General features: G+C 72.1%; 52 protein-coding genes and 1 pseudogene (1 of these 53 only partly in view). 28 read left to right on the top strand and 25 right to left on the bottom strand.

Translation table 11 applies throughout. The features are described 5' to 3' along the window. The coding region (locus JAN01S_RS02450; protein WP_169797149.1) for a peptidoglycan-binding domain-containing protein at positions 1-1193 on the bottom strand (1193 nt) is incomplete at its 3' end. A gap of 291 nt (positions 1194-1484) precedes the next feature. On the opposite strand from JAN01S_RS02450, the gene JAN01S_RS02455 reads away from it, so the two are divergent. Both JAN01S_RS02455 and JAN01S_RS02460 read left to right on the top strand, forming a co-directional pair. Next, positions 1485-2291 (top strand): CoA transferase subunit A, encoded by an 807-nt coding sequence (locus JAN01S_RS02455; RefSeq protein WP_068313149.1) that lies wholly within the window; start codon positions 1485-1487, stop codon positions 2289-2291. Position 2292: 1 nt separating this feature from the next. Further along, a complete protein-coding gene (locus JAN01S_RS02460) occupies positions 2293-2931 on the top strand; it encodes a 3-oxoacid CoA-transferase subunit B (protein ID WP_068313151.1) in 639 nt (212 codons plus the stop codon). 102 nt (positions 2932-3033) lie between these two features. Here the strand turns inward: JAN01S_RS02460 and JAN01S_RS02465 are convergent, their stop codons facing one another. Both JAN01S_RS02465 and JAN01S_RS02470 read right to left on the bottom strand, forming a co-directional pair. Next, positions 3034-5184 carry a SpoIID/LytB domain-containing protein gene (locus JAN01S_RS02465; protein ID WP_068313153.1) on the bottom strand — a complete coding sequence of 717 codons (2151 nt, stop codon included), beginning with the start codon at positions 5182-5184 and terminating at the stop codon, positions 3034-3036. Between the two features lie 17 nt (positions 5185-5201). Beyond that, entirely contained in the window at positions 5202-6182 is a 981-nt protein-coding gene (locus JAN01S_RS02470; protein ID WP_280513168.1) for a glycosyltransferase family 2 protein, read from the bottom strand. Positions 6183-6275: 93 nt separating this feature from the next. On the opposite strand from JAN01S_RS02470, the gene JAN01S_RS17480 reads away from it, so the two are divergent. Both JAN01S_RS17480 and JAN01S_RS02480 read left to right on the top strand, forming a co-directional pair. Further along, positions 6276-7658: an LCP family protein gene (locus JAN01S_RS17480; RefSeq protein ID WP_244884731.1), complete on the top strand. Its 1383-nt coding sequence runs from the start codon at positions 6276-6278 to the stop codon at positions 7656-7658. 56 nt (positions 7659-7714) lie between these two features. Next, positions 7715-8575, top strand: a complete 861-nt coding sequence (locus JAN01S_RS02480) for a 3-hydroxybutyryl-CoA dehydrogenase (protein WP_084359961.1) — start codon at positions 7715-7717, stop codon at positions 8573-8575. Between the two features lie 250 nt (positions 8576-8825). On the opposite strand, the gene JAN01S_RS02485 is transcribed toward JAN01S_RS02480, so the two are convergent. Further along, positions 8826-10004, bottom strand: coding sequence for an acyl-CoA dehydrogenase family protein (locus JAN01S_RS02485; protein ID WP_275888025.1), 1179 nt, complete (start codon positions 10002-10004; stop codon positions 8826-8828). Positions 10005-10082: 78 nt separating this feature from the next. Continuing rightward, positions 10083-11258, bottom strand: coding sequence for a nucleotide sugar dehydrogenase (locus JAN01S_RS02490; protein WP_157075561.1), 1176 nt, complete (start codon positions 11256-11258; stop codon positions 10083-10085). A 122-nt stretch (positions 11259-11380) separates the two neighbouring features. Here JAN01S_RS02490 and JAN01S_RS02495 point away from each other — a divergent pair, with 122 nt between their 5' ends. Beyond that, the gene (locus JAN01S_RS02495) at positions 11381-11833 is read left to right on the top strand and encodes a CoA-binding protein (protein WP_068313161.1); all 453 of its coding nucleotides are present in this window, start codon (positions 11381-11383) and stop codon (positions 11831-11833) included. Positions 11834-11855: 22 nt separating this feature from the next. Here the strand turns inward: JAN01S_RS02495 and purE are convergent, their stop codons facing one another. Further along, positions 11856-12386 carry a 5-(carboxyamino)imidazole ribonucleotide mutase gene (purE, locus tag JAN01S_RS02500; protein WP_068313163.1) on the bottom strand — a complete coding sequence of 177 codons (531 nt, stop codon included), beginning with the start codon at positions 12384-12386 and terminating at the stop codon, positions 11856-11858. Further along, positions 12383-13555: a 5-(carboxyamino)imidazole ribonucleotide synthase gene (locus JAN01S_RS02505; protein ID WP_068313165.1), complete on the bottom strand. Its 1173-nt coding sequence runs from the start codon at positions 13553-13555 to the stop codon at positions 12383-12385. The genes purE and JAN01S_RS02505 overlap by 4 nt, the downstream gene beginning before the upstream one ends. Positions 13556-13608: 53 nt before the next feature. On the opposite strand from JAN01S_RS02505, the gene JAN01S_RS02510 reads away from it, so the two are divergent. After that, positions 13609-14151, top strand: a complete 543-nt coding sequence (locus JAN01S_RS02510) for a GtrA family protein (protein ID WP_068313168.1) — start codon at positions 13609-13611, stop codon at positions 14149-14151. A gap of 4 nt (positions 14152-14155) precedes the next feature. On the opposite strand, the gene JAN01S_RS02515 is transcribed toward JAN01S_RS02510, so the two are convergent. From JAN01S_RS02515 to JAN01S_RS02530, 4 genes are read right to left on the bottom strand one after another with little or no spacing between them, the layout of a single operon-like run. Next, positions 14156-15163: a sensor histidine kinase gene (locus tag JAN01S_RS02515; protein ID WP_068313172.1), complete on the bottom strand. Its 1008-nt coding sequence runs from the start codon at positions 15161-15163 to the stop codon at positions 14156-14158. Then, positions 15160-15828, bottom strand: coding sequence for a response regulator transcription factor (locus JAN01S_RS02520; RefSeq protein WP_068313175.1), 669 nt, complete (start codon positions 15826-15828; stop codon positions 15160-15162). Before JAN01S_RS02520 ends, JAN01S_RS02515 begins: the two co-directional genes overlap by 4 nt. Positions 15829-15851: 23 nt before the next feature. Further along, entirely contained in the window at positions 15852-16955 is a 1104-nt protein-coding gene (locus tag JAN01S_RS02525) for an adenylate/guanylate cyclase domain-containing protein (RefSeq protein ID WP_068313178.1), read from the bottom strand. A gap of 31 nt (positions 16956-16986) precedes the next feature. Next, positions 16987-17775: a biotin--[acetyl-CoA-carboxylase] ligase gene (locus tag JAN01S_RS02530; protein ID WP_068313181.1), complete on the bottom strand. Its 789-nt coding sequence runs from the start codon at positions 17773-17775 to the stop codon at positions 16987-16989. Between the two features lie 24 nt (positions 17776-17799). Here JAN01S_RS02530 and JAN01S_RS02535 point away from each other — a divergent pair, with 24 nt between their 5' ends. The 5 genes from JAN01S_RS02535 to JAN01S_RS02555 all read left to right on the top strand — a co-directional run bounded on the left by JAN01S_RS02535 (position 17800) and on the right by JAN01S_RS02555 (position 22814). Further along, entirely contained in the window at positions 17800-19440 is a 1641-nt protein-coding gene (locus JAN01S_RS02535) for an acyl-CoA carboxylase subunit beta (protein ID WP_068313185.1), read from the top strand. Then, a complete protein-coding gene (locus JAN01S_RS02540) occupies positions 19440-19682 on the top strand; it encodes an acyl-CoA carboxylase subunit epsilon (protein ID WP_068313188.1) in 243 nt (80 codons plus the stop codon). Before JAN01S_RS02535 ends, JAN01S_RS02540 begins: the two co-directional genes overlap by 1 nt. 187 nt (positions 19683-19869) lie before the next feature. After that, positions 19870-20811, top strand: a complete 942-nt coding sequence (locus JAN01S_RS02545) for a putative endonuclease domain-containing protein (RefSeq protein WP_157075562.1) — start codon at positions 19870-19872, stop codon at positions 20809-20811. A gap of 132 nt (positions 20812-20943) precedes the next feature. Next, positions 20944-21618, top strand: coding sequence for an MOSC domain-containing protein (locus JAN01S_RS02550; RefSeq protein WP_244884733.1), 675 nt, complete (start codon positions 20944-20946; stop codon positions 21616-21618). A gap of 98 nt (positions 21619-21716) precedes the next feature. After that, positions 21717-22814, top strand: a complete 1098-nt coding sequence (locus tag JAN01S_RS02555; protein ID WP_068313193.1) for a hypothetical protein — start codon at positions 21717-21719, stop codon at positions 22812-22814. 49 nt (positions 22815-22863) lie between these two features. Here the strand turns inward: JAN01S_RS02555 and JAN01S_RS02560 are convergent. Both JAN01S_RS02560 and JAN01S_RS02565 read right to left on the bottom strand, forming a co-directional pair. Next, a pseudogene (locus JAN01S_RS02560) lies at positions 22864-23388 on the bottom strand (ribonuclease H family protein); the annotation flags it as partial. 43 nt (positions 23389-23431) lie between these two features. Next, positions 23432-24229 (bottom strand): methyltransferase domain-containing protein, encoded by a 798-nt coding sequence (locus JAN01S_RS02565; RefSeq protein WP_068313196.1) that lies wholly within the window; start codon positions 24227-24229, stop codon positions 23432-23434. 71 nt (positions 24230-24300) lie between these two features. On the opposite strand from JAN01S_RS02565, the gene JAN01S_RS02570 reads away from it, so the two are divergent. Both JAN01S_RS02570 and JAN01S_RS16795 read left to right on the top strand, forming a co-directional pair. Next, a complete protein-coding gene (locus JAN01S_RS02570) occupies positions 24301-25986 on the top strand; it encodes a DUF885 domain-containing protein (RefSeq protein WP_068313200.1) in 1686 nt (561 codons plus the stop codon). A gap of 56 nt (positions 25987-26042) precedes the next feature. Beyond that, complete coding sequence (locus JAN01S_RS16795; RefSeq protein ID WP_157075563.1) at positions 26043-26966, top strand: hypothetical protein; 924 nt, start codon at positions 26043-26045, stop codon at positions 26964-26966. 112 nt (positions 26967-27078) lie between these two features. Here JAN01S_RS16795 and JAN01S_RS02580 read toward each other — a convergent pair whose 3' ends face one another. After that, positions 27079-28350, bottom strand: a complete 1272-nt coding sequence (locus JAN01S_RS02580) for a lipase family protein (RefSeq protein ID WP_068313207.1) — start codon at positions 28348-28350, stop codon at positions 27079-27081. Positions 28351-28440: 90 nt separating this feature from the next. Here JAN01S_RS02580 and JAN01S_RS02585 point away from each other — a divergent pair, with 90 nt between their 5' ends. Then, complete coding sequence (locus tag JAN01S_RS02585) at positions 28441-29124, top strand: nucleoside triphosphate pyrophosphatase (protein WP_068313209.1); 684 nt, start codon at positions 28441-28443, stop codon at positions 29122-29124. Here the strand turns inward: JAN01S_RS02585 and JAN01S_RS02590 are convergent. From JAN01S_RS02590 to JAN01S_RS02600, 3 genes are all read right to left on the bottom strand, one after another. Next, positions 29109-30182 (bottom strand): S8 family peptidase, encoded by a 1074-nt coding sequence (locus tag JAN01S_RS02590; protein ID WP_068313211.1) that lies wholly within the window; start codon positions 30180-30182, stop codon positions 29109-29111. The genes JAN01S_RS02585 and JAN01S_RS02590 overlap by 16 nt on opposite strands. A 189-nt stretch (positions 30183-30371) precedes the next feature. Beyond that, positions 30372-31934: an acyl-CoA carboxylase subunit beta gene (locus JAN01S_RS02595; protein ID WP_068313213.1), complete on the bottom strand. Its 1563-nt coding sequence runs from the start codon at positions 31932-31934 to the stop codon at positions 30372-30374. A gap of 20 nt (positions 31935-31954) precedes the next feature. Further along, positions 31955-33151, bottom strand: a complete 1197-nt coding sequence (locus tag JAN01S_RS02600) for an acyl-CoA dehydrogenase family protein (RefSeq protein WP_068313217.1) — start codon at positions 33149-33151, stop codon at positions 31955-31957. 64 nt (positions 33152-33215) lie between these two features. Between JAN01S_RS02600 and JAN01S_RS02605 the strand changes: the two genes are divergently transcribed. The 3 genes from JAN01S_RS02605 to JAN01S_RS16475 all read left to right on the top strand — a co-directional run bounded on the left by JAN01S_RS02605 (position 33216) and on the right by JAN01S_RS16475 (position 35268). Continuing rightward, on the top strand, positions 33216-33644 hold the full coding sequence (locus tag JAN01S_RS02605; protein WP_068313219.1) for a MerR family transcriptional regulator: 429 nt from the start codon (positions 33216-33218) through the stop codon (positions 33642-33644). A 90-nt stretch (positions 33645-33734) separates the two neighbouring features. Then, positions 33735-34526, top strand: a complete 792-nt coding sequence (locus JAN01S_RS02610; protein ID WP_068313220.1) for a hypothetical protein — start codon at positions 33735-33737, stop codon at positions 34524-34526. A 7-nt stretch (positions 34527-34533) separates the two neighbouring features. After that, positions 34534-35268, top strand: a complete 735-nt coding sequence (locus JAN01S_RS16475) for a class F sortase (RefSeq protein ID WP_217999991.1) — start codon at positions 34534-34536, stop codon at positions 35266-35268. A gap of 91 nt (positions 35269-35359) precedes the next feature. Here JAN01S_RS16475 and JAN01S_RS02625 read toward each other — a convergent pair whose 3' ends face one another. Then, positions 35360-36283 (bottom strand): PfkB family carbohydrate kinase, encoded by a 924-nt coding sequence (locus tag JAN01S_RS02625; protein ID WP_068313225.1) that lies wholly within the window; start codon positions 36281-36283, stop codon positions 35360-35362. A gap of 176 nt (positions 36284-36459) precedes the next feature. Here JAN01S_RS02625 and JAN01S_RS02635 point away from each other — a divergent pair, with 176 nt between their 5' ends. From JAN01S_RS02635 to JAN01S_RS02660, 6 genes are all read left to right on the top strand, one after another. Continuing rightward, complete coding sequence (locus JAN01S_RS02635; protein WP_068313231.1) at positions 36460-37368, top strand: AAA family ATPase; 909 nt, start codon at positions 36460-36462, stop codon at positions 37366-37368. Continuing rightward, complete coding sequence (locus JAN01S_RS02640) at positions 37355-38842, top strand: VWA domain-containing protein (RefSeq protein ID WP_068313235.1); 1488 nt, start codon at positions 37355-37357, stop codon at positions 38840-38842. Before JAN01S_RS02635 ends, JAN01S_RS02640 begins: the two co-directional genes overlap by 14 nt. 80 nt (positions 38843-38922) lie before the next feature. Continuing rightward, positions 38923-39627: a response regulator transcription factor gene (locus JAN01S_RS02645; RefSeq protein WP_068313238.1), complete on the top strand. Its 705-nt coding sequence runs from the start codon at positions 38923-38925 to the stop codon at positions 39625-39627. Further along, complete coding sequence (locus tag JAN01S_RS02650) at positions 39624-42215, top strand: DUF4153 domain-containing protein (protein WP_068313241.1); 2592 nt, start codon at positions 39624-39626, stop codon at positions 42213-42215. Before JAN01S_RS02645 ends, JAN01S_RS02650 begins: the two co-directional genes overlap by 4 nt. Before the next feature lie 162 nt (positions 42216-42377). Next, positions 42378-44147, top strand: coding sequence for an acetyl/propionyl/methylcrotonyl-CoA carboxylase subunit alpha (locus JAN01S_RS02655; RefSeq protein WP_068313244.1), 1770 nt, complete (start codon positions 42378-42380; stop codon positions 44145-44147). 83 nt (positions 44148-44230) lie between these two features. Continuing rightward, positions 44231-46153 (top strand): MFS transporter, encoded by a 1923-nt coding sequence (locus JAN01S_RS02660; protein ID WP_280513170.1) that lies wholly within the window; start codon positions 44231-44233, stop codon positions 46151-46153. Here JAN01S_RS02660 and JAN01S_RS17330 read toward each other — a convergent pair. After that, positions 46093-46506, bottom strand: coding sequence for an antitoxin (locus tag JAN01S_RS17330; protein ID WP_068313249.1), 414 nt, complete (start codon positions 46504-46506; stop codon positions 46093-46095). The genes JAN01S_RS02660 and JAN01S_RS17330 overlap by 61 nt on opposite strands. Before the next feature lie 59 nt (positions 46507-46565). Further along, a complete protein-coding gene (locus JAN01S_RS02670; RefSeq protein WP_068313252.1) occupies positions 46566-47981 on the bottom strand; it encodes an NAD(P)H-quinone dehydrogenase in 1416 nt (471 codons plus the stop codon). A 25-nt stretch (positions 47982-48006) separates the two neighbouring features. Between JAN01S_RS02670 and JAN01S_RS02675 the strand changes: the two genes are divergently transcribed. From JAN01S_RS02675 to deoC, 5 genes are read left to right on the top strand one after another with little or no spacing between them, the layout of a single operon-like run. Further along, positions 48007-48825 (top strand): purine-nucleoside phosphorylase, encoded by an 819-nt coding sequence (locus JAN01S_RS02675; protein WP_068313255.1) that lies wholly within the window; start codon positions 48007-48009, stop codon positions 48823-48825. Continuing rightward, positions 48825-50561: a phospho-sugar mutase gene (locus JAN01S_RS02680; protein ID WP_068313258.1), complete on the top strand. Its 1737-nt coding sequence runs from the start codon at positions 48825-48827 to the stop codon at positions 50559-50561. Before JAN01S_RS02675 ends, JAN01S_RS02680 begins: the two co-directional genes overlap by 1 nt. Positions 50562-50572: 11 nt before the next feature. Continuing rightward, positions 50573-51190 carry a uridine kinase family protein gene (locus JAN01S_RS02685; protein ID WP_068313259.1) on the top strand — a complete coding sequence of 206 codons (618 nt, stop codon included), beginning with the start codon at positions 50573-50575 and terminating at the stop codon, positions 51188-51190. An 8-nt stretch (positions 51191-51198) separates the two neighbouring features. Beyond that, complete coding sequence (locus JAN01S_RS02690; protein WP_068313260.1) at positions 51199-51834, top strand: YigZ family protein; 636 nt, start codon at positions 51199-51201, stop codon at positions 51832-51834. Between the two features lie 4 nt (positions 51835-51838). Then, a complete protein-coding gene (deoC, locus tag JAN01S_RS02695) occupies positions 51839-52618 on the top strand; it encodes a deoxyribose-phosphate aldolase (protein ID WP_068313263.1) in 780 nt (259 codons plus the stop codon). 82 nt (positions 52619-52700) lie between these two features. Here the strand turns inward: deoC and JAN01S_RS02700 are convergent, their stop codons facing one another. The 5 genes in view from JAN01S_RS02700 to JAN01S_RS02720 are tightly spaced (at most 10 nt apart) and all read right to left on the bottom strand, a layout consistent with a single transcriptional unit that may run on beyond the window. Continuing rightward, positions 52701-53843, bottom strand: a complete 1143-nt coding sequence (locus JAN01S_RS02700; RefSeq protein WP_068313334.1) for an adenosine deaminase — start codon at positions 53841-53843, stop codon at positions 52701-52703. Further along, entirely contained in the window at positions 53843-54202 is a 360-nt protein-coding gene (locus JAN01S_RS02705; RefSeq protein ID WP_068313266.1) for a cupin domain-containing protein, read from the bottom strand. Before JAN01S_RS02705 ends, JAN01S_RS02700 begins: the two co-directional genes overlap by 1 nt. Before the next feature lies 1 nt (position 54203). Next, entirely contained in the window at positions 54204-55505 is a 1302-nt protein-coding gene (locus tag JAN01S_RS02710) for a thymidine phosphorylase (RefSeq protein WP_068313269.1), read from the bottom strand. Beyond that, positions 55502-55903 (bottom strand): cytidine deaminase, encoded by a 402-nt coding sequence (locus JAN01S_RS02715; protein WP_084359982.1) that lies wholly within the window; start codon positions 55901-55903, stop codon positions 55502-55504. Before JAN01S_RS02715 ends, JAN01S_RS02710 begins: the two co-directional genes overlap by 4 nt. 10 nt (positions 55904-55913) lie before the next feature. After that, positions 55914-57054, bottom strand: the 3' portion of a protein-coding gene (locus tag JAN01S_RS02720) for an ABC transporter permease (RefSeq protein ID WP_068313271.1). The gene runs 122 nt beyond the window's last position; the window shows 1141 of its 1263 coding nt (coding positions 123-1263); its start codon lies off the right edge, out of view; its stop codon occupies positions 55914-55916.

Genomic DNA, 57054 nt, shown 5'->3' on the forward strand with positions numbered 1-57054 from the left:
AAGATCCCGTCGGCGGTCACGCCCACGACCTGCTGGGCCGCCTTGACGGCAGCACCCCGGTCACCCTTGCGGATCTTGGTGTCCATGTACGGCTCGAGCGGGTTGCTCGAGGTCCCTGCCGTCTTGGTGTAGCTCAGGCCGGCGAGCGCGCGCCACACGTTCGGCGAGACGACACCGTCGGCCTTCAGCTCCTTGTCCTCCTGGAACTGCTTGACCGCCTTTTCGGTCTGGGAGCCGAAGGCACCGTCCGCCGTGATGCCGAGCGTCCGCTGCAGGGCCTTGACGGAGTCGCCCGTCGAGCCGAGACGGATCGTCGTCGTCAGGTACGTGTCGAGCTCACCGCCGCCGTCACCGCCACGCGGGGGGATGTCGCCCTTCTGGACCATCTTGTCCCAGGTCGCCTGGTCGAGGACGCCGGTGACGGGGACGTCGTTCTTGCTCTGCCAGGTGCGCAGCGCCGACTTCGTCGCGGGTCCGAAGACGCCGTCGGCGCTCACGCCGAGGACCTTCTGCGCCAGCTGCACGTCGGGGCCGGAGGCTCCCTCACGCAGCGTCGGGTAGCTGTCGGGGTCGGGCAGCGGCACGCTCGGACCACCCGGGGTGCGCGTCACGCTCGTCCACGCCACACCGGTCCACCAGGACGTGCGCTTCATGGCGCCGTCCCAGCTGAAGCTGAAGTGGATGTGGTCGGTGTGGGGGCTGACGCCGTTGTACGCCCGCCACCCCTCGTCCATCTGGTACGTCCCCCAGATCTGGCGGTTCCAGATGATGTACATGATCCCGAAGCGCCGGGCCATCGCCGCGGGGCGCCCCTCGGAGTCCGGTGCGAGGAGCCAGGAGATGACGCCGTCGGCCACAGCCCGCTCGTGCGGGTCGTAGGCGTTGAGCATCCAGTCCAGGGCGCGGCCCTCGGAGTGCTCGGTCAGCCCGTAGTTGCAGGCCCGCGAGATGCCGTAGTTGAACTCGTCGTAGTGGTTGGCCATCAACCGCGCGAAGGCGGTGACGCCCTCCTTAGGCGACGGGTCGCAGACGGACTGCGGGATGTAGGGCGACGCGACGTCCAGGTCCTTGGGCAGGTTGCTGTTCGTCGGCGGCGGGGGAACCGCGGTGCTGCGAGCGGTGGCGGTCCCGGCGAGGGGCAGGGTGAAGGCCGGGATGAGGGCGGCGCCGACGAAGCGGACGGAACGAGACACGCGGTTGCTCCTTGTGTGGACGCGGGCAGGGGGACCCGATCGGGGCGGCAGGTCCATCTCGTCACACTTGTCACAGCGCTCCCAGACATCACAGCCGGTCACTCTTATTCCATGAGTCACGCCAGACACGCCAGCCTCACCGGGCAATTACGTCCCTGTAGTTCACACACGTCCGCTGGCGCCTCACGGCCCCCCGGCCTCACCGAAGATGTGCTCCGGACCCGTCATCCCCGACCACCCATGTCCTCCCCTCACACCGGTGGACCGTCGGGAGACGGCTACGGTGGCGCCATGGACAAGGTCGTCAGCTCCCCAGCCGAGGCCGTCGCGGACATCCCCGACGGCGCCACTCTGGCCGTGGGCGGATTCGGGTTGTGTGGCATCCCGAGCGTGCTCATCGCCCAGCTCCGAGCGAAGGGGGTGCGTGACCTCGAGTGCGTCTCGAACAACTGCGGCGTCGACGACTGGGGCCTGGGGCTCCTGCTCGCCGGCGGCCAGATCCGGCGCATGGTCTCCTCCTACGTCGGTGAGAACAAGGAGTTCGCCCGCCAGTACCTCTCGGGCGAGCTCGAGGTCGAGCTGACTCCCCAGGGCACCCTGGCGGAGAAGCTGCGTGCCGGCGGCGCCGGCATCGCCGGGTTCTGGACCCGCACCGGCGTGGGGACCCAGATCGCCGACGGCGGCCTGCCGTGGCGCTACGACGAGAGCGGCGGGATCGCCGTCGCCTCCCCCGCCAAGGAGACGCGCACCTTCGCCGTCGCCTCCCGCGCGGCGGACGGCACGACCACCTCCGAGGAGCACGAGTTCGTCCTCGAGGAGGCCATCGCGACCGACTTCGCCCTCGTGCGCGCCTGGAAGGGCGACCGCCACGGCAACCTCGTCTTCCGCACGACCTCACGCAACTTCAACCCCCTGTGCGCCATGGCCGGCCGCGTCACCATCGCCGAGGTCGAGGAGCTCGTCGAGCCCGGCGAGCTCGACCCGGACTCGATCCACCTCCCCGGCATCTACGTCCAGCGCGTCGTCGCGCTCACCCCCGAGCAGGCCGCCGACAAGCGCATCGAGAAGCGCACCGTCACGACCCAGAAGGAGGCCTGACATGGCACGCACCCGCGAGGAGATGGCGGCCCGCGCCGCTGCCGAGCTGTCCGACGGTGACTACGTGAACCTCGGCATCGGCCTGCCGACGCTCGTGCCCAACTACGTCCCCGAGGACGTCGAGATCGTGCTCCAGTCGGAGAACGGCATCCTGGGCGTCGGCCCCTACCCCACCGACGACGCGGTGGACGCCGACCTGATCAACGCCGGCAAGGAGACGGTCACCCTGCGCAAGGGGGCCTCGATCTTCGACTCCGCGACCAGCTTCGGCATGATCCGCGGCGGCAAGGTCGACGCCGCCATCCTCGGCGCGATGCAGGTGGCGCAGAACGGCGACATCGCCAACTGGATGATCCCCGGCAAGATGGTCAAGGGCATGGGCGGCGCGATGGACCTCGTCCACGGCGCCAAGAAGGTCATCGTCCTCATGGAGCACGTCGCCAAGGACGGCTCGCACAAGATCGTGCAGGAGTGCGTCCTGCCCCTCACGGGCAAGGGTGTCGTCCAGCGGATCATCACCGACCTGGCCGTCATCGACGTGACCGACGACGGTCTCGTGCTGCGTGAGCTGGCCCCCGGGGTGACCACCGAGGAGGTCCTCGAGCGCACCGGCGCCGAGCTGCGCGTCGACCTCGACTGACGCGAGGGAATCCCTGTCACGAGGACAGGACGACGCGGGGCGCTCCGGCCGGAGCGCCCCGCGTCGTCGTCTGCACGTCGTCGTCTGCGCAGGCAGCCGGGGTCAGGCGTCCCGGACCCGCGTCAGCGCACCCGAGCCCACCCGGGTCGTCGACCCGAAGGCGGTCACCGCGGGCCACTGCGGACTGCGCTGCACGAGCCCCGTGGTCGGCCATGCCGCCGACGTGGTGACGATGAGCACCGGAGCGCCGAGACCCGCTGCCAGGACCGGGTCGACCGTCTGACCCGACGAGGTCCGGGCGAGGACCACGCGGGCGCCCGGGTAGCTGCGGCGGAAGTAGCGGGCCAGGTCGGCTGCGACCTCGGTCGACGTCGAGGCCCCGAACCGTTGGGTGTTGAGTCCGGCCGCGCGCAGGTCGTCCTCGACCGCCGGCGGGACCTTGCGCGTCGACCCGAGCACACGGACCGTGCGCACCCCGGCGCGGTCGAGGGCCGCGAGCGTGCGCCACCCCACTCCCCAGGAGGTCGCCCACACGATGGGCTCGCGGCGGGTGCCGGCCACCGCCGAGAAGGCGCTGGCCTCGAGGGTCGCCGAACTGGTGGCGACCCCGACCCGGGTGATCGTCCCGGTGCGGGCCATGAGGTCGACCACGGCTGCGGACGTGTAGTCCTTGTCGCTCAGTCCCACCCGCGTCACGGTGATCCCGCGGGCCCGCAGCTCGCGGATGACCTCGGACCCCACCATCGGGGCGCCGGCGACGACGTAGGCGCGCGTGATGGCAGAGCCACGCCGGTCGAGCTCACGACGCGTCGCACCGGCCAGACGGGCGTTGCCGCTCAGCAGGAGGGGCGCCCGCAGCGCGCCGGCGAGCGGACGGGCCATGACCAGGTGGGCGATGTCCTCCTCGTACATGCTCGCGATGACGACGGTGTCGGCGCTGAGCGGCACCGCACGGGCGGATGCGACGGCGAGTTCGGGCGGGTAGGAGCCGGAGATCCGGTCGGTCGGACGGTGGATGGCCGCCGACGACAACCCGAGCGCGCGGCGCATCTCGTCGCCGCGCAGGGTGTGGGTCGTCCCGGCCGCCGATGTCGCCCTCGCGTAGCGGACGCTCGTCGCGCTCGTGCGCTCCGACAGGTCGAGAGAGGCCACGTCGGGCAGGTCGAAGGCGTCGGCGAGCTGCGCCGAGGTGACCGACGACGTCCACGCCCGGCGGGGGTTGTCGGCCGTGGTGCTCCAGGGGTCGGGGACCCCACGCAGGTACGGCACCGGCGTCCCGCCCCAGAAGTCCTCGTTGTTGACCGTGTGACCACCGGAGGAGGACGAGTACAGGGCCTCGATGACCCGCCCCCCGTAGCGGGGCACGTACCCCGTCGTCGAGCTGCCACCGGCGGCGACCGCAGCCCGCCAGGCCGACCATCCGGTCGCCGCGCTGCCCACCGGGACGGGACCGTAGACCTGGTCGGTCACGCCGCCCTGGACGTGGCACGCACACTCCGCCCGGACGCCGGCGGCGACCTTGCGCAGGGCGTAGGCGCGGGCCGCGGCGGCCTGGGCCTGCAGTGCTGCCGCCGGCCATCCCCACGGCACCTCGCGCACCTGGTCGAGGTACTCGTCGGACAGCCGCAGGTGCAGGACGCCCTCGATCGTGGACGCGCCGGGCGTGGGCGTGACGACGAAGGGGGCGTGCCGGTACCTCTTGCCGGACAGGGTCAGGTCCGTGCGTGACTCGTCCCAGGTGACCCGGACCGAGCCGCCCGTCACGGACGTCGGCGAGCACGAAGAGCACGACGCGGTGACCGAGGAGCCACTGCGGCGCACGGAGACAGCCGCACCGGCCGCGGCGCGCATCGTGCTCGATCCGGCGGTCACCGTCAGCGTGCCGCCTCCGCTCGCCCGCGAGGTCCCGGCGATCGTCTGCGAGCTGCGGCCGCGCACGATGTTGACCCGGATCGTCCGGTTGTCGGTGACCTGGTCGTAGGTCGTCCCGGAGTAGTAGGAGCGCAGGATCTGGCTCGCGTTGCGGCCGGCCTTGGCCTGGGCGAGCGCGCCGTACTGGCTCATGCCGACGCCGTGGCCGAAGCCGTTGCCGCTGAAGGACCAGGGGCCGGTGGCCGAGGCCCCTGCCACCCGGCCCGGCGCGGCGGCGGGACGGGCGCTCGTCCCCGGCGCCAGCGCGAGCGCGGTGGCGAGCGCGCACAGCGCGGCGAGGAGCGCGGCGGCGCGACCACGACGGGGCGGAATGGGGCTCATGGAGGATTGTCCTCCGCTCAGCCCTCGCCGGGAAGACCTCTCGAGAGACTGGAGGGGCTCGTGATGAAACCGATGCCCCACGACCAGTGCATCGTGGCGATCGCGGCCGGGACCCGCACGCGCACGGCCGGGTCCTCCCCCTTCGAGATCATCCACCCGCCGACCGTGACGGCGGCCGCGTAGCCGGCCGGGACCACCCAGGCGGGGCGCCACACGACGCCGAGCGCGGTCGCGGCGAGCGTGCCGGCGACCATCGTCGGCGGGGCGAGGTAGCGCACATTGGCCGTCCCACGGTGCAGCCGCGCGACGACCCGGCGCCACCGGCCGTAGTTGAAGTACTGGTCCGCGAGGGCCTGCAGGCTCGAGCGCGGTCGGTAGGTGACGACGAGCTCCGGGGTGAACCACACCCGGCCGCCGCTCGTGCGGATGCGGTGGTTCATCTCCCAGTCCTGGGCCCGGGCGAAGTGGGGGTCATAGCCACCCACACGCTCGAGCGCCGCGCGCCGGAAGACCCCGAGGTAGACGGTGTCGGACTCGCCGGCCCCACCCCCGACGTGGAAGCGCGAGCCGCCGACGCCGAGCGGGCTCTTCATCGCGCAGGCGATGGCGCGCTCGAGCGGGCTGACCCCCACGGCGTCCATGATCCCGCCCACGTTGTCCGCCCCCGTCTCCTCGAGGGTCGCGACCGCCGTGCTCAGGTAGTCGACGGGGATCTCGGCGTGTGCGTCGACCCGGGCGATGACCTCCCCGCCTGCCACTCCGATCGCGGCGTTGAGCCCGTCGGGCGTGCGGCCCGACGGGTTGGGCACGGTCCGCACCCGGGGGTCGGCGGCCGCCAGCCGAGCCGCGATCTCGTCCGTGCCGTCGGTCGACGGACCGAGCGCCAGCACGAGCTCGAGTGGGCCGGGCCAGTCCTGGCCGAGCACCATCGCCACCGAGTCGGCGAGGTGCCTGGCCTCGTTGAGGACGGGCATGACGACACTGACGCGGGGATGCACGGGCCCCAGTATGAGGGGCGCCACGCACCGGATCCGCGGGACTCGCCGCGTTCGTCCGGCGCAGGCGCAGGCTTTGCTCCTATCCTGCGGGGCATGCCTGATCGTCCCCAGCGTCCCCGTCGGCCCGCCGGCGACCGTCCCACCGGCCGCGGCTCCGACGAGGCGATGACCCTCGACATGCGCAAGGGCCGCCGGGGCGGGGACGACGCGCGCGCCATCCCCACGGGCAAGCGTGAGCGGCCGCAGCGGCCTGCCGAAGGGGGTCAGCGCCGACCTGCCGAAGGGGGCCAGCGACGGCCCGCCGAAGGGGGCCAGCGCCCCCGACCGCGCGCGGCCGGCGCTCCCGGTCGGGCATCGGGTTCGCGTCGCCCCGCCGAGGAGCCCCGCACGCGGGTCATGCCGGCCGGGACTCCCCCATCGCGCCCCTCCCCCGACCGCCCGCAGCGCCGCACCCCGCCACCCGGGTCGGGAGGCCCTCGTCGTCCGGGACCGCGCGGCGGCGGGTCGGCTCCGCGCCGACGCCGGCCGCTGCGCACCCTGCTCACCGTCGTCCTCGTCCTGCTGCTCCTGTGGGGCGGCAGCATGGCGTGGGCCGTGAACTCCGCGTGGAACGAGGTCGCCCGCGTCGACGCGACGCCCGACGGCGAGCGCCCCGACAGCGACGGCCGCAATGTCCTGCTCGTCGGGAGCGACTCGCGCGCCGGCCTCACGCCCGAGGAGCAGAACCGTCTCGGGACCGGCAAGGACACCGGCGGGGCCCGCACCGACTCGATCCTCGTGCTGCACACCGGAGGCGACAAGTCGACCCTGCTGTCGATCCCGCGCGACTCCTGGGTCGAGATCCCCGGCCAGGGGATGAACAAGATCAACGCCTCGTTCAGCATCGGCGGGCCCAAGCTGCTCACCCAGACCATCGAGCACAACACGGGGTTGAAGATCGACGGCTACATGGAGATCGGTTTCGGGGGCTTCGCGACCGTCGTCGATGCCGTCGGCGGCGTCAACATCTGCGTCAAGAACGACATGGACGACGACAAGGCCCACATCAACCTCAAGAAGGGCTGCCAGGTCCTCGACGGCAAGAACGCCCTGGGGTACGTGCGAGCCCGCTACTCCGACCCCGAGGGCGACCTCGGGCGGGCCAAGCGCCAACGGCAGTTCCTCGGCGCGCTCATGGGCAAGCTCGTCACCCCCGGCAACCTGCTCCAGCCGTGGAAGGTCAACTCACTCGGCAAGGAGACCGCCGGCGCACTCACCGTGGGCGAGGACGATTCGCTCCTCGGGACCGCGCGCGCCTTCTGGGCCTTCCGCAGCATCGCCAAGGGTGAGGGCAACTCGGTGACCGTGCCGATCTCCAACAATGCGCTGCCGACCGCCTCCGGCACCGCCGTGGAGTGGGACGAGGCGAAGTCCACGCAGCTCTTCGACGCCCTGAAGAACAACGAGCCGATCACCATCGAGCCCGACGACTCCTGACCGGGGCGACCGACCCGATGCTGTGCAGCGGGTCACATCCACCTATCGTTCGGTCCATGGACAACACGTTGCACAGGATCGGGGTCGTGGGATGCGGCCTCATGGGCGCCGGCATCGCCGAGGTGTGCGCCCGCGCGGGCTCCGACGTCGTCGTCGTCGAGTCGGACCAGCAGCGCGCCGACGCCGGTCGGGGCCGACTGGCGAAGTCCCTGCGTCGCGCGGAGGAGCGCGGTCGGCTCGACAGCGCCGACGCCGTGCTCGAGCGCATCCGGGTCGTCACCGACATGACCGAACTCGCCGACCGCGACATGGTCGTCGAGGCGATCGTCGAGGACGAGGGCGCCAAGGTCGCGCTCTTCAAGCAGCTCGACGAGATCGTGGAGAGCCCGGACGCCATCCTCGCGTCCAACACCAGCTCCATCCCGATCATGAAGCTCGCGACCGTCACCAAGCGCCCCTCCAACGTGCTGGGCGTGCACTTCTTCAACCCGGTGCCGGTCCTCAAGCTCGTCGAGCTCGTCCCCTCGCTCATGACGGCTGAGGAGACCACCGAGCGCGCCCGCGCCTACGTCGACGGGGAGCTGGGCAAGCACGCCATCATCTGCCAGGACCGCGCCGGCTTCGTCGTCAACAGCCTGCTCATCCCCTTCATCCTCAGCGCCATCCGGATGTACGAGTCCGGCTTCGCCACCGCCGAGGACATCGACCAGGGCTTCGTCCTGGGCGCCGCGCACCCGCAGGGTCCGCTCGCCCTGGCCGACCTCATCGGCCTCGACACGACGATGGCCGTGGCCCAGTCGCTGTACGAGGAGTTCAAGGAGCCGCTCTACGCACCCCCGCCGCTGCTGCAGCGGATGGTCGACGCCGGCCTGCTCGGCCGCAAGGCTGGGCGCGGCTTCTACACCTACGACGCCTGAGCTTCCTTCGTCCCGGCACGGCCCGCTCGGTGGGCTTGGCGGGTCGCCGCGGCACGCATGTGACCTCACCTGCCCGGCGGCCGGGCAGGAGCCGACGCACGGGGTGGGTCTGCGCGCATCAAAGAAAAGTCCGGACTGCCTGCGCGGCGTGAGGTACGCGCGAAGCGGTCCGGACTTTTCGGTGCGCAGGCCCAGCCCGTGTGGCGGCGGGATCACCCCGGCCGGGCCGGGCTGACGATGGGGGGGGAGGTCAGCGGGCGGCGGGGATGCCCTTGAGCAGCTGACGGGCCATGACGATGCGCTGGACCTGGTTGGTGCCCTCGTAGATCTGGGTGATCTTGGCGTCGCGCATCATCCGCTCGAGCGGGAAGTCGCGGGTGTAGCCGGCGCCACCGAGCAGCTGGACGGCGTCGGTCGTCACCTTCATCGCGACGTCGGAGGCGAAGGCCTTGGCCGCGGCACCGAAGAAGGACAGGTCCGCGTCGTGGCGCTCGGACTTGGCCGCGGCGACGTAGACCATCTGGCGGGCGGCCTCGAGCTCCATGGCCATGTCGGCGAGCATGAACTGGATGCCCTGGAACTCGGCGATGTTCTTGCCGAACTGCTTGCGCTCCTTGACATAGGCCAGGGCCTCGTCGAGGGCGCCCTGGGCGATGCCGACGGCCTGGGCACCGATGGTGACCCGGGTGTGGTCGAGGGTGCGCAGCGCGATCTTCAGCCCCTCCCCCTCCGCGCCGACGAGGCGGTCGCCGGGGATGCGGCAGTTGTCGAAGTGCAGCTCACGCGTGGGGCTGCCCTTGATGCCGAGCTTGCGCTCCTTCTCCGAGAAGCCGAAGCCCTCGTCGGACTTCTCGACGACGAAGGCCGAGATGTTGTTGCCACGGGGGCCGTCGGGGTCGGTGACGGCCAGGACGGTGTAGAGCTCGGACTCACCGGCGTTGGTGATCCACGCCTTCTGGCCGTTGAGCACCCAGTCGTCGCCGGTGCGGGTGGCCTTGCACTTCATGCCGGCGGTGTCGGAGCCGGCCTCACGCTCGGACAGGCCGTAGCTGAAGCCCTCCCCCTTCGCCAGACGCGGCATGTAGCGCGCGTTGATCTCCTCGGAGCCACCGAGGATCACCGGCATCGAGCCGAGCTTGTTGACGGCCGGGATCAGCGAGGACGACGCGCAGACCCGCGCGACCTCCTCGATGATGATGCAGACGGCGAGTGCGTCCGCGCCGACGCCACCGTGCTCCTCGGCCACGTGCGCCGCGTGGAAGTCACTGGCGATGAGGGCCTCGTTGGCCTCCCGCGGGAAGCGGGACTCCTCGTCGACCTCGGCGGCGAAGGGCTTGATCTTCGCCTCCGCGACGGCCCGGACGGCCTCGCGGATCGCCTCGTGGTCCTCGGAGGTGCGGAACATGTCGAAGTCAGGGTTGGCGCTCACGTGCCGGATGCTACCGCGACTGCACACCCGCGCTGCACAGGTGTTCAACCACGGCACCCGTGCAGCGCGTGGCGTGGGTCAGGAGTCGGTGCCGAAGAGGTCGCGGGTGTAGACCTTGTCGGCGACGTCCTCGAGGTCGGGGGTGCGGCGGTTGGCGATGATGACGTCGGCCTCGCGCTTGAAGGCCTCGGCGTCGCGCAGCACGCGGGAGCCGAAGAAGGTCTCCTCGTGCAGCTCGGGCTCGAAGATGATGACCTCGACGCCCTTGCCCTTCAGGCGCTTCATGATCCCTTGGATGGAGGAGGCGCGGAAGTTGTCCGAGCCGGCCTTCATGATCAGGCGGTGGACGCCGACGACCTTGGGGTTGCGGCGCAGGATGTCCTCGGCGACGAAGTCCTTGCGGGTGCGGTTGGAGTCGACGATGGCCTGCATGAGGTTCTGCGGGACGTCCTCGTAGTTGGCCAGCAGCTGCTTGGTGTCCTTGGGCAGGCAGTAGCCGCCGTACCCGAACGAGGGGTTGTTGTAGTGGTGCCCGATGCGCGGGTCCAGGCCGACGCCGTCGATGATTTGGCGGGTGTTGAGACCGTGCCGGGCGGCGAAGGTGTCGAGCTCGTTGAAGTAGGCCACCCGCATCGCCAGGTAGGTGTTGGCGAACAGCTTGATCGCCTCGGCCTCGGTGGAGTCGGTCAGCAGCACCGGCGCGTCGTCGGACTCGGCGCCCTGCAGCAGCAGGTCGGCGAAGCGCTGGGCCCGGTCGCTGACCTCGCCGACGACGATACGGCTGGGGTGCAGGTTGTCCTGCAGGGCCTTGCCCTCGCGCAGGAACTCCGGGCTGAAGATCAGGTTGTCGGTGCCCAGCGCGGCGCGGGTGGCGGCGGTGAACCCGACCGGGATCGTGGACTTGATGACCATGACCGCGTCGGGGTTGGTCTGCATGACGTCGCGCACGACGCCCTCGACGGTCGAGGTGTTGAAGTAGTTGGTGTCCGGGTCGTAGTCCGTGGGCGTGGCGATGACGACGAAGTCGGCACCGGTGTACGCGTCGGCTTTGTCGAGGGTGAAGCGCAGGTCCAGGTCGCGGTGGGCGAGGAAGTCGATGATCTCCTCGTCGTGGATGGGGCTGGTCCCGGAGTTGAGCATCTCGACGCGCCCGGCGTCGATGTCGAACCCCACGACTTCGTTGTGCTGGGCGAGCAGGACGGCCATGGACAGGCCGACGTAGCCCGTCCCGACGACGGCGATCTTGGTGGTCACGGGATTCCTCGGTGCGGGGGTCGGATGGACTCCCGCATTATGTCCCACACGCGGCCGCTGCACCGGAAGGTGGCCGGGCGTGGCCCATTGCTTCCCGCGTCGCGGGAGCGTTGGATGGACCCATGAGCCTCACCCACAAGAACGACACCGAGACCATGCGTCGCCTCATCGCCGACCCGGGGACCTGGGTGGTCGTCGGCCTGAGCAACAACACCGAGCGGGACGCACACCGCGTCGCGCGGTGGCTCAAGCACGAGATGCACAAGGCGATCATCCCTGTGCACCCCGATGCCGAGACCGTCGACGGGGACCAGGGCTACGCGACGATCAGCGACATCCCGGACGGCGACGTCAAGGTGATCGACCTCTTCGTCAGCTCCGAGCACGTCGGCGCGGTCGTCGACGAGGCGATCGCCAACAAGGACCGCCTGCACATCGACGCGATCTGGATGCAGCTCGGTGTCTCCGACCCGGCCGCGGCCGACCGGGCCCGCGAGGCCGGTCTGCTCGTCGTCATGGACACCTGCCCCAAGATCGAGTGGCGCCAGCTGCGCAACGAGGGCGCCTCGCGCTGACCCTCCGGGGGACGAAGGGGGATCAGCTCCCGGCGACCTGCCGGCGCAGCCGCTCCCCCTTCGCGTGCGCCTGGGCACCGAGGTCCGCGGCGAAGTCCGCGAGCGCCTGTCGCAGCCGCTCCGCCTCCTCCCCCTCGCCGGCGGCGAGCATGCGCACGGCCATCAGGCCGGCGTTGCGGGCCCCGCCCACGGCCATCGTGGCCACGGGGATCCCGGCGGGCATCTGGACGATGGACAGCAGCGAGTCCATGCCGTCGAGGTGCGTGAGCGGCACCGGCACGCCGACGACGGGGAGCGTGGTGACCGAGGCGAGCATGCCCGGCAGGTGGGCCGCTCCCCCGGCCCCCGCGATGATGACGCGCAGGCCGCGCCCGGCGGCCTGCTGCCCGTAGGTGATCATCTCGGTCGGCATGCGGTGCGCGGAGACGACATCGGCCTCGAAGGGCACACCGAACTCGTCGAGGACGGCGGCCGCGGCCTCCATCGTCGGCCAGTCGCTGTCGCTGCCCATGACGAGGCCGACGCGGGGTGCGGGGTTGGTGGACGAGGTCATTCGGTGATCACTCCCTGGATGTAGTCGGCGGCGTGCCGGGCCCGCTCGCGCAGGTCCGCGAGGTCGCTGCCGCTGACGTTGACGTGGCCGATCTTGCGGCCCGGGCGCACGGACTTGCCGTAGAGGTGCACCTTGAGCTCCGGGTCGCGGGCCATGAGGTGGCGGTAGGTCGGGTACAGGTCGGCGTGCTCGCCGCCGAGCACATTGCCCATGACGGTCCACGGCTCCCGGGCCCGGGGCGAGCCGAGCGGGAGGTCGAGGACGGCCCGCAGGTGCTGCTCGAACTGCCCGGTCACCGCACCGTCCATGCTCCAGTGGCCCGAGTTGTGCGGCCGCATCGCCAGCTCGTTGACGACGACCGACCCGTCGGACAGCTCGAAGAGCTCGACCGCCATGACCCCGGTGACGCCGAGGGTCGCGGCGATGTCCAGGCCGATGACCGTCGCGGCCCGCGCGGCGTCGGGGTCCAGGTCGGGTGCGGGCGCGATGACCTCGGTGCAGATGCCGTCGGTCTGCACGGTCTCGACGACCGGCCACGCCGCCGCCTGCCCCGACGGGCTGCGGGCGAGGAGCACCGAGAGCTCGCGCACGAAGGGGACGCGCGCCTCGAGCAGCAGCTGCTCGCCGCGCTGGCTCGCGGCCGTGAGCCAGGTGCGCACGTCCTCGACGGACGAGGCGAGCAGCACCCCCTTCCCGTCGTAGCCGCCCCGGGGGGTCTTGACGACCACCGGCCACCCGACCTCGTCGGCGAAGGCGGTGACATCAGCCTCGGTGGAGGCCGCCGCCCAGCGTGGGCACGGCAGTCCGGCATCGGTGAGGGCCGCGCGCATGACGAGCTTGTCCTGCGCGTGCAGCAGGGCCTTCGGCCCGGGGTGGACGGCGACGCCGTCGGCGAGCAGTGCGTCGATGACGCCGGCGGGCACGTGCTCGTGGTCGAAGGTGACGACATCGCAGTGGCGCGCGAACTCGCGGACGGTCGCGACGTCGGTGTGGTCACCGACCGGGGCGAAGGGGGTCACGAGCGCGGCCGAGGCATCGGGCGCCTCCGCCAGCACGGCCAGCGTCACGCCGAGCTCGGCAGCGGGACCGGCGCACATCCGCGCGAGCTGACCACCGCCGATGACACCGACGACGGGAAAACCTCCGGGGGCACGTGGGGGGATCGACACGTGCCGAGGATACGTTGCACCGAATCCGGCCACCCACGATTACGCTGCTCGGGATGCCCGAACCCACCGAAGCCACCCCAGACGCCCCTGCCGGCACCTCGTCGACACCCCGTCGAGGTGGGCTGGCCGGGATCGTCGACACCGTCTGGCACGAGATCGCGAAGTTCGGGGTCATCGGCGCGCTGTCCTTCGTCATCGACCTCGGCGGCATGAACCTGCTGACCCACACCGTCCTCGAGGACAAGGTGACGACGGCCCGCATCCTCAGCGGTGTCGCGGCCACCCTCTTCGCGTGGTTCGGCAACCGCAGCTGGACCTTCGCCCACCGCCGCTCGCGGCCGGTGCACCACGAGGTCACCCTCTTCTTCGTCGTCAACGGGCTGGCGCTGATCATCTCGACGCTGTGCCTCGTCATCTCGCACTACGGCCTCGACTTCACCTCGCGCCTGGCCGACAACATCGCGACCGTCATCGGCATCGGGCTCGGCACGCTCTTCCGCTTCTGGACTTACCGCCGCTTCGTCTTCGCCAACGAGCCGATGGACGAGGACACCTCACCCCTGGCGCACGAGCACGAGGAGCCTCCGGCAGCCTGACCGGTCATCGGCTCCCGGGGCCGGAGAGGAAGGCGGCGAAGACCGCCGGCTGGGCACTCACGAGCTCCAGGCGTCCGCCGTTGCGCTCGGCGAGCTGGCGGGCCAGCCCCAGCCCGAGGCCGGACCCGTGAGAGGTCACCGAGCGCTCGAAGATGTGGGGGGCGATCGCCGCGGGCACGCCCTCCCCTTCGTCACTCACCTCGATGACCACCGATCCCCCGGAGCTGCGCATCTCGATCTCCACGCGGCCGGCGCCGTGGTCGAGGGAGTTCTCGATGAGGATCTGCAGGATCTGCGCCAGGTCCATCGGGGCCGCGCGCACGGCGAGGCCGGGCGGGCCCTCGACGCGCATCGTGCGGTGGGCGGCCGTGAAGGCCGGCTGGTACTCGCGCTGGAGCCCCGCGAGGACGGAGTCGAGGGAGATCTCGGGCAGCTGCGCCTTCTCCTCCTTCGAGCGGGTGCGCATCGTGTCGATGACGCCGGTGAGCCGCTCGACCTGGGTGACCGCGACGGCCGCCTCGTCCCGCACGACCGCGAGGTCGTCGGTCTGGCCGATCTCCTCCAGGCGCATGAGCAGCGCCGTGAGCGGGGTGCGCAGCTGGTGCGAGGCATCGGCGGCGAAGTCGCGGTCCATGGCGCGCTCCTGCGCCAGCTCGCCGGCGAGCCGCGCCACGTCACCGGCCACGGTGTCGACGTCGTCGAGCCCGACCATCGTCCGGGGCAGCGCGCCACCGCCGTCACGGATGGCGACGACCTGGTCGCGGATGTAGTCCATGCCCCGGGCCCGGCGGGCGTCGATGACCCGCACGACCACGAGGGCCAGTCCGCCGACGAGCGCCACCCCGAGCGCGGGGGCGATGAGGATCCACGCAAGCAGGTCGATGCCGAGCACCCGCACGCCCTGCGAGCCGGTGGCGGCGACCGCGACCACGCCCAGGACCAGCGCCGTGACGACCGCGGAGCCGACGACGGCGGCGGCCACCACGCGGTGGACGTGACTCGTGTAGGTCACGAGTCGAAGCGGAACCCGACGCCCCGGACGGTGGCGATGTGCCGCGGATCGGAGACGTCGTCACCGAGCTTGCGGCGCAGGACGGAGATGTGCATGTCGAGGGCCTTGGTCGAGCCGTACCACTCGGTCTCCCATACCTCGCCCATGAGCTGCTCGCGGGTGACGACCCGGCCGGTCTCGCGCACCAGCACGCTGAGGACGGCGAACTCCTTGGCGGTGAGCGACAGCTCGTCCCCGTGGAACCACACGCGGCGGCTGTCGAGGTCGATGCGCAGCGGGCCGGTCGGCTCGACCGGGTCGTCGCTGCGGCGGCGCAGCAGCGCGCGCACGCGGGCCATGAGCTCGGCGAGCCGGAAGGGCTTGGTGACGTAGTCGTCGGCGCCCGCGTCGAGCCCGACGACCGTGTCGACCTCGTCGGCGCGAGCGGTGAGGACGAGCACCGGCACGTCGGAGCCGGTCGCGCGCAGCCGGCGGCACACCTCGAGCCCGTCGAGGGTCGGCAGACCGAGGTCCAGGACGAGCAGGTCGGGCGGGGTGCCGAGGGCGGAGTCGAGCGCGTCGCGTCCGTCCTCGTGGACGGTCACCTCGTATCCCTCGCGGATGAGGGCCCGCGCCAATGGGTCGGAGATGGCGGTGTCGTCCTCGGCCAGCAGCACTCGGGTCATGGTCGGATCATAGGAACTGTTCCTCAGACGTGCGCGGTGACATCGCGGGAGCGCCGGACACCCGTGACCCGGACGAGCCGGCTGGGCACGACCTCACCGATGCCACGCAGCGCACGGGGCCGGGTCGGCAGTGTGGAGAATCCGCTGAGCGGCTCGAGCAGTCGGGCGAGGGCGTCATCGACGAAGACCCCGCCCGGGGGTGCGGCGGCGGTGAGGCGACTGGCGCGGTTGACCGTCGTGCCGAAGACGTCCCCGAGCCGGCGCACCACGGGACCGTGGGCCATGCCGACGCGCGCCGAGGGGAGCAGGTCGTCCTCGCTCATCGCCTCGACGAGGTCGAGCGCGATGGCGGCCGCGGGCGCGACGTCGAAGGTCTGGAAGAGCACCTCGTCACCGACGGTCTTGACCACGCGCCCGCCGTGGGCGGTCACGACGTCGGTGCACAGGTCCTCGAAGCGCTGCACCATCCGGGCCAGGTCGCGCTCGGTGAGGCGCCGCACGACGGAGGTGAAGTTGACCAGGTCGGCGAAGCCGATGATCGACGCCCGGGTGCTGTCGTCCTCGACCGTGAGCAGCCGCTGGATCGACGCCGTCAGCTGGCGACGCCAGACGTAGACGACGAGCGGCTCGAGCTCGTCGATGAGCGAGGTCATCCACGCGGCGGCGGCCTCGTTGTCGCCCTCGGGCGGCTCGTCGCTCACCTCGCCGCGTCGTATCCGGCCGACCTCCTCGCTGACGAGCTGCACCTGCCAGGCCGCCAGCCGGTCCATGGTCCGCGCGATGGCGCGGGTCATCGACAGGGCGAAGTCCTCGGGCAGCCCCTCCTCGCGCACCATCGCCGCCACGCGGCTGAGTGCCTCGAGATCGGCCTCGGTGAACATCGTGTCGCCCTCGTGGACGATGGGGAAGCCCATGGCGTGCCAGAACTTGCGGGCCGAGCGGATCGAGACCCCCGCCTCGCGGGAGACCTCGCGCCGGCCCATCGACGCCGGCCGGCCGAGGAGTGCGCGCTCGAAGAGCTCGAGGCCGGCCTCGACGTCGCCGGGGAGGCCGGCGACGGCTTCGCCGGCGTCGTCGGGGGTGGCGTCGGTGGGGAGGCCGTGGGTCGCGTCGTCGGACAACGGCACCTCCGGGGTCGGTCTGGGACGGGCGGGCCCGTCAGGGGCGCGGCGGCGTGCCGGCAGGTCGGATGTGCTGCACGTCACCAGCGGCCACGGTATCCGAGCCACCCTCGCCCGTGACGACGAGCCGGCCCTCGTCGTCGACGCCGGTGGCGGTGACGCGGTCGACGGACCCGTCGGGCCGGTGGACGTCGATCTCGCGCCCGATGGTGACGCAGGCGTCGCGGTAGGCGCGACGGACCCCCTTCGCCTGCTCCTCGCCGGCAGCGAGGTCCTCGTGGAGCGCGCGCAGCCGGCGGAGCACGTCCGCGGCGAGCGCGGTGCGGTCCACCTCCGCCCCGACGAGGCGAAGGGAGGAGGCCGTCGCCACGGGCAGCTGGTCGCGGTCGTGGTGGACGTTGATGCCGATGCCGACGACGATGCCTCCGCCGCCCGGGAGCATCTGGCAGAGGATGCCGCAGACCTTGCGGTCCCCGTCGTCCGGCAGCAGGACGTCGTTGGGCCACTTCAGGCCGGCCCGGACGCCGTGCTGCTCCAGGGCCCCGCGCACCGCGAGCCCGGCGGCCAGCGGCAACCAGCCCGCGCGGTCGATGACGGGCACGAGCACCGACATCGCCAGGCCGGCCCGAGGCACCTCCTGCCAGGCGCGGCCGAGCCGCCCCCGGCCGGCGGTCTGCAGCTCCGCGAGGACCGGGGACCACGGCTGCGCCCGCTCGATCGCCTCGGCGTTGGTCGAGCCGGTGACATCGAGGTGGACGGGGTCGCCCCACCCGTGTGACCTCGACAACTCTCTGGCCAGACGATGGACGTCGATCGGGATGAGCATGCCGGCAAGGCTAGGCTGCGCCTCATGTCCCAGAGCACCCAGACCACTGACGCTCAGGCGATCGGTGGCACCGACGTCCCCGACGACATCGACATCCACACGACGGCCGGCAAGCTCGCCGACCTCAAGCGTCGGGTGGCCGAGGTCGCGCACGCAGGTTCGGAGCGTGCCGTCGAGAAGCAGCACGCCCGCGGCAAGAAGACTGCCCGTGAGCGCATCGCCCTCCTCCTCGACGAGGACAGCTTCGTCGAGATGGACAAGTACGCACGGCACCGGTCGACGGCGTTCGGCCAGGAGGCCAACCGTCCCTACGGCGACGGTGTCGTCACCGGGTACGGCACGGTCGACGGCCGTCAGGTCGCCGTCTTCGCGCAGGACTTCACGGTCTTCGGTGGGTCCCTCGGTGAGGTCTTCGGCGAGAAGATCACCAAGGTCATGGACTTCGCCATGAAGATCGGCTGCCCGGTCATCGGGCTCAACGACTCCGGCGGCGCTCGTATCCAGGAGGGCGTCGTCTCGCTCGGCCTGTACGGCGAGATCTTCAAGCGCAACGTGCACGCGTCGGGTGTCATCCCGCAGATCTCGCTCATCATGGGCCCGTGCGCCGGCGGTGCTGTCTACTCCCCCGCCGTCACCGACTTCACCGTCATGGTCGACCAGACCTCGCACATGTTCATCACCGGCCCCGACGTGATCAAGACGGTCACCGGTGAGGACGTGGAGTTCGAGGACCTCGGCGGCGCCCGCTCGCACAACACCAAGTCCGGAGTCGCGCACTACATGGGCACCGACGAGGAGGACGCCATCGACTACGTCAAGGCGCTCCTGTCGTACCTGCCGAGCAACAACCTCGAGACCGCGCCGCTCTACGGCGGCGAGCTCGACCTCGCGGTCAACGACACCGACCTGACGCTCGACACGATCATCCCCGACTCGGCGAACATGCCCTACGACATGAAGGCGGTCATCGAGACCGTCGTCGACGACGGCGAGTTCCTCGAGGTGCACCCGCTCTTCGCGCCCAACATGATCTGCGGCTTCGCCCGGGTCGAGGGCCAGTCGGTCGGCATCGTCGCCAACAACCCGATGCAGTTCGCCGGCACGCTCGACATCGACGCGTCGGAGAAGGCCGCGCGCTTCGTGCGCACCTGCGACGCCTTCAACGTGCCGGTCCTGACCTTCGTCGACGTCCCCGGCTTCCTGCCCGGCACCGACCAGGAGTGGAACGGCATCATCCGCCGCGGCGCCAAGCTCATCTACGCCTACGCCGAGGCCACCGTCCCGCTCGTCACGGTCATCACCCGCAAGGCCTACGGCGGCGCCTACGACGTCATGGGGTCCAAGCACCTCGGCGCCGACATCAACCTCGCGTGGCCGACCGCCCAGATCGCCGTCATGGGCGCGCAGGGCGCGGTCAACATCCTCTACCGCAAGCAGCTCGCGGCCGCCGAGGCCGAGGGTCGCGACGTCGAGGAGGCGCGCCAGGAGTTCATCACCGCCTACGAGGACGCGCTGGCCAACCCGTACGTCGCCGCCGAGCGCGGCTACATCGACACGGTCATCACCCCGAGCAACACGCGGATGAACGTCTCCAAGGCGCTGCGGGCGCTGCGCACCAAGCGCGAGACGCTGCCGCCCAAGAAGCACGGGAACATTCCGCTGTGATGGCTTCGCAGGCTCAGGACACCGAGCAGCCGGCGGCCCCCGCCGGCCCGCGCATCGAGGTCCTCGGCGACGCCTCACCCGAGCAGGTCGCCGCGCTCGTCGCGGTCCTGTCCGGTCTGGGCGGTGGCGAAGGGGAGGCCCCTGCGGCTCCCCCTTCGGCCTGGTCGAACCCCGCGCGGCTCGTCCGTCCGGCGGTGTACCCCGCACCCGGCGGGTGGATCGCCTCCGGCCTCCCCCGCTGACCCACCACCTCCTGCGGGTGTTGGCCGCCCACGAGTGCTGATTCGAAGAAGGACCGCGACCTCCAGGTCGCGGTCCTTCTTCGATCGGGGCAGCCACTCGTCCACACCTTCGACCGAGCGAACCACCTCGTCCACAGACGACGGTCCCACCCCGGCTGCACGCCGCTGACGGGCCAGCCTCAACCACATGGGTGGGCGACGCGAGATCTCTCAACGAATGAACCAGTCCGCGCTCGAGGCTGCTGACGCCACCGGCGGGGTCCTGTCGCGGAAGGACCTGCGCGCGCTCGGGATCGGGAGGGACCGCGTCGCCGCCCATGTGAGGGCCGGCCGGTGGCGCCTGCACGGCCGGCACACCGTGTCCGTGCACACCGGCGAGCTCTCTCCCGTCGGGCAGGCGTGGCGCGCTGTCCACGAGAGCTGTGGCGACGCCCGGGTCGACGGTGTGACGAGCCTGCAGATCGCCGGCGTCACCGGCCTGTCCGACACGACGGTGCACGTGTCGCTCCACCACCTGTGTCAGGTCCGGCCAATCGAGGGCGTCGTCCAGCACAAGGTCTCTCGCCGCACGGAGACCGAGGCGTCCCTGCCCGGTCTGCCGCGGACCCCGCCACCGCTGGCTGCCCTGCGAGCCGCACAGTGGGCGGTCACCGACCGACAGGCCGCCCTCTTCCTCGTCCTGCCCGTGCAACAACGGATCACGACCGCGGAGCACCTGCGGACGACCCACGCCCAGTACCGGGGTCGTCGACGGCGTGCGGTGGTGGCACAACTCATCGACGACATCGCCGACGGAGCCCAGTCCGTGGGTGAGCTCGACCTGGTACCTGCCCTGCGGCGACGTGGACTCCCGCCACCGACGCGTCAGGCCGTTCGCCGTGTCGACGGCCGGACGCGCTACCTCGACGTCTGCTGGGAGGACATCGGCCTCGCGCTCGAGATCGACGGGGCCGCCCACTCCGCCGGACTGGAGGTGACACACGACCACCTGCGCCAGAACGCCCTTACCGTCGGCGGGGACCTCATCCTGAGGATGAACCTCATCGGTCTGCGCCTGCACCGTGAGGAGTTCCTCGACCAGGTCGTCGCTGCGCACGCCGAGCTCTCTCGGCGAGCCACGCCCGGCTGACGGATGTGCCCGCCCTTCGTCGCTCGCGGGTCACGCCATTCGAAGAAGACGCGCGACCTACACCTCGCGCTTCTTCTTCGAACCGCCAGGTCGGCGCCATGAGGAGCGAAGGGGGCGACGTAGCCTCGTCCGGTGGCCACCTCCCTTCCCCGCGTGCTGTCCGTCAACATCGGGCGCCCGATGCTGCAACGCGTCCCCAAGGGGCGACCCACCGGCATCGGCAAGACGCCCGTGGACGTCATCCACGTGAGCGACCCCGGCCCCAAGCGCGTCGTCGACGGGGCGGGTGTCTCCGGTGTGGTCGGTGACCACGTCGGCGACGGACGGCACCACGGAGGGTCCGACCAGGCGGTCTACGCGTTCGCCCGTGAGGAGCTGGACCAGTGGGAGCGCGAGCTCGGGCGCGAGCTGCCGCACGGGATGTTCGGCGAGAACCTCACGACCGCGGAGCTCGACGTCGACGCGGCCGAGGTCGGCGACCGGTGGCGCGTCGGCTCGGCGCTGCTCGAGGTCCGCGGGCCACGCGTGCCGTGCGCGACCTTCGCCGCGCGGATGGGCGAACGCGGATGGGTCAAGCGCTTCGCGGCGCACGGGCGCAGCGGCGCCTACCTGCAGGTGCTCGAGCCCGGCGAGATCCGTCCGGGCGACTCCATCGAGGTCACACCCTCGGGCTCGGGCCTGACGCTGCCGACGTACCTGCGGGCCTGGTTCGGCGACATGGACGCGGCCCGGACGGCCATCGGCTCGGGCGCCCTGACCGGCGCCCGTCGCACGGAGCTGGAGCGCTTGATCGAGCGCCGACTCTGACCGTGCACTCCCTCATCCGGCCGAGCCACGAGCGCCCCGGTAGCGTGGCCGGGTGAACCACCGCGAGGGGCGCGGTGGTGCATGACGAAGGGGGACCCGTGACCAAGCGCGCCACGATCGCTGTCGGCCTGACGCTCGCCGTCCTGGGCACCACCGGCTGCGGACTCCTCGACCTGGCGAGTGACAGCGAGGAGGACACCGGCATCACCGCCGGGCTCGCCGAGCTCCCGCAGCCCGACGACGGCGAGTACACCGTCCGCGTCGTCGACCTCGACGCCGCGACCGAGGCCGCCGGCCTGGAGCGACCCACCGACCTCAGCCCCGAGGCCATCACGGCCTGGGTCGGGCCCCTCTCGGGCATGAAGCGGGACGACTCCTTCGCACCGGTGATCGCCCAAATGCCGGAGGTGACCAACCCGCGGATGACCTACCAGACGCAGGAGTTCCACGACATCGCGGGATGGTCCGCGGTCGATGTCACCTCCTACGCGGAGGTCGTTGACCTGCCCGGCACCTTCGCCTCCCTCGCCGGAGACTTCGACGACTCGACGCTCGAGCACCTGCCGGAGGTCGCCGACGGCGTGCGCACCGTCGGTGACGGTGAGGACGGGCGCGGAGACATCTCGCGCAGGACCGTGGTGCAGCCGATGGGTGCCCCCGTCCGCATGGCCCACCGTGACGGACGACTCGCGGTCTCGTCCTCGACCTCCGACACGCAGGACTGGCTGGAGGGTGGGCCCGAGAGCACCCTGGCCGACGACCCACGGGCCAGCGCCTTGGCGGAGGCCCTCGACGCCCAGGACGTCATCTCGGCCCAGCTCGTCGTCGGCAGCAACTTCCGGGTGGGCGACTACGCACGCGTCCCCGGCGCAGCGCAGCAGGTCGGGCCGCTGCCGGATCACGCCTTCGACGCGGTGGGTCTCGGGTGGGCGGCGCCGGACGGGGATCCCCGGATGGTCGCCGTCTACCACTTCGCCGACGAGGAGTCGGCCGACGCTTCCGTCGCTCCGCTGGAGGAGCTGTTCACCGACGGCAGGGACTCACGGGGCCGCAAGCTCGCCGAGACCTATGGCCTCGACGAGGTCACCTCCGACGGCTCCGTCGTGACCGTCACCCTGGGCGCGGCGCGTCCGGAGGCCGCGGGCGAGCTCTCGTCACGGCTGGTGCGACGCGACGTCCCCTTCCAGCACTCGTAGCACCCACCGGTCGGAGGAGGCCAGGACCTCAGAAGAGGGAGAGCGGCTCCTCGAGCTCCGGCTCCCCACCCACGGCCACCTGCTCGCCGACTGCGGCAGCACCCGCCCGTGCACCCGCGATGCCGGGTCCGCGATCGGGGGCGACCCCCTTCGCCCATGCCGCGGCCGCGCTCGTGGCGAGCCGGTCCGCGTGCTCGTTGAGCTCGTGACCGGTGTGCCCCTTGACCCACTCGAAGGTCACCGCACGCCCCGCCATCGCCGCGTCGAGCGCCTGCATGATCTCGAGGTTGAGGACCGGCTTGCCGTCCTTCTTGCGCCAGCCCTTGGCCTTCCAGCCCGGCAACCACAGGGTGATCGACTTGATGACGTAGAGGCTGTCGCAGATGACGTGCAGGTCCTCGCCGAGGTGCGCCGTCTGCTGCAGCAGGTCGAGGACCGCGGTCAGCTCGCCCATGTTGTTGGTCCCGTGCGCCCACCCGCCTCGGTCCCACCGCTCCTCGTCGATGTACCAGCCCCAGCCGGCGGGTCCGGGGTTGCCGAGGGCGGAGCCGTCGGCGGCGGCGGTCAGGGTCATGCGATCACTCCGGTGGGACGAAGGGGGGTGGGCCGCCTTCCTATCAGACGCTCGCGAGGATCTCACCGTGCACGATGACGAACCAGCCGTCCCGTGAGTCCGTCCACTCCCGCCAACCATCGACGACCTGCGCGATCTCCGCTGCGTCGGCGAGTCCCTGCCCGACGACCTGGTCGTGGAATCCGGACCCGACGGCCCGCCGCTGCCACTGACCACCCCACCACTGGCGCGCGGCGTCGTCCGCGAAGCACCACACCGATGCGGTCGCCGTGACCCCGGTGAGCCCGGCGGCGTGGGCCCACCCGAGCAGGTACCGACCGGCGTCCGGCTCGCCCCCGGTCCCCCGGGCCGCCGCCCGGTAGAGCTCGAGCCATCGATCGAGCCCGGGGTGCGCGGGAGCCCACGTCATCGCCTCGTAGTCGGCGTCGCGCGCCGCGACCAGGCCACCTGGACGGGTCACGCGGGCCATCTCGCGGAGCATCCCGACGGGGTCGGGTACGTGCTGCAGGACCTGGTGGGCGTGCACCACGTCAAAGGCGCCGTCGTCGAAGGGCAACCGCATCGCATCCGCCGTCTCGAACCGCGTGCGGGAGTCACCCGCGGCCTCGGCCGCCGCGCGAGCCGACGCGATGACCGACGCGGACGCGTCGATGCCCACGACCTCGCCGGGAGCCACCCGCCGGGCGAGGTCCAGCGTGATCGAGCCAGGTCCGCACCCCACGTCGAGGACGCGCATCCCGGGCCGCAGGTGCGCGGCCAGGTAGGCGGCCGAGTTGTCGACCGTGCGAGCGGCGTGCGCAGCGACGACCGGCGCGGCGTGCCCGTGCAGATAAGGGTGCATGCCTCGAGCGTGGCACCGACACCGAGCCCTCGAGCCCACCGCCCACAGTGCAGGCAGGTACCGTCCGGCATGTGACACAGGAGCAGAGCCGCCCCAGGACCGAGATCGACCGCATCGCCGAGGACCACCTCGACGCCGAGGTCGAGCTGTCCCCCATCACCGCGACCTACCTCGGTCTGCCGGGCCACGAGAGCGACCTCGACGACCTCTCCCCCGCCGGCTTCGAGGCGGGCTCGCAGCTGCGGCGCCGCACCCTGGCGGCGCTCGACGGCGCCACCCCCGTCGACGACGTCGACCGCGTGACGCTCGAGGCGATGCGCGAGCGCCTCGGGCTCGCCGAGGAGATCCACGCCGCGGGCCTGGACCTGCAGCAGATCAACGTCATCGCCTCCCCCATGCAGTCCGTGCGCGACGTCTTCGACCTCATGCCCACCGACACCGCGGACGACTGGGCGACCCTCGCCACCCGCCTGGCCAAGGTGCCCACCGCCCTTGAGCAGTGGACCGAGTCGCTCACCGCCGCAGCGACGAAGGGGGCGATCGCCCCCCTTCGTCAGTACGAACGCTGCATCGAGCAGTGCGCCGACCTCACCGCCCCCGACGGGTACTTCGCCGGGCTGCTGGCCGGCGCGACCCTCGAGGGTGGCGCCGCCCTGCCGGACTCCGTCGCGGCGGACCTGCAACGGTCCGTGGAGGCCGCCGCGCAGGCCCACCGCGACCTCGCGACCCGCCTCGGCGCGCTCCGCCGTGACCGGGCCCCGCAGGAGGACGCGTGCGGGCGGGAGGCCTACGAGCTGTACTCGCGGGACTTCCTCGGCGCGCGCGTCGACCTGGAGGAGACCTATGCGTGGGGCCAGGAGGAGCTCGCCCGCATCACCGCCGAGATGGCGGCGGTCGCCGACCGCATCCGCCCGGGGGCGACGGTCAAGGAGGCCATCGCCGCCCTCGATGCCGACCCGCGCTACCAGCTGCACGGCACCGACGCCCTGCGCGAGTGGATGCAGACGACCGCCGACGAGGCGATCCGGCTGCTCGACCCACACGTGGACATCCCCGAGCCGGTGCGCACCATCGAGTGCCGCATCGCCCCCACCGAGACGGGCGGGATCTACTACACGGGGCCGAGCGACGACTTCTCCCGTCCGGGGCGCATGTGGTGGTCCGTGCCCAAGGGGGTCACCGAGTTCGGCACCTGGCGCGAGCTGACGACGGTCTACCACGAGGGCGTCCCGGGCCACCACCTGCAGGTCGGCCAGACGGTCCACCGCAAGGAGCTGCTCAACCGCTGGCGCCGCCTCGCCTCGTGGACCTCGGGCCACGGCGAGGGCTGGGCGCTCTACGCCGAGTGGCTCATGGCCGAGCTCGGCCACATGGACGACCCGGGCAACCGGATGGGTCTGCTCGACGGTCAGTCGCTGCGCGCCGCTCGCGTCGTCCTCGACATCGGCGTGCACTGCGGCTTCGAGGCACCGGCCGAGGTCGGCGGAGGGGCCTGGACGTATGACAAGGCGTGGGACTTCCTCTCGGCGCACGCCAACATGGACGAGGGCTTCCTGCGCTTCGAGCTCGACCGCTACCTCGGGTGGCCGGGGCAGGCCCCGAGCTACAAGATCGGCGAGCGGCTGTGGCTGCAGCTGCGTGAGGAGACCGCGCGCCGCGAGGGTGCCGACTTCGACCTCAAGGCCTTCCACCGGCGCGCCCTCGATATCGGCGGGGTCGGGCTCGACACCCTGCGCACCGCCGTCCTCGGCGACTGACGGACCTGAGCACGATGGCCCACGCGCGATCCCCTGACGCAACTACGCTGGGTGCCGTGAGGTTCCTCAGGGGGTCCATCTGCCTGGCGGCGGCATCGGCGGTCGTCGCCGGGTGCTCCGCGCAGCCCGACGACGGCGCGAGCCCGGGGCCGGAGACGGTCACAGTCACATACTCCAGCTCGACGAGCAACGCGCCGACGACGCAGACGGTGACGAGCTCGCCGTCATCGACGAGCGGGCGACGCACCACGTCCTCGTCCGCCGGTGGCTCGCCGTCGGGGTCCTCCGCGTCCCCTTCCGCGTCCCCGTCCTCCTCCCCTTCCGCGTCCCCGTCCTCCTCGTCGGGTCCCTCCTCGGACGACCCGACGAACGATGCCCCCGGCGCACAGCTGCCCAGCAGCGCCGGCGAGTACGCCGATGCCTTCGTGAGGGCCTGGGGCAAGGGCGACCGCACCGACGCCTCCACCTACGGCACGGGCGCGGCAGTCAGCGCGCTCTTCGGCCAGGCGGGCAACGGCGGCGGTGGGTGGCAGCGCACCGGGACGACCGAGTACGCCGGCAGCACTCAGGTGACCTACTCCGACGGCTCGCGCACCCTGACGCTCGTCGTCGACCACACCGCTCTCGGTGCCGGCGACGAGCACGCCGTGACCTCCGCCGTGCTCTCGAGCGGCGAGCCCACGACCGCCCCGACCGATGCCGGCGACGGGCTGCCGCAGACCGTGTCGGCCTATGCCGACGCCTTCGTCCGGGCCTGGGGCAAGAGCGACTCCGGCGCGTGGGACTACGCCAACGACCAGGTCCGCAGCATCCTCGGATCGGGCGCCGGCCCCAACCCCGGCGCGTGGTCGCGCAGCTCGACCGACGGCTCGTCGGTCAGCTACCGCAACCGTGACGGCTCGCTGCTCGTCCTCCAGCTCGACGGCGACCGCGTCGCCGACGGCTCCCGGGACGCCATCACCGGCGCCACCCGCTCCTGATCTCCGGGCCCCCGTGACGAAGGGGGGCGCCACCGGATCACCGGTGACGCCCCCTTCGCGGCTCGTCGCGGGAGCTTTTGGCTCCTGCGGACATCGCCCGGGTGTCGCTGGCTCAGAGGAGCCAGCAGCTGTTGACGTGGTTGTACCCGGCGAAGCGGGACTCGAAGAAGGCCAACGACTTCGCCACGTGCGGCGCCATGCCGCCGATGTGCGTCGGCGTGACGCCGGTGTTGAAGCTGACCCGGGTACCCTTGTCGCACCAGTCGCTGCCCAGCTGCTTGCCGACCGAGTACGGGATGACGTCGTCGGCGAGCGCGTGGTTGATCTGCACGGGGGCGTTGGGCTTGAGCTTGCCGATCCGCTGCCGGTCGACGGCCGGCTTGAAGGGCTCCTCGTCGAGGAGCACGGAGAGCTTCTGCCCGGTCGTCGTGTACGTGCCCGAGTCCTTGAAGGAGTAGCTGAACAGGTCGAACACGCAGGCGCTCTCGACCTCGCTGGCGAGCTGCTTGCCCTCGGCATTGAGGTACGGGGCCGGGTCGATCGACTCGGCCTGGGCCGCGCCCAGCAGGGCGAAGGTCGCGAAGGCGAAGTACAGCGAGCTGTCGATGTTCTTGCCGACCTTGCCCAGGTCGGCCGGCGGGGCACCGATCGCCGAGCCCTTGATGTCGAGCTCGGGCGCGTAGCTGCTGGCGAGCTCGGCCGCGGACGCCGCCGCGCCACCACCCTGCGAGTACCCCATGAGACCGATCGGGTTGGCGTCGGTGATCCCGCTGCCATCGAGATTCTTGGTGGCGCGCGCCATGTCGAGGACGGCGCGGCCCTGGGGCTCGCGGGCCATGTAGGTGTGCGTGCCCGGCGTGCCCAGGCCCTGGTAGTCGGTGATCGAGACGGCGTAGCCGCGCGAGACGAGCGGCGCGATGCCGAGACCTTCGTACTCGATGAGGTTTTCCATCTGCTGCGACGGGGCGCACTGGTCACCCATGCCCTGGGTGCCCACGGCGTAGGAGATCAACGGCCGCTTGCTGCTGCCCGAGTAGCTGGTCTTCGGGACGAAGACGGTCCCGGTGACGGCGATCGGCCGGCCCTGGCCGTCGGTCGAGGAGTACATGACGCGGGTCGCGGTGACCACGCTGGAGGACAGGTCGAGCGGGTCGAGGAGGAAGGGGGCCGGCTCGCTGCGGATGAGCGTGCCCGGCGTCGAGGGGATGGTGGCCGGCGGCTCGTAGAAGGCAGGGCGGGGCGCCTCGGGGGTGTTGGTCAGGGTCTGGGCACCGGCGGTGCCGGGGACGTCGGCCGGACCAGCGGTGGCCTGGCCGGCCAGGGGCAGGCCGATCGCGACGGCCACGGCGGCTGCGGCGGCGGCGCGGATCTTGGTGGAGGACATGAACTTCCTGTCATGAAGAGGGATCGATGTCCCCCGAGCAGACAGGGTGCTGCTGGCCGGACGACGTCGTCAGGGTGTGGCGGTGGTCCCATGGTGGCGTACTCGTCGGTCAGATGGAAGGGAGATGATGTGGTCGTGGCCTCACTCGTCCTCGCCTCCGCGTCCCCCGCCCGCCTGGCCCTGCTGCGAGCCAGCGGGATCGACCCGCTCGTGGTCGTCAGCGACGTCGACGAGCCGGCCGTCGAGGACGCGGCGCGGCAGCGGGATCCGCACCTCTCCCCCGCCGCGCTGGCGCAGCTGCTGGCAGAGGCGAAGGGGACGGCCGTCGCTTCGCGAGGGGACCACGGGCGGGATGCCCCCTTCGTCCTGGGGTGCGACTCGGTGCTCGAGGTCGACGGGCGGGTCCACGGCAAGCCGGGCACGCCCGAGGTGGCCCTCGAGAGGTGGCGGGCGATGCGCGGGCGCTCCGCGGTGCTGCACACCGGGCACCACCTCGTCGACATGCGTGACGGCCGCACCGCCGGGGCTCCGGCGAGTGCGACCGTCAGGTTCGCATCGGTGACCGACACCGAGATCGAGGGCTACGTCGCCACCGGGGAGCCGCTGCACGTGGCGGGCGGCTTCACCCTCGACGGGCTGGGTGCCCCCTTCGTCGAGTCGATCGAGGGGCACCCGAGCACCGTCATCGGGCTGTGCCTGCCCCTGCTGCGGCGACTCCTCACCGACCTCGGGGTCGACTGGTGGGAGGTCGCCTCGGGTCAGTCGCGGGGGTAGGCCACCGCGGCCTCGGCGTCGACGATGCCGCGGCCGTAGAGGGCGCTGTAGCCGCCCCGGATACCGAGCAGCGGGTGCCGCGAGGTCGAGAGGATGGCCTCCTCGACGTTGGTCATGCTGCGGCCCTGGGCGAAGAGGATCGCGGCGACACCGGCGACGTGCGGCGTGGCCATCGAGGTCCCGGCGAAGGCCGCGTAGTCGGTGCCCTCACCGCACTCGTCGGTACCGGTGCCGCGCGGCACCGTCGAGAGGATGTCCTCGGAGCAGTCGCCACCGAGGAGACGGCCGGAGCCGCCGGGAGCGGCGACGCCCTTGCCGCTGAGCTTCACCGGCAGCTCGGAGAAGTAGGACTTCAGCTGGTTGCGGTCGGTCGCGCCGACGCAGATCGAGTCGCTGCTGAAGGCCGGGTCGTTGCACAGCAGCGTCGAGGTGTTGCCCGCCGCGGCGACGGTGAGCGTGCCCTTGTCGCGGGCGTACTGGATGGCGTCCTGCATCGTCGTGTCGAGACCGAGGATGGAGAAGATCTGCGTGCCCGGCAGGCCGCCGAGGCTGAGGTTGATGACGTCGGCGCCGTTGTCGGCGGCGTGGCGCACGCCCTCGGCGATGTCCTCGTTGGTGCCCGAGCCGTCCTCGAGGACCTTGATCGGCATGATCTTGGCGTCGGGCGCGACACCGGCGACGCCGATGCCGTTGTCCGCGACGGCCGCGATCGTGCCCGCGACGTGCGTGCCGTGGACGTCCGACTCCTGGCCGACGCCGTCCTGGCCCTTCCACCCGCCGTCACCACAGGAGCCGGCCTGCTCACCGCAGACGAAGTCGGCACCCGGCACGAGACGGCCGGCCAGGTCGGGGTGACCCAGGTCGACGCCGGTGTCGATGACGGCGACGACGGCGCCCTCACCACGGCTGGCCGACCAGGCCTGCTCGGCGTGGACCTGGTCCAGGCCCCACAGGTCCTCTCGCAGCGGGTCGTCGGTGGTCGCGCCGGCCGAGCCGGCGGTGGCCACGAGGCCGATCGCACAGGCAGCGGCGGCGAAGGGAGCAGTCCAGCGCTTCATCAGTGATCCTTCGTCAGGGGATGTGGTTACTCCACGGTAACGACGAAGTCCGCGGCTCGCAGCGCGAGCGGATGTGACCCCCTTCGCCTCGGGTTTATCGGGTGACCCGACAATCCCCGGCTCAGCAAGGGTTTGGAACTCTTGCTCAGCCGGGGTTTCTCGGGTGACCCGATATTCGTGGGCCGAGCGTCACACCGGCGGGATCCCCCGCCGCCGCTCGGAGAAGCGCCGGTCCCGGCCGCGGGCGTGACGCAACCGGGCGAGCAACTCGTCACGCAGCTCCTCGGGCTCGATGACCTGGTCGAGGACGAGGTCGGCGGCGAGGCGTTCGAGGTCGACGTCCTCCTCGTACTCGGCGCGCCGGGCGGCGATGAACTCGTCGCGGGCGGCCTCCCCTTCGTCCGCCTCGACCTGCGCGATCTTGTTGGCGTAGACCGCGTTGACCGCCGCCTCGGGGCCCATGACGGCGATGCGGGCGGTGGGCAGCGCGATCGTCGCGTCGGGGGCGAAGCCCGGCCCGCCCATCGCGTAGAGGCCCGCGCCGTAGGCCTTGCGCACGACGACGCAGAACTGCGGCACCGTCGCCGACGCGACGGCCGAGACCATCTTGGCGCCGTGGCGGATGATGCCGGCGCGCTCGACCTCGGAGCCGATCATGAAGCCCGGCACGTCGGCGAGGTAGACCAGCGGGATCGAGTAGGCGTCGCACAGCCAGATGAAGCGCGCGGCCTTGTCCGCGCTGTCGGAGAAGAGCACCCCGCCCTTGGCCATCGAGTTGTTGGCGACGATGCCGACGGTCTCCCCGGCCATCCGGCCCAGGCCGACGACGAGCTCGGGGGCGAAGAGCTGCTTGACCTCGAAGAAGGAGTCGTCGTCGACGAGTCCGTCGATGACGTCGTGGATGTCGAAGGGCTGGCTCTCCCGCTCCGGGATCGTCGCGGCCGTCAGCTCGGTGGACGGCGCCTCCGGTGCGTACGAAGGGAGATCAGCGCGCCAGTTGAGCGGGAGGTAGCTCAGCCAGAGCTTCGCCGTCTCGATCGCCTCCGTGTCGTCGGCGACGAGCACGTCCCCGACACCGCTGACGGTGCAGTGCATGCGCGCACCGCCCATCTCCTCGAGGGAGACCCGCTCCCCCACGACCATCTCGGCCATGCGGGGGCTGCCGAGGTACATCGACGCATTGCCCTCGACCATGATGACGAGGTCGGTGAAGGACGGGATGTAGGCGCCACCCGCGGCGCTCGGGCCGAAGAGGCAGCAGATCTGCGGGACCTTGCCCGAGAGGGCGACCTGGTTGTGGAAGATGTGCCCGGCGCCGCGACGCCCGGGGAACATCTCGACCTGGTCGGTGATGCGCGCGCCGGCAGAGTCGACGAGCCAGAAGACGGGCAGCTCCTCGCGCAGCGCGGTCTCGGTGGCGCGGACGATCTTTTCGACCGTGCGGGCACCCCACGAGCCGGCCTTGACCGTCGGGTCATTGGCGATGACGATGACCGGCCGGTCGTCGACGAGGCCACGGCCGGTGACGACACCGTCGGCGGGCAGGCCGGCCGCGAGCGCGTTGGCGTAGCGGCCGTCCTCGACGAAGCTGCCCTCGTCGAGCAGCAGCGCGATGCGGTCGCGGACGTAGAGCTTGTTCTGCGACTCGAGCTTCGCCGCGGCCTTGTCGCTCGGGCGCTCGGAGGCCTCGCGGGCGGCGCGGATGCGCTGCCGCACGTCCTCGACCTTGGGGTCCAGGGGGTAGCTGCTCACGGGTGCCTCTCTCCCTTCGATCAGACCGGCAGGCCGAGGTGACGGGCGATGACCATGCGCTGGACCTCCGAGGTGCCCTCGCCGATCTCGAGGATCTTGGCGTCGCGGTAGAAGCGGGCCACGGGGTACTCCTCCATGAAGCCGTTGCCGCCGAAGACCTGGGTCGCGATGCGGGTCGCGCTCACCGCAGCCTCCGAGGTGTAGAGCTTGGCGATCGACGCGGCCTTGGCGACCTCCTGGGTGGAGCGCCGGCCGCGGTCGGCCTCGTCCTTGAGCCACGCGGCCTTGTAGGTGAGCACGCGCGAGGTCTCCGCCATGACGGCCAGGTCGGAGACCTGGAAGGCCACGCCCTGGTTGGCGCCGATCGGGCGGCCGAAGGCGGTGCGGGTCCCGGCGTAGTCGGTCGCCAGCTCGAGCATCCGCTGGGTCAGGCCGGTCGCGAGCGCGGAGATGGCGATGCGACCGTCGTCGAGGGTCTTGAGGAACTGGCGGAAGCCCTGCCCCTCGGCGCCGACGAGGTTGCTCGCCGGGACGCGGCAGCCGGTGAAGCTCAGGCCGTGGGTGTCGGAGATGTTCCACCCGAGCTTGTCGTAGGGCGCCTCGACGGTGAAGCCGGGCGTGCCGCTCGGGACGATGATCGCGGAGATCTGCGGGCGGCCCTCCTCGCTCGTGCCGGTGCGGGCGGTGACGGTGACGAGGGAGGTGATGTCGGTGCCGGAGTTGGTGATGAAGGACTTGGCACCGTCGATGACCCACTCGTCACCGTCGCGCTTGGCCGTCGTGCGGGTGCCGCCGGCGTCGGAGCCGGCGTCGGGCTCGGTCAGGCCGAAGCCGGCGAGCGTGCGGCCGGCGACGAGGTCGGGCAGCCACGTGTCGCGCTGCTCGTCGGACCCGTAGGTGAGGATCGGGTTGATGCCCAGGCCGACGCCCGCCGAGAGCGTGATGCCGATCGACTGGTCGACGCGGCCGAGCTCCTCGATCGCCACGCACAGAGCGGTGAAGTCGGACTGCACGACGCCGTCGACGGTCTCGGCGGAGCCGCCCCAGCGCTCGGGGACGACGAGGCCGAAGTAGCCCAGCCGCCCCATCGTGTGCACGACGTCGACCGGGAAGTGGTGGTCCTTGTCCCACTGGGCGACGTGCGGCTCGACCTCCTTCTCCGCGAAGTCGCGCACGCTGGCGCGGAAGTCCTCGTGGTCCTGCGAGAGCTCGAACATGCCTGTGTCTTCCTTGACGACGACTGCTTGACGTTGACGTCAACGTAAAGCATCATCCGGGGTCATGACAAGCGTGACGAAGGGGGCGACCCCGCCGGGCGGTGACGTCCCCGACGAGCGCGGTCGGACGTGGACGATCCGCGAGCTCGCGGACGAGTTCGGCGTGACGACCCGCACGGTGCGGCACTACGAGGACATCGGCCTGATCGCGCCGGAGCGGCAGGGCACGACGCGCATCTTCCACCGGCGTGACCGCACCCGCCTGGGGCTGGTGCTGCGTGGCAAGCGGCTCGGGTTCCCCCTCGACGAGATCGCCAAGATCATCGACCTCTACGACGCGCCCCGCGGTCGGCGCAGCCAGCTGACCTACGTGCTCGGCCAGATCGACGAGCGCCGGGCCGACCTGGAGCAGCGTCGGCGCGACATCGAGGACGCCCTGGCCGAGCTCGACACCTTCGAGCGGCGCTGCCGCGAGGAGCTCGACACACGCTGACCCATCCGGTCCCCCCTTCGCTCCGAACGCCTGACACGAGCCCCCCGGTCACCCGAGACCGGCCCGGGCGACGACAAAGGAGTCAGGCACATGCGAACCCTCACCAAGGCCGCCCTCGCCACCCCGGCCGCCTGCGCGATCGTCCTCGCGGGCGCCACCGGCGCCAGCGCCGACGAGAAGTGGACCATGAACCTCACCGACACGATGGGCAACAACAGCGGCTCGTCCTCGACCGCCCACCTGACGATCGCCGGCGACCAGCTGACCGTCGACATCACGGGCACCGGATTCACCCCCAACTCGCCGCACGCCCAGCACTTCCACGGGTCCTTCGAGGACAACAAGGACTTCACCTGTCCCACCTCCGCCGCGGACGCGGACGGCGACGGCCAGGTCAACACCGAGGAGGGCCTGCCGACCTACGGCGACATCATGATCTCGCTGACGACGAAGGGCGACACGAGCCCCGACAGCGGGCTCGCCGTCGACCGCATGCCCACCGCGGACGCGGACGGCAACCTGTCGTACTCGCGGACGATCACCCTGCCCGAGGGGGCCGGCGCGAAGCTGAAGAACCTGCACATCGTGCAGCACGGCCTGGACGCCAACGGCAACGGCAAGTACGACCTCGACGCGCTCGGCGAGTCGAGCTTCGCCAAGTCCGTCGGCGTCAACGACATCCCGGAGGAGGCGACCAACCCGGCCACGTGCGGCACGGTGACCGGTGCAGCCGTCGGCGCTCCGCCCGCGGGTGGCGTCGCCACCGGCGGTGGCACGACGGAGGGCGTCGAGGCGATGGGTGCCTTCGGCGCCGGGGCCGGTGCCCTCGTCCTCGCCGGTGGGCTGCTCGCCTACCGCCGTCGCCTGGCTCGGGAGAGCTGAGCAGATCGTGCCCCAGCGCACCCGTGACCGCGATCGCCGCCTCAGGGGGGTGGCGATCGCGGCCGCGGTCCTCACCGCGACGGGCGGTGGGCTGACCGCCTACGGCCTGTCGCAGCAGGAGACCCGGATGCCGCCGCCGACCGCGGTGTCCCACGGGGGGCACGCCGGTCACGGCGGCTCGTCATCCCCCTCCCCCACCTCGTCCCCCTCCGCCACCTCGTCGGGGTCCGGGCACGCCGGGCACCACATGGGCGCCTCACCGTCGTCTCCGCCCGCCGTCCCGCGGATGTCCCGCTCGCACCCGACCTCCGTGTCGATCCCCTCACTCGGTGTGACGAGCCCGGTCATCGACCTGGGGCTGCAGCCGGACGAGACCATGGAGGTCCCGCAGGACGGCACGAGCACCGGGTGGTTCATCGGCAGCCCCACGCCGGGCGAGCTCGGCCCGGCGGTCATGGCCGCCCACGTCACCTGGGACAAGGCACCGGCCGTCTTCTTCGAGCTCGGCTCGATGCGCACGGGGCAGCGGATCGAGGTCGACCGCGAGGACGGCTCGACCGCGGTCTTCGAGGTGAGCGACGTCGGCCAGTACCCGAAGACCGAGTTCCCCACCGAGGACGTCTACGGCGAGGTCGACCACGCCGCGCTGCGCCTGATCACCTGCGGCGGACACTTCGACGGCGAGACCGGCCACCACGTCGACAACGTCGTCGTCTACGCCGAGCTGGTCGAGGAGGGCTGAGCCAACGCTGGTCGGGGCTCAGACCCAACGCGGGTCAGGGCCCCACCCAACGCTGGTCGAGGAGCTTGCGCAGCAAGCGTCTCGAGACCCCTCAACCTCGCCCGGCGAGGTAGTCGTCGATCTCGGCAGCCGTGGGCGCGCTCGTCGGTCCCTTGCGGGTCACCTTGATCGCGCCCGCGGCATTGGCACGGCGGCACGCGTCGGGCCAGGCCGCCCCCTTCGCCCGCTCCGCGAGCAGGACACCCGTGTGGGTGTCGCCGGCGCCGTTGGTGTCGACGGGCTTCTCCGGGTAGCCGGCCACGACCGTCGTGGTGCCCTCGGCGTGCACGGCGCACCCGTGCTCGCCGTCACGGACGACGGCGACGGCGCCCGGCTTGAGCTTCGCCGCGACGGCCTCGGCCGCCGGGCCCATCCCCTGCGCCCCGCCGTAGTCCTCGGACTCCTCCGCGTTGCCGGTCCACACGTCCGTCAGCGCGACGACCCGAGCGCGAAGGGAGTCGTCCAGCTCCGCGAAGACCGCACCCGGGTCGAGCACGACCACGACGTCGTCGGGCAGGGACTCCAGCCAGGTGAGCAGTGGGTCGCGGGTCGGCTCGAGCAGGCTGTAGCCGCTGACGCAGACGAGGTCGCCCGCGACCGGGGCGCTCGTCTGCAGCGACTCCGGCGTGATCCGCCGCTCGGCCTCCTGCGTCGTGACGAAGGTCCGCTCCGCGGACGGCTCGACGAGGACGACGCAGACCCCGGTGTCGAGGTCTTCGACGACGGGCGAAGGGAGCGAGATGCCTTCTGCTGCAAGCGTCTCGCGCACGAGGTCGCCGTTGGGACCGCGGCCGTGGGCCCCGGCGTGGACGGCCTGCGCGCCCGAGCGCACAGCGGCGAGCAGGATCGTCGCTGCTCCCCCGGCGTAGCGCGCCGAGCTGGCGGCCATGACGTTGCCACCGCGACGCGGCAGGGCGGGCACCTCGAGGACGACGTCGACGAGGGCCTGGGCGGTGTGGATGACCCGGGGGCTCATGGACCGTCACGCTACCCAGCGCACGCCGGCGTGGGGCGCACTGCGATGGGCGACCCACCCCCTTCGCCCGACCGATCCCGCGCGGGCGCCCGGGGAGATGCGCCCTCAGGACGACAGGACCGCGCATTTCCCCGGGGAGATGCGCGGTCCGGCGGGCCACCTGTGAGAATGCCTGCATGACGCACACTCCCCGGTTCGCCTCCGTCGACGACGTCCGCGAGCGCCTCGCTGCCGTGGGCTATCTCGCCTCCGACGAGATCGCGACGACGGTCTACCTCGCCGACCAGCTCGGCAAGCCGCTGCTCATCGAGGGTCCCGCGGGTGTCGGCAAGACCGCCCTGTCGGCCGCCGTCGCGTCCGCCACGTCCGGTGAGCTCGTGCGCCTGCAGTGCTACGAGGGCGTCGACGAGGCCCGCGCCCTCTACGAGTGGAACCACGCCAAGCAGCTGCTGCGCATCACCGCCGCCGGCGCGCACCACGACGCCCGGGGCGAGGACGAGGCCGACTGGTCGTCGGTCAAGGAGGACATCTTCACGGACGAGTTCCTCCTCGCCCGCCCGCTGCTCACCGCGATCCGCAACGAGCACCCCACCGTGCTGCTCATCGACGAGCTCGACAAGGCCGACGTGGAGATCGAGGGCCTGCTGCTCGAGGTGCTCTCCGACTTCCAGGTCACGGTGCCCGAGCTCGGGACGATCACGGCGAGCCAGACCCCCTTCGTCGTCCTGACGTCCAATGCCACCCGAGAGCTCTCCGAGGCCCTGCGCCGCCGCTGCCTCTACCTGCACATCGACTACCCCGAGGCCGACCTCGAGCTGCGCATCGTGCGCCTGACGGTGCCCGACCTCGACGAGACCCTCGCCGCCTCCATCGTGCGCCTCGTCGGGGCACTGCGCGGCATGCGCCTGCGCAAGTCCCCCGCCGTCGCCGAGACGATCGACTGGGCGCGCACGCTCGTCAGCCTCGGCACGGGTGGCGGGCTGGAGCCGGAGCTCGTGCGGGCCACCCTCGGGGTCGTCCTCAAGCACCGCGAGGACATCGAGATCGCGGCCAAGACCCTGGACCTGGACCGTGCCCTCGCCTGATCCGCTCGGCGAGCGGCTCGTCGACCTGGCCCGCTCCCTTCGCCGTCACGGGGTGACCGTCGGGACCTCCGAGATCACCGACGCCGCTTCTGCCGCAACGGCGCTCGGCCTGCACGACCGCGAGCGACTGCGTGCCGGGCTGGCCGCGACGATGATGCGGCGGTCGGCGGACCGGGCGGTCTTCGACCAGCTCTTCGACATTCACTTCCCCTCCGCGGTCGGTCACCGCACGGGCGAAGGGGAGGACCCGGCCCCCGTCGACACCCGGGGTGCGCGGGAGCGCGCCGCGGCGATCCGCGAGGACCTCGTCGACGCGCTCGCCCGCGGCGACGATGACGAGCTGGACCGGCTCGCCGCCCGCGCCCTGCGGGAGCTCGGTCGGCTGTCCAACGAGTCGTCGAGCGGTGGCTGGTCGGCCAACCAGGCCATCGAACGGTTGGCCCCGCAGACGGCCATCGCCGCTGCGCTGCAACGGGCCCGGGACGCCGGCGATGTCACGGGCGGATCCGGGGAGGGCTCGGGCGGGTCGGGGTCCGGCAGCGGCGGCGCCTCCGGCGGTGGAGGTGGTGGCGAGGGCGGCGCATGGCGCCCCGAGCAGCTGAGCGACCGCTACGACCGCGACGAGATCCGGGGACGGGTCGGCGCCTTCCGCCGCCGCGTCGAGACCGAGGCCGCGCGGCGCAACGCCGAGGTCCGCGGACGCGACCGCATCTCCCGCTACGGCGTGCGGGACCCGTTGGAGCGCAAGGACTTCCTGCTCACCGGCAAGACCGAGGCCGCCGAGCTCCACGCGGTCATCGCTCCCCTCTCCCGCAAGCTCGCCGCCAAGCTGGCCGCCCGCCAGCGGCGCCATGCCCGCGGCACGATCGACATCCGGCGCACGCTGCGCGCCGCGATGTCGACGGGCGGGGTGCCGGTGCGCCCCGCGTACAAGCGCCGCACCCGCAGCCGCGCCGACATCGTCCTGCTGTGCGACATGTCCGGGTCGGTCGCGGGGTTCTCCCGCTTCACGATGCTGCTCCTGCAGTCGCTCGCCGGCGTCTTCCGACGGGTGCGGTTCATCGGCTTCGTCAACACGTGCGACGACATCACGGACCTCGTGCGCGAGTCGCAGTTCGGCGAGGACATCAGCGAGCGGGTCTCCCGAGAGGCGCAGATGACGCGGTGGCACGGGTCGAGCGACTACGGCTCCGCCTTCGAGGACGGCGTCGAGCACCACCTGCACGCCATCGGGCCGCGCACGACCGTGCTCATCCTCGGCGACGCCCGCACCAACGGCACCGACCCGCGCGTCGAAGCCCTGCGCATCCTCGTGCGCCAGGCCAAGCACGCCGCCTGGCTCAACCCCGAGCGCGCCGGCCTGTGGGACACCGGCGACTCCGTCGCGAGCCTCTACGCCGAGGTCGTCGACATGCACGAGGTGCGCAACATCGAGCAGCTGCGGCAGTTCGTCTCGCGGCTCCCGGTGGGCTGATCCCCCCTTCGCCGCGATCTGCAGACAATCTCCAGATCTCGCCCCGGGGATCCACCGGTGCGGCTCCATAGCCTTGCGTCATGAGCACCACTCCCCCCGCACCGCGGGTCCTCGTCGTCGAGGACGACCCGACGATCAACCAGGCCCTGACCGACCGCCTCGTCGCGGAGGGCTTCGAGGTCTCGCGGGCCCACGACGGGCCGGGAGCGGTCGCCGCCTTCGCCGAGCACGACCCGCAGGTCGTCGTCCTCGACCTCATGCTGCCCGGGTTCGACGGGCTCGAGGTCTGCCGCCGCATCCAGGCCGAGCGCCCGGTGCCGGTGCTCATGCTCACCGCCCGCGACGAGGAGAGCGACATCATCGTCGGCCTCGGCGTCGGCGCCGACGACTACCTGACCAAGCCGTTCCGCATGCGCGAGGTCGTCGCGCGCATCCGTGCGCTGCTGCGCCGCGTCGAGCGCGCCGCCGAGCTCTCCCGCGCTGCCGATGGCCCCCTCGAGGTCGACGGGCTCGTCCTCGACGAGCGCACCCGGCGCTGCACCGTCGACGGTGAGGTCGTGCACCTGACACCCACCGAGTTCGACCTGCTCGCGATCCTCGCCCACGAGCCCGGCGCCGTCCTGCGCCGCGAGCGCATCGCCAGCGACCTCTGGGGCTGGGACGAGGGCCTGGGCCGCGGCAGCCTCGACACGCACGTCAAGTCCCTGCGCGCCAAGGTCGGCGCCCACCGCATCCGCACCGTCCACGGCGTCGGCTACGCCCTCCACGACGGGAGCCAGGTGTGAACCGCGCCGCCCCCCTCCTCGCTCTGTCCTCCATCCGCACCCGGCTGGCGGTGCTCGTCGGCGCCAGCGTCCTCGTGGCAGCCGTCGTCGGCACCGTCGGCACGGACGCCGGGGTCCCGCTGTGGCTCGGGCTGCCCGCGACGATCGGCGTCGCGCTCGTCGTCACCCGGTGGCTCGCCTCGGGCATGACGACGCCGCTGCTGCAGATGACCGCGGCCGCGCGGCGGATGGCGAAGGGGGACTACGACGCCGCCATCACCACGACCGGGCAGGACGAGGTGGGCGAGCTCGCGCGGGCCTTCGCCACGATGGCCGACGAGCTGCGCGAGGCCGAGGAGCACCGCCGGCGTCTCGTCGCGACCGTCGCGCACGAGCTGCGCACGCCGCTCAGCGCCCAGCAGGCCCTGCTGGAGAACCTCGTGGACGGCGTCACCGCACCCGACGACGCGAGCCTCGGGGCGGCGCTCGCCCAGTCCGAGCGCCTCGGCGGTCTCGTCACCGACCTGCTCGACCTCTCCCGACCCGATGGGCGGGGGATCCCCCTCTCCCCCAGTCGGATCCGCGTCCGCGAGCTGATCGACGCCGCCATCGACGAAGCCTCTCTCCAGGGCCGCGAGATCTCCCTCGTCGCCGACGTCGAGCCCGCCGACCTCACCGTCACCGGCGACCGCGCGCGCCTCGCGCAGGTCACCGCCAACCTCCTCGACAACGCGGTCCGGCACAGTCCCGCCGGCGGCACCGTCACCCTCACCGCACGCACCGACGACGACCGGTGGACTCTCACCGTCGCCGACGAGGGGCCCGGCCTGTCGCCCGAGCGCGCGGAGCGGCTCTTCCACCGCTTCGGTCCCGGCGGGGACGAAGGGGGTGGCACCGGCCTCGGTCTGGCCATCGCCGCGTGGGTCGTGTCGATGCACGGCGGCTCCATCCGGGCGTTCGGCGACGGCCCCGGCGCGCGGCTGCAGGTGACCCTCCCGACGAGCCCGCCGGACTCCCCTTCGCCCGCACCGCTGGCCACCCACCGACCCGCACCCACTCCCACCACCCAGGAGAGCGTCATGTCCGCCCATCCCGTACCCACCACGCCGGCCCTTCGAGACGGCGCTGGCGCGCCTCCGCAGGGAGCGAGGCCCCCTTCGCTCTCGTGGTCACGGTGGTGGCCGGAGCGCGACAGCGCGCCCCAGCCGCGGCTCGTCCTCGCGGCCCTGGCCGTCGGCGTCCTCGCGGCCGTGCTGCTGCCGGACAACGACCTCGGGATCGGGCTGCTGCTCGTGCTCACCGCGGGTGGCGCCGCGCTCTGGCTCGCCTCGCCCCGACGCTCGGCCCGGTGGTCGTGGGTCACCGCGGCGCTCGCGCTGCCGCTCGGCCTGACGACGATCCTGACGGCCCACCCGGGCTACACCTTCCTCGCGGTGCTCATGGCCGGGATCCTCGCGGCGACCGCCTGCACCGACGCCCGGCGGGTGGGCGGGATGGCCGCCGCCGTCGCGGCCTGGCCCGCCTCGGCGCTGCGCGGGCTGCCGCTGCTCGACCGCACGGTCCGCGTGCTCGGGCAGCACGGCCGCACCTGGTCGGCGCTGCGCACGACCGCCGTCAGCCTGGTGCTGCTGCTCGTCTTCGGCGGGCTGCTCGCCTCCGCCGACGCCGTCCTCGGCTCCTGGGCCTCCGCGCTCGTGCCCGACATCAGCGATGTCTTCGTCCTGCGCGTCTTCACCCTCGTCTTCTTCGCCGGCGTGACGCTCGCGGGCCTGTACCTCGCGATCAACCCGCCGCAGGTCGACGAGCTGCGGGCCGACCGCCTCACCGACCGGCGCATCCCGGTCCGCGAGTGGCAGGTCCCGCTCGGCGTCGTCATCGCCGTCTTCGTCGTCTTCATCGTCGCGCAGGCCGCGGCCACGATCGGTGGCCACGACTACGTCATGCGCACCGCCGGCGTCACCTATGCGGAGTACGCCCGGCAGGGCTTCGGCCAGTTGACCCTCGCGACCGCCCTCGTACTGCTGCTCATCGCCGGTGTCCGCACGTGGGGCCGGGCGGACACCGACCGGGCACGCCGCGTCATGACGACCATGAACGCCCTGCTCTGCGTCCTCACCCTGCTCGTCGTCGCCTCCGCGCTGCGCCGCATGGCCCTCTACCAGGAGGCCTTCGGATACACCGCCCTGCGGGTCAACGTCGACGTCTTCGAGATCTGGCTCGGCATCGTCGTCCTCGCCGTCCTCGTCTCGCTCTTCGTCCGCGGGCAGTGGCTCGGTCGCGCGGTCCTGGTCACCGCCGCCCTGCTCGTCGCGGGCCTGTCCCTGGGCAATGTCGGTGGCTTCGTCGCCGAACGCAACATCGCGCTGTACGAGGAGACCGGCGAGATCGACTCCTTCTACCTCTCGCAGCTCGGCGACGACGCCGTCCCGGCGATCCACGAGAGCGACCTGCCGGCCGACCTCAAGGCGTGCGTCATCGCCCGCTCCACGACGAGCGACGAAGGGAGCGCCTGGCCCGAGTGGAACCTCGCCCGCTCGCGCGCCGACGAGATCCGCGCCGGGTACCCCGACACGGTCGGGTGCGCGTTGAGCAGTCGCGACCGCCGCTGAGCCGGCCACACCTACGAGGGTCAGCCACACGTCGTGCTGTGGCTGGCCCTCGTAGGTGTGGCCAGCCGCAGTTCGTGGCAGGAGCCGGACGAAGGGGGCGTGGCGCTCGCCACGATGCGGGCGACACACGCGGGGGCCCGGTCACGCAGTAGTCTGCGGCCCATGGCCATCAGCAAAGTCCTCATCGCGAACCGCGGCGAGATCGCCGTCCGCATCGCCCGTGCCTGCGCCGACGCCGGCGTCGGCTCCGTCGCCGTCTACGCCGAGCCCGACCGTGACGCCCTGCACGTCAAGGTCGCCGACGAGGCGTACGCGCTCGGCGGCCAGACCCCGGCGGACAGCTACCTGCTGCAGGACAAGCTGCTCCAGGTCGCCAAGGACTCCGGCGCCGACGCGGTCCACCCCGGCTACGGCTTCCTCGCGGAGAACGCCGACTTCGCCCAGGCCGTCCTCGACGCCGGGCTGATCTGGATCGGCCCGAGCCCGCAGGCCATCGACGCGCTGGGTGACAAGGCCAAGGCCAAGCACATCGCTGTCAAGGCCAACGCCCCGCTCGCTCCGGGCACCAACGACCCGGTCAAGGACGCCGACGAGGTCGTCGCCCTTGCGGAGGAGTTCGGCCTGCCGATCGCCATCAAGGCCGTCTACGGCGGCGGCGGTCGCGGGCTCAAGGTCGCCTACACGATGGAGGAGATCCCCGAGCTCTACGAGTCGGCCGTCCGCGAGGCCGTCACGGCCTTCGGCCGCGGCGAGTGCCTCGTCGAGAAGTTCCTCGACAAGCCACGCCACGTCGAGACCCAGTGCCTCGCCGACCAGCACGGCAACGTCGTCGTCGTCTCGACGCGTGACTGCTCGCTGCAGCGCCGCAACCAGAAGCTCGTCGAGGAGGCTCCCGCCCCCTTCCTCACCGAGGAGCAGCACGCCGAGCTCGTGCGCGCCTCCAAGGCGATCCTCAAGGAGGCCGGCTACGTCGGCGCCGGCACCTGCGAGTACCTCGTCGCCCAGGACGGCACGATCTCCTTCCTCGAGGTCAACACCCGCCTGCAGGTCGAGCACCCGGTCACCGAGGAGGTCACGGGCATCGACCTCGTCCGCGAGATGCTGCGCATCGCCGATGGCGAGGAGCTCGGCTACGACGACCCGATCGCCCGTGGCCACTCCTTCGAGTTCCGCATCAACGGTGAGGACGCCGGACGCAACTTCATGCCCGCCCCCGGCACGGTCACCAAGATGCGCGTCCCGCACGGTCCCGGCGTCCGCTGGGACGCGGGCATCGAGGAGGGCGACACCGTCGCCGGTGCCTTCGACTCGATGATCGCCAAGCTCATCGTCACCGGCGCCACCCGCGAGCAGGCGCTCGAGCGCTCCCGCCGTGCCCTCGACGAGCTCGTCGTCGACGGCATGCCGACGGTCATCCCCTTCCACCAGGCGATCGTCCGCGACCCGGCCTTCGCCCCGGAGGGTGACGCGCCCTTCTCCGTCTACACGCGGTGGATCGAGACCGAGTTCGACAACCAGATCGCCCCCTACGGCGGCGAGGTCGGCGAGGCGGCCGAGGACGAGGGCGAGCGCCAGAAGATCACCGTCGAGGTCGGCGGCAAGCGCCTCGAGGTCGTCCTGCCGGGCGGGCTCTCGCTCGGCGGTGGCGGCGGCGCCACGGCGAAGAAGAAGGCGCCCAAGCGCTCCGGTGGGGGTGGCGGCGGCGCCGCGGCCTCCGGCGACAGCCTCACCGCCCCCATGCAGGGCACGATCGTCAAGATCGCCGTCGAGGAGGGCCAGGAGGTCGCCGAGGGTGACCTGATCGTCGTCCTCGAGGCGATGAAGATGGAGCAGCCGATCAACGCCCACAAGGCCGGCACGATCAGCGGCCTGTCGGCCGAGGTCGGGGCCACCGTGAGCAACGGCGCGGTCCTCGCCGAGATCAAGGACTGACGATCTCCAGCGACACCACCACCGACGACGCCCCCGTCGCGCCCGCCCGGCGCAGCGGGGGCGTCGTCGTCGCCGTCCTCGCCCTGTGCGGCACCGTCGTCTCGCTCCAGCAGACGATGGTGCTGCCGCTCGTGCCGGACCTGCCCGACCTCATCGGCACCACCGCCGGCAATGCCTCGTGGATGGTGACCGCGACCCTCGTCGCCGGCGCCGTCGCCACCCCGGTCATCTCCCGCATGGCCGACATGTACGGCAAGCGCCGGATGATCCTCGTGACGCTGGGCATCGTCGCGCTCGGCGCGCTCGTCGGCGGGTTCGCGACGTCGCTGCCCTTCCTCATCCTCGCCCGCGCCCTCCAGGGCATCGGCATGGCCCTCGTGCCCGTCGGCATCGCGACGATGCGCGACGAGCTCGAGCCCGATCAGGTGCCGCTCGCCGTCGCTCTGATGAGCGCCACCCTGGCCATCGGCGCCGGGGTCGGCCTGCCCCTCGGGGGCTACCTGGCGCAGGTCGTCGACTGGCACGCGGTGCTGTGGCTCCCGGGCGTCCTCGCGCTCGTCATGGTCGGGCTCGTCATCGCGACGGTCTCGGAGTCGAGCGTGCGCACACCCGGCGCCTTCGACGTGCGGGGCGCGACGCTGCTCAGCCTGGCCCTCGTCCTCGTGCTGCTGTCGGTCTCCAAGGGCTCCGACTGGGGCTGGACCGACGCCCGCACGCTCGGCTGCCTCGCCGCCGGTGCGGCGCTGCTCGCGGTCTTCGTCCCGCTGGAGCTGCGCATCCCCAATCCGCTCGTCGACATCCGCACCGCGGCCCAGCCGGTCGTCATGTCGGCCAACACGATCTCGCTGCTCATGGGCTTCGCGATGTTCGTCAACATGCTCGTCTCGACCCAGCTGCTGCAGACCCCGACCGACACCGGGTACGGCCTCGGTCTCGACGCGCTGCACGCCGGGCTGTGGATGGCACCGTCCGCCGTCGCCTTCGGTCTGCTCGCGCCGGTGTCGGGGTGGGTCACCCGCCGCTTCGGCCCCGAGCCGGCCATCGCCGCCGGCGGCCTGATCATGGCCGTCTCCTACCTCGCCCGCATCCCGTTCAGCGACACGATCGCGCTCGTCGTCGTCGGCACCATCACGGTGACCATCGGCACGGCGCTGGCCTACTCGGCGCTGCCGACCCTCATCATGCGCTCGGTGCCCGTCACCGAGACCGCCGCGGCCAACGGGCTCAACACCCTCCTGCGCTCGGTCGGCACCTCGAGCGCCAGCGCGGTCACGGCTGCGGTCCTCGCGGCGACGATCACGGCGAGCGGCTTCCCGACCTACGGCGGGCTCGCGACGACCTTCGTCCTCGCCGCCGTCGCCTCCGCCGTCTCGGTCGGCCTCATCATCCCCTTCGCCCGGCAGCGCTTCGCCGAGGGCGAGACGCAGCCGACCGAGCGCCTGACCGCTGACCACGTCGTGCGAGGCCGGGTCGTCGACGCGAAGGGGGACGGCATCGCCGGCGCGGTCGTCACCGTCATGGGCGGGCGAGGCAGCCACGTCGACTGGTCGCACACCGACTCCGCCGGCGACTTCAGCGTCGCGACCGCCGGGCCCATGCGGCACCTCTTCGTCGCGACCGCACCCGGCTGGTCACCGGCCTCGGCCTACGTCGACCTCACCGACAACCGCACCATCGCGCCCTTCGTCATGAGCGAACGCGCCACGGTCATCGGCCGGGTCACCGACCACGACCAGCGTCCCGTGCCCGACGCGTCCGTCGTCATCACCCGACGCTCGGGTGGGTCGGTGTCGTGGGTGCGCACGGACACCGAGGGGCAGTACTCGCTGCCGCTGCCCAAGGAGGGCGTCTACGACCTCACGGCGGTCGACCGCACCAGCGGCGCGACGACGAGCCGGATCCTCATGTCGGGTGGACGCTCGGTGAGCGCCGACCTGCAGCTGGATCAGCCGGGCAGCTTGCCCTCGCCGGTCGACGCCGACCCGGCGTCGGGCGTGCCGGACTGACCGGACTCCGGTACCGGCACGCGGGTCGGCTCCTGGGGCTGCGACGGTGGCTGCGGCCGGTCCGGCGGCTCCGGCGACCGGGGCTCCTGCGGCGGGGCGGGCTCGGTCGGCTCCGACGGGGTCGGCTGCGAGTCCTGCGGCTCCCCCTTCGTCTCCTCCGGCAGGCCGAGCGTGTCCTCGACGAAGTCGCCGGCCTTGTCGATCATCGACTCGAACTTGCCGCCCGTCCGCTGGTTGACCGCGTCCTGCACCTTGTCGATCGCGCTGCGCGCCTGGTCCGGGTGCTCGCGGGCCGCGTCACGGGCCTTGTCGACGTACTCGCCGCCGTTGAACTTCTGGGGCTGGTCACTCATGTCGTGCTCCTCGCTCCGGGGTTCGACTCCTGCGGATCGACCCTAGCGCGGCACGACCCTCACTCGCCGTGCAACGGGTGGAGCCGTCGGGCCGCCTCCGCGAGCGTGCCGGTGAGCGAGGGGTAGACGGTGAAGGTCGAGGCGACCTGGTCGACGGACAGCCGATTTTGCACCGCGATGGCCACGGGGAAGATCAGCTCCGAGGCCCGCGGCGCGACGACGACACCGCCGAGCAGCGTGCCCGTGCCGCGGTAGGAGAAGAGCTTGACGAAGCCCTCCTCGATGCCGAGCATCTTGGCCCGCGCGTTGCGCGAGAGCGGCATCATCACGGCCTCGACGTCCGGGTTGTCCGCCGCGTCCCGGGCGCTCATGCCGACGGTCGCGATCTCCGGGTCGGTGAAGACATTGGCCGAGACCGCCGAGAGACGAAGGGGGGTCACCGCGTCGCCGAGGGCGTGCGCCATCGCGGTGCGCCCCTGCATGGCAGCCACGGACGCGAGCGCGAAGACCCCGGTGCAGTCACCCGCCGCGTAGATCCCGCGCACCGTGGTCCGCGAGACCCGGTCGGTGACGATGTGCCCGGACTCGCTGAGCTCGACCCCGACCTCCTCGAGGCCGATGCCGCCCGTGTTGGGCACGGCACCGACGGCGATGAGCACGTGGCTGCCCTCGACCTCGCGGCCGTCCTCGAGCGTCACGACGACGCCCTCGCCGCGGCGCTCGGCCGAGGCCATGCGTGAGCGGTTGAGCACGGTCATGCCACGTCGGCGGAAGACGTCCTCGATGACGGCGGCGGCGTCCTGGTCCTCCCCCGGCAGCACGAGGTCGCGCGAGGAGATGAGGGTGACGTCGGTGCCGAGCCCGAGGTATGCCTGCGCGAGCTCGGCGCCCGTGACACCGGAGCCGACGACGATGAGCTTGTCCGGGATCTCGGGCAGGGCGTAGATCTGCTGCCAGGTGAGGATCCGCTCCCCGTCGGGCTGCGCGGTGGGCAGCACGCGCGGGGTGGCGCCGGTGCTCACGAGGACGACGTCGGCGTGCAGGGTCTCGGTGGTCCCCCCTTCGCCCTCGACGACGACCTCGCTCGCCGAGGTGAGCCGACCGGTGCCCGGGACCACCCGGACGCCGACCTCGAGCAGCCGGGCGGTGATGTCTTGCGACTGCGCCGCGGCCAGGGCCAGGACACGGCGGTTGATCGCGTCGAGCTCGGCGACGGTCTCGGTCGCGACATCACCCTCGTGGTCCTCGAGGTGGACACCCAGCTCCGACGCCGTCTCGATCCCCCCGAGGTAGTCGGCGGTCGCGATGAGGGTCTTGCTCGGGACGCAGTCGGTGAGCACCGCGGCGCCGCCGATGCCGTCCCGGTCGACGACGGAGACGTCGGCACCCAGGTGGGCGGCGACGAGCGCCGCCTCGTAGCCACCGGGACCGCCGCCGAGGATCACAACTGAGCTGGTTCGTGTCACGACACCCATCCAACCACCCTTGTAGATTGCGCCTGTGACCGAGCACACCGACAGCCAGGACCCCTTCGCCCTCGCCCGTGACGCCGCGGCGGTGATCGCCGAGCGCACCGGCGCGCCCACCCACGACGTCGCGCTCGTCCTCGGGTCGGGCTGGGGCCAGACCGCCGACCTCGTCGGGGAGACCCTCGCCACCGTCGAGCAGGCCGAGATCCCCGGATTCGCGGCCGCGGCCGTCGCCGGCCACTCGGGGCAGTTGCGCTCCATCGACATCACCGGGTCGGGCGGGCGCGCGCTCGTCTTCGGCACCCGGACGCACTACTACGAAGGGCGGGGCGTGCGCTCCGTCGTCCACGCCGTGCGCACCGCGGCCGCGGCCGGCTGCCGGGCCATCGTCCTCACCAACGGGTGCGGCGGACTGCGGCCCGAGTGGGGGCCGGGGACGCCCGTCCTCATCAGCGACCACATCAACCTCACGGCGACCTCACCGGTCGAGGGCGCCAACTTCGTCGACCTCACCGACCTCTACTCCCCCAGGCTCCGGGCACTCGCCCGCGAGGTCGACCCGGGCCTCGACGAGGGCGTGTACGCCCAGTTCCGCGGGCCGCACTACGAGACGCCCGCAGAGGTGCGCATGGCCGGGATCCTCGGCGCCGACCTCGTCGGCATGAGCACGACCCTCGAGGCGATCGCCGCCCGCGAGGCCGGGCTCGAGGTCCTGGGCATCTCACTCGTCACCAACGCCGCGGCCGGCATCAGCGAGACGCCGCTCGCCCACGACGAGGTCGTCGCCGCCGGGCAGGCCGCCGCCGAGCGCTGCGGGACCCTCCTGGCCAGCATCGTCGGGCGCATCTGATGACCGAGTACGCCGGCCACCACGCGACGGACGAGGTCCCCGACGACCTCGTCGCCGCGGCCCGCGAGTGGGCCGCCGACGACCCCGACCCGGTGACCCGCGCCGAGCTGGAGGAGGTCGTCGCAGCTGCCGACGGGGGCGACTCCGACGCTGTCGCCGACCTCACCGACCGCTTCGCCGGGCTGCTCCAGTTCGGCACTGCCGGCCTGCGCGGCGCCCTCGGCGCCGGCCCCAACCGGATGAACCGCGCCGTCGTCATCCGGGCCGCCGCGGGCCTGGTGGCCCACCTCAAGACGCTGCGCGACTCCCCCCTTCGAGGCTCCTCCGTCGCACCTCGGGACGGCGCCTTCGTCGTCATCGGGCGGGACGCCCGGCACAACTCCGACGTCTTCGCCGAGGACACCGCGGCCGTCGTCACGGCCGCGGGCGGACGGGCGGTCCTGCTGCCCGAGCCGCTGCCGACGCCGGTGCTGGCCTTCGCGATCCGGCACCTGGGGGCCGACGCGGGCGTCATGGTGACCGCGAGCCACAACCCGCCGCAGGACAACGGCTACAAGGTCTACCTCGGTGACGGCAGCCAGATCGTGCCGCCGAGCGACGCGCAGATCGCCGATCAGATCTCCCGTGTCGCGACCGTCGCCTCGGTCCCGCGGGCGGAGTCCGGGTGGGAGGTCGCCGGCGACGAGGTGCTCGAGGCCTATCTCGACGCGGTCTCCGGTGTCGTGGGTCTCGACACCCCGCGCGACGTGACCGTGCTGCACACCGCGCTGCACGGCGTGGGTGACGGGACGGTCGAGCAGGCCTTCGTCCGCGCCGGCTTCGCCGCGCCCGCCAAGGTGGACTCGCAGGCGGCCCCGGACCCGGACTTCCCGACCGTCGCCTTCCCCAACCCCGAGGAGGACGGCGCGCTCGACGCCGCCCTGGCCGCGGCCCGCGAGAGCAAGCCCGACCTCGTCATCGCCAACGACCCGGACGCCGACCGCTGCGCCGTGGCGGTCCCCGCCCCGGTCGCCGACGGCGGATACCGGCTGTTGCGCGGCGACGAGCTCGGCGCGCTGCTCGCCTCGCACCTCATCATGCGCGGGGTGCCCGAGGGCGGACGGATGGCCAACTCCATCGTCTCCTCGCGGCTGCTCGCCGCGATGTGCCGCCAGTCCGGAGTGGCGCACGAGGAGACGCTCACCGGCTTCAAGTGGATCGCCCGCGTCGAGGGCCTGCACTACGGCTACGAGGAGGCGCTCGGCTACTGCGTCGCCCCCGACCTCGTGCGGGACAAGGACGGCGTCTCGGCCGCGCTCGTCATCGCCGAGCTCACCGCGATCCTCAAGGGCGAAGGGAGGACCCTCCAGTCCGTGCTCGACGACCTGCACACGCAGCTCGGCGTGCACCAGACCGACGCCTTCTCCATCCGTGTGGAGGACCTGGCCGACATCGACCGGATCATGGAACGGCTGCGGGCCACCCCGCCCACCGAGATCGCCGGATCGGAGGTGGCCACGGCCGAGGACCTCAGCGCGGGCGCGGGTGGACTCCCGCCGACCGACGGACTGCGGTACTTCCTCGCGGACGACTCGCGGGTCATCGTGCGCCCCTCGGGCACCGAGCCGAAGCTCAAGGTCTACCTCGAGGTCGTCGAGCCCGTCGCCGGCGCCGAGGACCTGGCCGCTGCCCGCGGTCGGGCCGCAGAGCGGTTGGCCGCGGTACGCACCGCCATGGAGGGGCTCACCGCCCTCTAGACTCTCCCTTCGTGTCGACGCCTGCCCAGCCCCTCCCCTCCGGCCGGGTCGTCGTCCTCGCCGGGCCGAGCGGTTCGGGCAAGTCGCGTCTCGCCGGTCGCCTGCACCGGCGCCACGGGTGGCCGGTCGTGCGGCTCGACGACTTCTACAAGGACGCGGACGCGCCCGACCTGCCCCGCAGCGAGGAGCTCGGGATGGTCGACTGGGACCACCCCGACAGCTGGGACGAGGACGCTGCCATCGCCTCCCTGCGCCAGCTGCTCGGGACGGGGACGGCGTCGATGCCGGTCTACGACATCAGCGTCTCCCGCGCGACCGGCACGCACACCGTCACCGCTCGCCCGGACGACCTGGTCATCGCGGAGGGGATCTTCGCCGCCGAGGCCATCCCGGCGCTGCGCGACGCGGGCCTGCTCCACTCGGCGTGGTGCATCCGCCACCACCGGATGAAGACCTTCGTGCTGAGGCTGCTGCGCGACCTCAAGGAGCGCCGCAAGCCGCCGCTGACACTCGTGCACCGCGGCTGGGTGCTCATGCGCGACGAACCCCGTGTCGTCGCCCGACACGTGGAGCTCGGCGCCCGCTGCGCCACCCCGCACGAGGCCGAGCGCGAGCTCGCCCCGGCCTGAGCGCGCCGATGTCGACGACCTCCTACCTGACGATCGCCCGGGACGGCGCGGCCGAGCTGGAGGTCAAGCGGTCCCGGTTCCTCTGCACCCTCACCCGTGTGGAGTCGGAGGAGGACGCCCGCGCCGTCGTCGAGCGGGCGCGCAAGGAGCACTGGGACGCCCGGCACCGCTGCTCCGCCTTCGTCCTCGGGCCGGGAGGTGGGATCGCCCGCTCGTCCGACGACGGCGAACCCTCCGGGACCGCCGGTGCGCCGATGCTCGAGGTGCTCGTGGGCCACGAGGTGAGCGACGTCGTCGCGGTCGTGACGCGGTGGTTCGGCGGGGTGCTCCTCGGGACCGGCGGCCTCGTGCGCGCGTACGGCGACGCCGTCCGCGCCGGTCTGGACTCCGCCGGCACCCTGCGACGGGTGCTCGTGAGCGAGCACGAGCTCGTCGTCCCGCACGCCGACGCCGGGCGCGTCGACAACGAGCTGCGCGCCCGCGGCGTCCAGGTCCTCGACGCCCGGTACGGAGCCGAGGTGACCCTGGTGCTCGGTGTGCCCGCGGACGATCAGGACGCTCTCACCCCGCTCGTGGCCGAGGTGACCGCCGGCGCCGGCCGGCCTCGTGAGGTGGGGTCGCGATGGGTCGACCACCTAGGCTGACCGCATGACCCGCCGTCCCCCCTTCGCCCCCGGCAGCACCCTGACGATGCAGGACGTCGCCGACCTCATCGACCACGCCCTGCTCAAGCCGGAGCTGACCCCCGACGAGGTCGCCGACTCCGTCCGTGAGCTCGCGGCGCAGCGCATCTGGAGCGTGTGCGTGCGGCCCAGCGACGTGGCCCTGGCCCGGACCACGATCGCCGAGGTCGACGGCAGCCCGACGCGCGTGTGCACGGTCATCGGGTTCCCCCACGGCACGACCTCGACGGCAGCCAAGGTCGCCGAGGCGCAGCAGGCCCTCGCCGACGGCGCGACCGAGCTCGACATGGTGCTCAACATCGGCCGCCTGCGCGGTGGGGACGTCGCCGCGGTCCGCGACGACATCGCTGCCGTCGTCGAGGTCGGCCACGCGGCCGGGGTGATCGTCAAGGTCATCTTCGAGACGGCCCTGCTCGACGAGCGCGCCAAGGTCGACGCCTGCCGCGCGAGCGCCGACGCGGGCGCCGACTTCACCAAGACGTCCACGGGCTTCGCCGGCGGTGGCGCCACCCTCGCCGACGTCGCGCTCATGCGCGCCAACACCCCCGACGCCATGGAGGTCAAGGCCTCCGGCGGCGTGCGTGACATCCCGACGTTGCTCGCCATGCTCGCCGAGGGCGTCACCCGCATCGGCACCTCGAGCACCGCGGCCCTGCTCGCCGAGGCTGAGCAGGTCGGCGCGGCCGGGCTCGTGGTCCCCGAGCCGGGGCACTCCGGCGAGAGCGCCCCGAGCGACTCGTACTGAAGGCATTGATTGGCGGGGAACTCGCGGACCTTTCGTCCGCGGGTATACCTCCACCCGCGGGATGGCGCACCAGCCGAGGGGCTCAGGCAGAGGCAGCCGCTGCGTAGGCCGGCTTGATCGTCCCCTCGATGAGCTCGAGCCGCTCGTCGAAGGGGAGGAAGGCCGACTTCATGGCGTTGGTCGTCACCCAGCGCAGGTCGTCCAGCTCCCAGCCCGCCTCGGTGACGAGAGCGTGCATCTCCTGCGTCATCGACGTGTCGGACATCAACCGGTTGTCGGTGTTGAGCGTGACCCGGTAGCGCAGCTTCGCCAGGAGCGTGATCGGGTGCGCGGCGATCGAGGGAGCCGCACCGGTCTGCACATTGCTGTGGGGGCACATCTCCAGCGGCACCCGGGTGTCGCGGACGAAGGCGGCCAGGCGCCCCAGCCGCAGCTGCGAGGGGTCCTCGCGCGCGGCCTGGTTGGCGGCCAGCGGGTCGTCGGTGACCGTCGCCCCGCGGAAGCCGATGTCGTCGACGATGCGCACCCCGTGACCGAGCCGGTCGGCGCCGCACCACTGCAGCGCCTCCCAGATGCTCGGCAGCCCGAAGGCCTCACCCGCGTGGATCGTGAAGTGCGCATTTTCGCGCCGCAGGTACTCGAAGGCGTCGAGGTGTCGGCTCGGCGGGTGCCCCGCCTCGGCGCCGGCGATGTCGAAGCCGGCGACACCGCGGTCTCGGTACCTCACGGCGAGCTCGGCGATCTCGCGCGACTTGGCGGCGTGCCGCATCGCGGTGAGCAACGAGCGCACCACGATCGGGTGCCCCTCGGAGGCCGCCTGCTCCTCCCCTTCGCGGAATCCGGCGTCGACCTCCTCGACGACCTGCTCGAGCGTCAGTCCTCCCCGGAGGTGCTGCTCGGGGGCGTAGCGCGACTCGGCGTAGACGACGCCGTCGCGGGCCAGGTCGAGCACCGACTCACGCGCGACGCGACGCAGCGCCGGCGCGGTCTGCATGACCCCGACCGTGTGCTCGAAGGTCTCAAGGTAGCGCACGAGCGAACCCGAGTCGGCCGACTCCCGGAACCACCGGGCCAGCCCCTCGGCGGTGCGCTCCGCTCCGCCCACCGGCAGCTCGTGCCCGACCTCGCCGGCGATCTCGAGCACGGTGGCCGGCCGCACCCCACCGTCGAGGTGGTCGTGCAGCACCACCTTGGGCAGGGAGCGGATGCCCGCCTCGTCGAGCATCACCCTTCGTCCTCCCGGTGGACGGTGTCCGGCGCGAAGGCGGGCGTGCAGATGGCGACGTACTCCGCGCCCTCGGGGCCGGTCGAGTAGCGCACGCGCTCACCGGCCCGGGTGACGATGCTCTGCCCCGCGCCCACGGCGGTGGTCCCGCCGTCGTGCTCGACGAGCACGGTGCCGGAGACGACGAGCGTCACCTCGTCGAAGTCGGGTCGCTGGGCCGGCTCGGACCAGTTGGCCGGGGCCTGCATGTGGGCGACCGACATCGCGTCAGTGCCGGTGGCGACCCGGCCGACGTGCTCGGCGATGACCTTGCCTCCAGGCACGTCGATGATCGACGGGGAGTCGTTGAGCTCCGGCATGTCAGGCCTCCTGTGCGGTGATGCGATCGAGGACGACCGGTGACGAAGGGGGCGCCTCGCCCGTGATCGTCCACCCGCCGTCGAGCGCGGCCCGGGCGCGCTCGAAGCGCTCCGGGGTGTCGGTGTGCAGGGTCATGAGGGGCTGGCCGGCGGTGACGCGGTCACCGGGTCGCGCGTGGAGCTCGACGCCGGCCCCGGCCTGCACCGGGTCCTCCTTGAGGGCCCGTCCGGCACCCAGCCGCCAGGCGGCCACACCCACGGCCATGGCGTCGAGGCGCTCGAGGTACCCGTCGGCGTCCGCCGTGACGGTCTCGGTCTCGGCGGCGGTCGGCAACGGGGCGTCGGGGTCACCTCCCTGGGCGGAGATCATCCGGCGCCACACGTCCATCGCGCGGCCGTCGGCGAGGGCGGCACGCAGCTCATCGGCGCCCACCTCGCGGCCCGCGGCCCGGGTCATCTCGTCGGCGAGGGCGACCGTGAGGTCGACGACGTCCTGGGGCCCGCCTCCGGAGAGCACCTCGACCGACTCGCGCACCTCGAGCGCGTTGCCGGCCGTCAGCCCGAGCGGGACGGACATGTCGGTGAGCAGCGCGACCGTGGTGACGCCGGCGTCGGTGCCGAGGTCGACCATGGTGCGGGCGAGCTCGGTGGCGTCCTCGCGCGTCTTCATGAAGGCACCGGACCCGACCTTGACGTCGAGGACGAGCGCACCGGTGCCCTCGGCGATCTTCTTGCTCATGATCGAGCTGGCGATGAGCGGGATCGCCTCGACGGTGCCGGTGACGTCGCGCAGGGCGTAGAGCTTCTTGTCCGCCGGGGCCAGGCCGGCGCCCGCCGCGCAGATGACGGCGCCCACGTCGTCGAGCTGGGCGAGCATCTCGTCATTGGTCAGGTCGGCTCGCCACCCGGGGACCGACTCGAGCTTGTCGAGCGTGCCTCCGGTGTGGCCGAGGCCGCGCCCCGACAGCTGTGGCACGGCGACGTCGAAGACCGCGACGAGCGGCGCGAGCGGCAGGGTGATCTTGTCCCCCACGCCACCGGTCGAGTGCTTGTCGGAGGTGGGGCGGCCGAGCGTGGAGAAGTCCATCCGCTCACCGCTGGCGATCATCGCGGCCGTCCAGCGCGCGATCTCGGGACGGCTCATCCCGTTGAGCAGGATCGCCATGGCGAGCGCGGACATCTGCTCGTCGGCCACGACGCCGCGGGTGTACGCGTCGACGACCCAGTCGATCTGCTCGTCGGCCAGCACCCCCCGGTCCCGCTTGGTCCGGATGATGTCCACGACGTCGTGCTGCTCGGTCACGGCGCTCCCTTCGTCAGGTCGTCGGCGCCGAAGGCCTGCGGCAGGATCTCGGCGATGCTGCGCTCCCCCTCCGGCGTGCGGATGCGGCAGGGCTCGCCACCGTGCTCCCAGAGGAGCTGGCGGCACCGTCCGCACGGCATGAGCGTCTCGCCGCGGGAGTCGACGCACCAGACGGCGACGAGGCGCCCTCCGCCGGTGCGCACCAGGTCGCTCACGAGGCCGCACTCGGCGCACAGGCCGACGGCGTACGACGCGTTCTCGACATTGCACCCGCTGAGCAGGCGGCCGTCGTCGGCGAGTCCGGCGACCCCGACCGGGAATCCCGAGTACGGCGCGTAGGCCCGCTGCATCGCCTCGACGGCGGTGGCGTGCAACCGCTCCCAGTCGGCCTCGGTCACGGCGACCACGTCAGTGGCCCTCTCCTCGTCGATAGACCTTGCCGTTGGCCGCCGGCATGCGCAGGCGTTGGCTGGCGAAGGCCAGCACGAGCAGCGTCGTCAGGTGCGGTGCGAAGCGCGTGATCTCGCCGGGGATGCTGTCGCTGATGAGCCACAGGACGACCACGGCGATGCCGACGACGATCGCCACTGTGCCCTGGACGTGCGCCTGGCGCCGCAGGATCTGCCAGAGGCCGATGGCGACGAGCAGCACGCCGATGAAGAGCAGCATCGCGTGCAGCGCCGAGCCTCCGCCGCGCAGCTGCAGGGCGTCCATGTAGCCGAAGAGGCCGGAGCCCATGAGCACGCCACCCGGGCGCCAGTTGCCGAAGATCATCGCCGCGAGGCCGATGTACCCGCGACCACCGGTCTGGTCCTCGCGGTAGGCATTGGAGGCGACCATCGCGAGGAAGCCACCGCCGAGCCCGGCGAGGCCGCCGGAGGCCGTGACCGCGATGTACTTGTAGACGTAGACGTTGATGCCGAGCGTCTCGGCCGCGACCGGCGACTCACCGCACGAGCGCACCCGCAGGCCGAAGGGGGTGCGCCACAGCAGCCACCACGTCCCGGCGATGAGCGCCAGGGCGATGACGGTGAGGATCGACAGGTCGGTCGTCGCGGCGCGCAGCAAAGCGGCGAGCTCGGAGACGAAGAACCAGCCCTTGTCCTCCACCGACCCCAGCGCGTCGCCGAGACCCGGGATCCCGACGCGCGGGAGCGAAGGGAGGGGCGGGGACTGCACGTCGCTGCCGCCCTCGAGCTCGCCGAAGAACCGGGCCGCGAGGTAGCTCGCGACACCGAGGGCGACGATGTTGAGGGCGACACCGGAGACGATGTGGTCCACGCCGAAGGTCACGGTGGCCAGGGCGTGCACGAGACCGCCGACGGCGCCGCACAGGATCGCGCCCAGCACACCCATCCACGGGCCTCCGTGGATGGCGCCGAAGGCGGCTCCCCACGTGCCGAGGATCATCATCCCCTCGAGGCCGATGTTGATGACGCCCGCGCGCTCCGACCACAGACCACCGAGACCCGCGAGCGCGAGGGGCATCGCCCAGGCGAGCGCCGCACCGAGGGTGCCCGACGAGGCGATGTCGGACTGGCCGGTGACG

It is taken from the genome of Janibacter anophelis NBRC 107843, from assembly GCF_001570945.1.
In the GTDB taxonomy this organism is placed as follows: Bacteria; Actinomycetota; Actinomycetes; order Actinomycetales; family Dermatophilaceae; genus Janibacter; species Janibacter anophelis.

What these genes read in the sequence shown, in the direction of transcription:
- JAN01S_RS02460 (WP_068313151.1), top strand. Translation starts at nt 2,293, where the DNA reads ATGGCACGCACCCGCGAGGAGATGGCGGCCCGCGCCGCTGCCGAGCTG.
- JAN01S_RS02610 (WP_068313220.1), top strand. Translation starts at nt 33,735, where the DNA reads ATGCGAACCCTCACCAAGGCCGCCCTCGCCACCCCGGCCGCCTGCGCG.
- JAN01S_RS02495 (WP_068313161.1), top strand. Translation starts at nt 11,381, where the DNA reads ATGAGCCTCACCCACAAGAACGACACCGAGACCATGCGTCGCCTCATC.
- JAN01S_RS02480 (WP_084359961.1), top strand. Translation starts at nt 7,715, where the DNA reads ATGGACAACACGTTGCACAGGATCGGGGTCGTGGGATGCGGCCTCATG.
- purE (WP_068313163.1), bottom strand. Translation starts at nt 12,386, where the DNA reads ATGACCTCGTCCACCAACCCCGCACCCCGCGTCGGCCTCGTCATGGGC.
- JAN01S_RS02565 (WP_068313196.1), bottom strand. Translation starts at nt 24,229, where the DNA reads ATGCACCCTTATCTGCACGGGCACGCCGCGCCGGTCGTCGCTGCGCAC.
- JAN01S_RS02700 (WP_068313334.1), bottom strand. Translation starts at nt 53,843, where the DNA reads ATGCTCGACGAGGCGGGCATCCGCTCCCTGCCCAAGGTGGTGCTGCAC.
- JAN01S_RS02540 (WP_068313188.1), top strand. Translation starts at nt 19,440, where the DNA reads ATGGCTTCGCAGGCTCAGGACACCGAGCAGCCGGCGGCCCCCGCCGGC.
- JAN01S_RS02625 (WP_068313225.1), bottom strand. Translation starts at nt 36,283, where the DNA reads ATGAGCCCCCGGGTCATCCACACCGCCCAGGCCCTCGTCGACGTCGTC.
- JAN01S_RS02605 (WP_068313219.1), top strand. Translation starts at nt 33,216, where the DNA reads ATGACAAGCGTGACGAAGGGGGCGACCCCGCCGGGCGGTGACGTCCCC.
- JAN01S_RS02455 (WP_068313149.1), top strand. Translation starts at nt 1,485, where the DNA reads ATGGACAAGGTCGTCAGCTCCCCAGCCGAGGCCGTCGCGGACATCCCC.
- JAN01S_RS17330 (WP_068313249.1), bottom strand. Translation starts at nt 46,506, where the DNA reads ATGAGTGACCAGCCCCAGAAGTTCAACGGCGGCGAGTACGTCGACAAG.
- JAN01S_RS02590 (WP_068313211.1), bottom strand. Translation starts at nt 30,182, where the DNA reads ATGAAGCGCTGGACTGCTCCCTTCGCCGCCGCTGCCTGTGCGATCGGC.
- JAN01S_RS02535 (WP_068313185.1), top strand. Translation starts at nt 17,800, where the DNA reads ATGTCCCAGAGCACCCAGACCACTGACGCTCAGGCGATCGGTGGCACC.
- JAN01S_RS02585 (WP_068313209.1), top strand. Translation starts at nt 28,441, where the DNA reads ATGGTGGCGTACTCGTCGGTCAGATGGAAGGGAGATGATGTGGTCGTG.
- JAN01S_RS02465 (WP_068313153.1), bottom strand. Translation starts at nt 5,184, where the DNA reads ATGAGCCCCATTCCGCCCCGTCGTGGTCGCGCCGCCGCGCTCCTCGCC.
- JAN01S_RS02655 (WP_068313244.1), top strand. Translation starts at nt 42,378, where the DNA reads ATGGCCATCAGCAAAGTCCTCATCGCGAACCGCGGCGAGATCGCCGTC.
- JAN01S_RS17480 (WP_244884731.1), top strand. Translation starts at nt 6,276, where the DNA reads ATGCCTGATCGTCCCCAGCGTCCCCGTCGGCCCGCCGGCGACCGTCCC.
- JAN01S_RS02690 (WP_068313260.1), top strand. Translation starts at nt 51,199, where the DNA reads ATGTCGACGACCTCCTACCTGACGATCGCCCGGGACGGCGCGGCCGAG.
- JAN01S_RS02580 (WP_068313207.1), bottom strand. Translation starts at nt 28,350, where the DNA reads ATGTCCTCCACCAAGATCCGCGCCGCCGCCGCAGCCGCCGTGGCCGTC.
- JAN01S_RS02635 (WP_068313231.1), top strand. Translation starts at nt 36,460, where the DNA reads ATGACGCACACTCCCCGGTTCGCCTCCGTCGACGACGTCCGCGAGCGC.
- JAN01S_RS02600 (WP_068313217.1), bottom strand. Translation starts at nt 33,151, where the DNA reads ATGTTCGAGCTCTCGCAGGACCACGAGGACTTCCGCGCCAGCGTGCGC.
- JAN01S_RS02520 (WP_068313175.1), bottom strand. Translation starts at nt 15,828, where the DNA reads ATGACCCGAGTGCTGCTGGCCGAGGACGACACCGCCATCTCCGACCCA.
- JAN01S_RS02670 (WP_068313252.1), bottom strand. Translation starts at nt 47,981, where the DNA reads ATGGGTGTCGTGACACGAACCAGCTCAGTTGTGATCCTCGGCGGCGGT.
- JAN01S_RS02705 (WP_068313266.1), bottom strand. Translation starts at nt 54,202, where the DNA reads ATGCCGGAGCTCAACGACTCCCCGTCGATCATCGACGTGCCTGGAGGC.
- JAN01S_RS02545 (WP_157075562.1), top strand. Translation starts at nt 19,870, where the DNA reads ATGGGTGGGCGACGCGAGATCTCTCAACGAATGAACCAGTCCGCGCTC.
- JAN01S_RS02510 (WP_068313168.1), top strand. Translation starts at nt 13,609, where the DNA reads ATGCCCGAACCCACCGAAGCCACCCCAGACGCCCCTGCCGGCACCTCG.
- JAN01S_RS02530 (WP_068313181.1), bottom strand. Translation starts at nt 17,775, where the DNA reads ATGCTCATCCCGATCGACGTCCATCGTCTGGCCAGAGAGTTGTCGAGG.
- JAN01S_RS02645 (WP_068313238.1), top strand. Translation starts at nt 38,923, where the DNA reads ATGAGCACCACTCCCCCCGCACCGCGGGTCCTCGTCGTCGAGGACGAC.
- deoC (WP_068313263.1), top strand. Translation starts at nt 51,839, where the DNA reads ATGACCCGCCGTCCCCCCTTCGCCCCCGGCAGCACCCTGACGATGCAG.
- JAN01S_RS02680 (WP_068313258.1), top strand. Translation starts at nt 48,825, where the DNA reads ATGACCGAGTACGCCGGCCACCACGCGACGGACGAGGTCCCCGACGAC.